The following is a 57,671-nucleotide window of genomic DNA, read 5'->3' as shown; positions in this document are numbered from 1 at the left end:
CCGGCCCTGTGACAAGTACATCATCGACAACCGGAACAACATCAAAACTAACACTCGTATTGAAAGTGTCGGAGTCTGCTGCAGTGCCTACAGGAGAAGCAGGATCATTATAGGATGCTGTATCTGTCACTGTGCCGCTGACATTAATCTGCACTTGGTTAATATCATTTCCAGTTGGATAATTCGCTATTGCCCTAAAGAGCACGTTATCGAGTGCACCAGCCGCGATTTCAGCTTGATTAAACGTCACAGTTGTTCCTAATGACGCGCCCGTATCGTCATAGAATGCCCCTACCGAAGGATCATCCAAGGTCAAGGTAATGGACGTAAACTCTTCTTGACCACCTTCTAAACCTGAAACTTGATCCGAAATGGTCGAGTTGAAGTCGAGCTGAATATAGGTGTCTTCGTAACCTACTGGATCTTGTCCAGCCTGGCCGTCGTTATCAACAGGATTGAAGAGATCATCAAGAGAGCCTACAACATTAACTTCAATTGTTGGGTCCGTTTCTGCATCTGGTGCTACCTTAATAACCACCTCTGTGTCTAACGTCTTCTCATCACCCGATAGAAGGTCTTTAGTCACGATCGAGATTGGCAACCTAAAGTCACCAGAATAGTCTGCAGGTAAATTGAGCAGCAACCCAGCAAAGTCTGTTGAAACACCCTGTTCTACGGTTGTCTCAAATACATATTTTCCGTTAACGAAATCGATATCACTATTGCCAGATACGCTGATTGGGAATGTAACTTCATTTGGCGTTCCTGGATTTATAGTGATGCTGTCGTCGATAACAATCGTTACTTGGTCAGTCGAGTCGTCTTCACCCGAGAAGGTAATCAAGCTATTTAATGCTATACCAAGATCGAGTTGTGTATCTTCAATGGCATCAATAACACTGTCTGGCACTAGAGCAATGTCAGCAGCAACTTTATCTGGGGCTGTCAGCACTTCAGGATAAGAAAGAGTGACCTCTCCCGTACGTTGCACTTGAGCAGACGTCTCATTGTTAGCATCACCAGGATCTGATACCAAGGTGAAAATTGTCATCTTGATATCATTGAAATCAGTAACGACATCATCTGCATCATTGGCAGGGGTGAAATCTAGCCCACGAGGAGCACTGACGCTGAAGGCATCTTCATTGGTTACAACCCAACGGCCACCACCTTCGTATGCAGCCCCGTTAACGACGAGTTGTCCCAACACTTCATCAGACAGCGCACTTCCGTCGGTATTAGTTAACTGGACTATCACTTCATCGACTTGTTCTTCTACTGTGCTTAAATCTGTTTCTTGGTATCGGACAACGTATTCATCCGAAATTGATGTGTTATCACTGTTCGTTGTAAATTTAATTACGCCATTAGCATCAGCCGTAATCGTAGTGAGATCTCCAGTGCCATTTTCGTTTGAAACAACAATCTTGTTGTCGGCATCTCCAGGTTCAACAACCGGTCTTACACGCACATCAATCGAGCCCGTAATTGTCGCTGTTGCAATCCCCTGACCAGGATCAGTTGCATCAACATACTCATGATCTCTTTCTTCAATCATGACAACCGTATTAAGCGTAAAGTCGGTGCTCGAATCTTGAGCTGGCGTTATCTGGATAAAGTTATTGTTCAGCGCGATCTGAGTAAAGTCTTCTGCCGTCTGACCACTCTTCGGAGTGATGGTTAAAGTACCTGCAGCGGCATCGTAAGCCCATGTAACATCGCCATTAACCACAACACTTTCAACATCATTCGGAATGTCACTGATGACTATCGAGGTGAAATGTTCATCATCATCAATATAATCAGTGCCCTCTGGATGCCAATCAATGTTGATCGCGGTATCTTCATCACCATTAGTAACCGTGTTGTACGTCGTAGAAGTATCGATTTTAGGTTCGACTAGCACTCGAATTTCTTGATCGAACGTAAGCGTGTGACCATCGTTCTCAGTCACAATCACTTTACCTTGAATATGAATATTCTCAGTTGAAGAGTCCACAGGTCTGATACGGATCCCTGACGTTTTACCCGCCTCAGTAATATTAGCTTCATAGATAGGTTTAGATAAGTCAGGGCTACCACCCGGCCCGGTTTCGTAACCGACAAAGTTAAGGTCAATAACCGTACCGTCCCCATCCTCCAGAATTACGCCATCAGGAATACCCGAAAGGATAACGGTTATGGATTCTGAACCATCGTCCGGTAATGGTGTGGTGCCAGTCTCCGGTTTTCTCTCACCCGACAATACGGTGAAATCAAGCTCGGCATAGCTATCGCCATTTTGGCTCTCTTGAATCGTCGTTTGCACACCATTTACAGAGCCGTCTGTAATAGCACTCCAAGCCGTGCCATTCGTTCCGCCATAAGGAGTATCAGCAACACCTTTCACCTCAACATTAACCGTTTTAGTCCCCAGGATTTCTTCATCGACTTGAGCACCCGTTGATAGGTTTGCAGTGTCTTTGACTACGCCCGTTACATCGAAGGTGAAATCTACATTGCTGTGTTTGGTTGGAACAACCTCAACGTTTGCTAAATCGGAATACGCTATTTCTTGGTAATCGATACCATTAATAGTGACCGTTGGAACGACATTCGTGGTCCCTAGGAAATAGAGCACCGCACCTTCAGTAATATTGCTGATACGAACAAACAACTCTTCAGAGCCGTCAGCGTCCACCGAGCCGTTCATGGTGATCACTTCGTCCAGCGTGAAGGCATCTTTGTTAGCCAGAGGACCGATATAATCTGGATCATCAATGTTGTCTTCGTTAATACGAATCCTGTTAACACTGAAGGTTCCCGGATCGGCATCGGCAGTCACATCAATGATAATATTCTGTTCGACAGAGCGAGCAGTTGTCTTATCGTTTGCTCCACCATTCGCCGAGTCATCGTATGGGTTGAGTGCCTCTTCTGTAATGGCTGTCGCTTTGAATTCAATTTGCCCAGAGAAGTTATCGATTGGGTTAACCACAGTGCTATTAATATCTGCAGCAGCGATAACGTAAACACCATTAACTGGTGTTAAAACATTGCCGCTTTGATCAAGTAATTCAAACTTGCCGTCGCCTTGAACAGCTTCAAGCTCATAAGTGATGGTTTCCGTTTGGCTATTGTCTTGTGACTCTGCATTCAACTGCAGCGTGACATTGTCTTCATCTTCATTCACTTGATATTGATACGTGCTATTGGCGTCATCCCAAGTCGCGATGTCCGCCACCGCTTCAATTTCGATTCTGAAGTTTGAATTGATAGTGTGATCCAGTGAACCATTGTTATCAATTTCGAGTTCATAGCGAACTCGGCCACCAGTTTCATCTGAACTAGCGTGTTGATCAGGGACGAAAAATAGGTTTTCTATCGTCGCGATAGTTTGTCTTGGTTCATTCGGATTTGGAGCAAAGCTTTGTTCGAGTTGAGGAGGACCAAATATAATGCTCCCATTTGGCTGAGGCACTAATTCAATGTACTTAGAGCTAACACTATCAAAGTAATAAAAAGTACCTTGGTGACTGTCACCTCCATTCGGGCTTTTAATCGTCAACTGCCCAATAGATTCATTGTTATCTTGGTCGTATAAGTTAACTTGCAGAGCAACTTGCGCTGGCGCATTAGGCAGACCACTTTGGTTATCTTGATCATTCTCAAAAGCGGGTTCATCACCCGATGCGTAAGGTATCGTGAAATCTCTACCCGCATCCTCAAACGTAGTCACTTTCAGCGAGATAGCTGACGAATTTCGATCTGTAATAGTGATATCTAATGGTGTTTCTGATGTATCTAAATCCCCATCTGTTGCAATCACATTAATAGAGAAATCTATTGTCTCACCGTTATGCTCTAGATAACTGTTAGCTCTAAACTCAACCTCACCATTTGAGTTAATACGCAATCGACCAAGTTCACGGGTATCAACACCTCCATTGGTCTGCTCGTATACTCGAACCTCTTGACTACCATTGTTTAAATCGAAACCATCACTGTAAGGCCCACTATTTCCTGTACGGAAAACGATATCAGCGCCATTGCTAGTAATACCTTCAATTCGACTCAGAACAGCACCATCAGCACCCACATCCGTCGCATTGGCAAACATGTCGACTTTGGAGTTACCATAGCCCTGACCTTCAAGACGAGTAATCGACTGGGTTGTCACCAGTGGAACATCATCAGTCACGGTAATTTTCAAATCGATAGCATTCGACTGGTCTTGGTCGAAATCTTTGGCCACGACAGAGAAATCAAGCTCTATGGTGTTTTCATCCGTGCCATCAGGGTGTTTAAGTGGTTTGAACAACTCAAATTGATAACTGTTATTTGAGGTATCAAAAATGATTTCAAACACAGGCTGATTGCTGGTTACCGTCTGAGCAACATAAGTGAAGGTTGTGCCGCTTTGTGAAACAGGCAGCCACTCTAAGCTTTCTCCATCAGAGGTTAAGCCCGCGATAACTAAGTCTTCATCGATCAGTTCATACTTAACAACGCCATCGGCACCTTCATCAACCGTGAATAGTCCGTTAATAAAGGTATCTTCGGATTGATCCGAACCAATCCCAGCAAGATCATCTTCATCAACAACCGTTTCACCTGTTGGCGCACTCATTACTGGCACATCATCGAGCACTTCGATTGGCAATACATATTGATTAGAGTCATCACCGTCACCATCAACCGCAACGACATCGAATGGAATCGTTAAGGTATTGGAATTCGGGCTTGTTGGATGATTTAGAGGACCTAACAACGTAAACGTATAAGAGCCGTCATTCGCTAACGCGAGCGTGAAGATAGGAGTACCGCTTGTCGTCGTACCTTGATAGGTGGTTGTGTTCGCGGCTCCTGTGACTTCTGTAATAGAAATCGCTTCAGTTCCAGAGGTCAATGTCGCTTCAAGCGCAGAGATATTGCGCAGTTCGTAAACCTCTACTTGGTCAGCACCTTCTGTGGTAACAAATGCACCTGTCGCTTGTGAAACCACAGAGCCCAAGTCATCTTCATCAACCACAAACGTACTCGCAACCGTCGTATCAGTTATGACTGGCACGTCATCAGTAATAGTAACCGTAAGAGGTTTCATCACAGAATCGGTATTGTCTTGGTCGACTGCGATCACTGGTAAAGTGAAGATTTGATCGTTGTTGCCTTGCACAGGCAGATGATCGAGCTCTTCCAATAAAGTGAACGTGTATTCGCCTAGCACCACACTACTAAAAGTGATAGTGAAAATATCGGTTTGGACACCACCACTTTCAACGTAACCAATATAATGATCGCTATTTAGAGGATCTTCTTTTAACTGAACCACCAAACCATCCGCTTTCAAATCGCCCGACGTGTTGAACTGGGTGGTATCAATACGGAAATGACTCACATCATCACTTCCCGCTGTGAAAGTAATCGTTTCAGTTTGGCTCACAGGTAAGCTCGGAGATGAGCCATCCACAAGATTCGCTTCTTCCAATGCAACCGTTGGTACCGTATCAATTACCGGTGGAGCACCATCTGAAATCGTCAGTGTCACAGTCGAAGTGACAATATCGCCGTCTTTATCTTCTGATGTCACGGTAATGGTCTTAACGATGTCACCACCGGAATGATCCAGATTTCGATTCGGCTCAAAGCGCATATCACCTTCAAGCGTGATAAACAGCGAACCTTCCGTAAATACGAACTCTTGCTCACCAGTATTGCTTTGCACCAGAGATTCTTCAGGCTGACTACCATAAGTAAATTTGGTTATGGTGGCGCCATCAGCACTTTGTGCAGGCATCACATCAAATGTCGTTGTGGTAGGCGTGCCCGTACTTGGCTCTGTGATGCTAAGAGCACCAGATTGCATCAATTGAACGTCATCACTGATGGTCACAGAAAGCGGTTTAGACGGTGAAATATCGCCATCGGTATCTTGCGCATATACCGACAAGTCAAAGCTGAGGTCGTTGTTTCCTAATCCGTCGACATGGTCCAAACGCTCTAACAAAGTAAACGTGTATTCACTCGGGTTAGTGTTATCAAATTCTAGGGTGAAGATAACTTTCTCAACACCGGATCCATCCGTTGTGAATGCTATGTAGTCACCTGAACCAGCAGGCTCTTCACGCAAGCTCAACTCAAGGCCATCAGACTTCAATACACCGCTGTTATTAAACAACCCTACTTCGACGACAATTTTCTCGATGTCATCACTGCTTGCAAGTGAAGTAATGGTTTGGGTCACGCTGACTGGGCTGCCACTCGGCGTTGAACCATCAGCCAGTAAGCTTTCAGACAAGCTAACACTCGGCACTACATTCAACGTTGGTCCATCACCATCAACGATAGTGAGTGTGACCGTTGAAGAGGAAATATCCTTATCAAAATCAGATGAAGTAAATTCAATCAGCTTAACAATGTCGCCTGCAGAGTGGTCAAGATTACGATTTGGTTCAAACCTCACATCGCCATCCAAAGTGACAAACAGCGAGCCTTCAGTGAAAACAAATTCCTGCTCACCGCTGATGTTTTGATTCAAAGTAATCGCAGCTCCACCGTCATAGGTGAACTGTGTAATGGTTGCCCCATCAGCACTTGGCGTAGGCAAGACATCAACGGTCGAGGTAGTTGGTGTGCCAGTATTTGGCTCTGTGATGGTTAACGTGCCATCTTGCATTTGTTGGAGGTCATCTTGAATGATGACAACAACATCACGCTTAACTGAGTCATCACCATCAGTATCAACTGCATAAACAGGCAAGTTGAAGTTAAGGTCGTTATTGAGAGCGCCATCAACGTGATCGAGTGCCTCAATCAGCGTGAAGGTGAACTGACCTTTATTGACACTATCAAAATCAATGGTGAATACATTGGTTACGTTACCCGCCCCATCATCAGTAAATCCGATGTAATCGCCAGGTGAAGCAGGATCTTCTTTTAGCTGAACAACAAGACCATTTGATTTCAGTACATCACCAGGGTTGAATTCATTGGTCGCAATTCTAAAGTGGCTTAAGTCATCACTACCCACGGTGTAGGTAATGGTTTGTGTTGAACTCACCGCAGAACCACTCGGCGTTGAGCCATCTGCTAGGTTCACTTCCGATAAGTTCACGCTAGGAACAACATCGATTACCGGATCAATACCATCTTGGATCGTTAATGTGACATCCGCGGTATCAGTATCGTTGTCAAAGTCGCTGGTCGTTACAACAATCGTTCTAACAATATCACCCGCTGAATGATCCAGATTTCGATTTGGCTCAAAACGAACTTCGCCTTCAATCGTGATGTACAGTAAACCATCGGTTACGGTAAACACCTGCTCTGTCGATACATTCGGATCTAACGTGACAGCTGTACCACCATCGTAAATAAATTGGGTGACCTTTGCGCCATCAGCACTTTGAGTCGGCATAACATCGATGATTGACGTAGTTGGTGTGCCCGCCACGAGATCAGCCAGTGAAGGCTCAACAATATTCAATGACCCGTCTTGTACACCTTGTACATCATCAGTAATGGTCACTGTCATTGGTGACATTGCAGACTCATCACCATCGGTATCCACTGCTAAAACAGGTACATCGAAGTTTAAAGTGTTGTTCTGCAAGCCATCCGCATGGTCTAACGCTTCAAGCAGTGTAAACGTGTATTGACCTAAATTGGTGCTTGAGAAACTGATCGTGAAGACGTTGGTTTCTACATTAGCACCATCTTTTACAAAGCCAATGTAGTTACCAGAGTTCGCTGGCTGCTCTTTAATCTCAACCTCTAAGCCATTCGACTTCAAAGCCCCCGAAGTATTGAACTGAGCAGGGTCAATTCTGAAATGACTAACATCATCACTACCCTCGGTATAGGTAATCACTTGAGTCATCGATACTGGATTGCCCGTTGGCGCAGAGCCATCAGCCAGATCGACCTCAGAAAGACTCACACCAGGAATGACGTTGATGATTGGTAGATCGCCATCGGTAATGGTTAGCGTTACTGTCGAAGTCACCACATCACTATCAGAGTCGCTTGAACTGACGACTATCGACTTGACGATATCCCCGCCCGAGTGATTAAGGTCGCGGTTCGGTTCAAAGCGCACATCGCCTTGCAGCGTGATATAGAGCGAGCCTTCAGCAACCACAAACTTCTGCTCTCCCGTATTACTCTGGTCAAGCGTAAACACTGTGCCGTTGTCGTAATTGATTTGGGTGATGGTCGTACCGTCTGCGCCTTCTTGATCAAGAACATTCACAGTCGTGGTTGTCGGTGTGCCCGAGGCTAAATCAGCCACAGTCGGCTCTTCAATGCTGAGAGCGCCATCCACCATGACTTGAATGTCATCGGTAATCGTTACAGCCAGAGGCGACATCAGAGAGTCATCACCATCACTATCGACCGCGTACACAGGCAAGTTGAACGTTAGGTCGTTATTACCTTGAATTGGTGTGTGGTCAATCGCTTCTAAAAGAGTGAAGGTGTATTCACCTAAAGTCGTGCTGCTAAATGAAAGTGTGAAGACCGTGGTTTCTACATTTGAAATGTCCGTGGTGAAGCCAATGTAGTTACCCGAGCCCGTTGGCTCTTCTCGGATCTCAATCACTAAGCCATCAGATTTCAGAGTACCGCCAGTATTAAACTCACTCGGCTCTAAGCGGAATTTTACAACGTCATCACTTTGGTTGGTAAAAGTGATGGTTTCTGTTTGGCTAACCGCACTGCCACTTGGTGATGAGCCATCAGTCAGATCCGCTTCTTCAAGTGCCACACTCGGAACAGCATCGATAGTCGGGTTATCGCCATCGGTTATGGTCAAAGTAACGGTTGCTGTCACCGGATCGTTATCAAAGTCATTGGATGTCACGACTATCGACTTAACAATGTCTTCACTAACGGAATGGTCTAAGTTACGGTTGGGCTCAAAGCGCATCTCACCTTGAAGGGTGATGTACAACTCACCTTCTGTGAAACTGAATTGCTGTTCGCCTACGATGCTCTGATCCAACGTTTTAACGATGCCACCAAAAGAAAACTCAGTAACCGTTGCACCATCAGCACTTTGGTTTGGCATTACATCAATGGTATTGGTTGTTACCGTGCCATCAACCAGATTTGGTTCAACGATATCTAGAGTGCCATCTTGCATGATTTGAACATCATCACCGATGGTTACATTAAGTTGAGACACCAAAGAATCATCGCCATCGCTGTCTACCGCATAAACCGGAAGATCAAAGCTCAGATCATTGTTTGCTAGGCCATCCACATGGTCTAACGCTTCCAATAAAGTAAAGGTGTATTCACCAAGGTTCGTGGTCGAGAAGCTAATCGTGAACACCGGAATTTCAGCATTTGAACCATCAGTAATGAAGCCGATATAAGTGCCAGGATTAGCAGAATCTTCTTTTATCTCTACCGCAAACCCATTCGATTTGAGAGCACCGCCGGCATTGAACTCGGTTGGTTCAATGCGGAAACTGGTCACATCATCACTTTGACTAGTAAAGGTAATCGTCTCAGTTTGACTTACAGCACTACCACTTGACGCTGAGCCATCAGCAAGGTTGCTTTCAGACAGAGTAACGCTTGGCACCGTATCAATGGTCGGGATATCACCATCGGTAATCGTCAGTGTGACGGTAGAGGTCACTGTATCCTTATCGAAATCGCTTGAGGTGACCTCGATCTGTTTAACGATATCTCCACTAGTATGGTCGAGATTACGATTCGGCTCGAAGCGAACGTCACCTTGGATAGTGATATACAGTGAACCTTCAGCAACAACGAACTTCTGCTCACCAGTATTGTTCTGGTCAAGCGTTAATACAGCCCCGCCATCATAAGTGAATTGCGTGATGGTCGCACCGTCTGCCCCTTCTTCATCAAACACATTAACGGTCGTTGTTGTCGGTGTTCCCGCCGCTAAATCAGCAACCGTCGGCTCGACAATATTTAGAGCCCCATCTTGCATGATTTGAACATCATCACCGATGGTCACATTCAACTGTGACACCAATGAATCATCGCCGTCGCTGTCTACCGCATAAACAGGAAGGTCAAAGCTCAGATCGTTGTTCGCTAAACCATCCACATGGTCTAACGCTTCCAATAAAGTGAAAGTGTATTGGCCTAGGTTAGCACTAGAGAAACTGATCGTGAACACGTTGGTTTCGACGTTCGAACCATCAGTCACAAAACCGATATAGCTACCTGGTGTGCTTGGGTCTGCTTTTAGCTCAACCACCAGCCCATTTGATTTGAGCGCCCCACCAACATTGAACTCTGTCGGTTCAATACGGAAACTCGCCACATCATCACTTTGATTAGTGAAGGTAATCGTCTCTGTTTGACTTACTGCAGCACCGCTTGGCGTAGAACCATCACTCAAATTAGTTTCGGATAAAGTAACACTCGGAACATTATCAATCGTTGGGATGTCACCATCAGCAATAGTCAACGTGACCGTAGAAGTAACAACATCATTATCTGAGTCGCTTGAAGTCACAACTATCGACTTAACGATGTCTCCACTTGTATGGTCGAGATTACGGTTTGTTTCAAAGCGCACATCACCTTGCAGCGTGACATAGAGCGAACCTTCAGCAACCACAAATTTCTGCTCTCCCGTATTGCTCTGGTCAAGCGTAAACACTGTGCCGTTGTCATAATTGATTTGGGTGATGGTCGTGCCGTCAGCCCCTTCTTCATCTAGAACATTCACGGTCGTGGTTGTCGGTGTGCCCGTGGCTAAATCAGCCACAGCCGGCTCTTCAATCGTAAACGCGCTATCTACCATGACCTGGATATCATCGGTGATCGTCACTGCAAGAGGCGACATTAGAGAATCATCTCCATCGCTATCGACTGCGTACACTGGCAAGTTAAACGTTAGGTCGTTGTTACCTTGAATTGGTGTGTGGTCAATCGCTTCTATCAGCGTAAAGGTGTATTCGCCTAATGTCGTGCTACTAAATGCTAGTGTGAAAACTGTGGTCTCGATATTTGAATTGTCATTGGTGAAGCCAATGTAGTTACCCGATCCCACTGGCTCTTCTCGAATCTCAATAACTAAACCATCAGATTTTAGAGTACTGCCAGTATTAAACTCACTCGGCTCCAAGCGGAATTTTTCAACATCATCACTTTGGTTGGTAAAAGTGATGGTTTCTGTCTGGCTAACCGCACTACCATTCGGGTTCGAACCATCACTCAGATGAGTTTCAGATAAGCTAACCGTTGGAATAACATCAATGGTTGGGATATCGCCATCAGTGATGGTCAGTGTAACCGTTGAAGTAACCGAATCTTTATCGAAGTCACTTGAGGTCACCACAATCGACTTCACGATGTCTTCGCTCGTGGTATGGTCGAGATCGCGGTTTGGTTCAAATCGCACCTCACCTTGCAGCGTGATGAACAACTCGCCTTCAGTGAAACTAAACTGTTGCTCGCCAGTATCATTCTGGTCAAGCGTTCGAAGTTGACCGTCATAGGTGAACTGAGTAATCGTCGCGCCATCTGCACTTTGATCCGGCATTACATCGATAGTATTCGTTGTAACCTTACCGTCAGCCAGATTAGGCTCAACAATATCTAATGTGCCATCTTGCATGATTTGAACATCATCACCGATAGTCACATTAAGTTGCGAGACCAATGAGTCATCGCCATCGCTGTCTACCGCATAAACTGGAAGATCAAAGCTTAGATCGTTTTTATCTAGGCCATCCACATGGTCCAACGCTTCCAACAAAGTAAAGGTGTATTCACCAAGAGTGGTGGCCGAGAAGCTAATCGTAAACACTGGTATTTCAGTATTTGAACCATCGGTAATGAAGCCGATGTATGTACCCGGATTCGCTGAATCTTCTTTTATCTCTACCACAAAACCATTCGATTTGAGTGTACCACCTACATTGAACTCGGTTGGCTCAATGCGGAAATTCGCCACATCATCACTACCAGCGGTAAAGGTAATCGTATTGGTTGTGTTTACTGTGCTTCCACTTGGTGTAGAACCATCAGCTAGATTCGTTTCAGATAAAGTAACAGGCGGAATCAGATTAATCGCCGGGTTTTGACCATCGGTAATGCTTAACTCAAGCGTTGAAGTATCAGTGTCCCCATCGCCGTCTTCTGCTAAGAATGAAAACTGTTTTACTATAGTTTCACTACTTGAGTGGTCGATATCACGAGCGACTTCAAAACTGAAATCACCGTTTAATGAGATAGTGACGACACCCTCAGTAAAACTGAAAGTTTGAGTAGCATCGAGGAGCAGGCTTTGATCTAGCGAGTAATCAACACCATCATAATTAAACGATTGAATTGTAGAGCCATCTGCACCTTCAAAGTTGAATAGGTTATACGAAACCACGGTATCGCCCGCTAAAGTCGGCTCAGTGACAGATTCAACCTTATCGACTAACTCAACAACATCATCTGTGACATTAACGAGAATCTCAGCAGCTTCTGGTGTGTTCGAACCTCCAGATAGTGCAGAGCGGTCGCCATCTGCATCAACGGCATAAATTGGCAATGCAAAGGTCAACAACGCGTCTTCAGCGCCTTGGTGAGAAAGCTCTTCATACAGATTAAATTCGTAGCTGCCTAATGAAGGGCTATCGACTTTAACGTCAAAGACTGTAATTCTCGAACCATTGACCTCAACATAACCTTCGTAAGTTCTTACACCGTTGGTTTCATCAATCAACTCAAGTAGCACAGCCTCGCCATTTGAAACCAAGCTGCCACCAGTATTAAACTCTGCTGGTTCAAGTTCATAATGGTCAATGATATCACTTTCAAAAATGTCCGCGGTGATACTGCCGCTGCCTGAAACTGGCGCCGTGCCCTCTTGTGAGCCGCCAACAATGCCCGCTTCATCAACATCAATACTGTCAACATTAGTGATAACAGGGCTATCACCATCAGTGATGGCAATATTGATGGTATTGGTTACAACATCTTGGTCAAAATCGGTAACCGTGATTGGTAATGCAAACAAAAGAGTGTCGGAGCTCACTTCTTCGATTGGCTTAAACTGTTGGAAATTGTACGTGCCATCGGTATCAAGCGAGATAGTGAGAACAACCTCACCTCGGCCTTGGATGGACAGAGTAATCGTTGTTCCATCATCAGAAAGTCTGGCAAGCGTGTTTTGATTATCACTAAGCAACCCATCAAACTGGTCCAGAGCACTAGCATCAAAGACTGCCGATTGAAGATGATCACTTCCAATAATCGAAAAGGTCCCTTCGATAGCTGCACTACTAGTTTCAACGTTAGTGATAGTCACGCTTTCTGCTGACGGGTCCTCCCAGTCAAACACCGTAACTTGTGCGCTGATTGGTGCTGCTATCGGGTTTCCTGCGGAATCTTCACCTTGAACATCAAAGGCAATATTAATTTGATCGCCAGTATAAGAAACCTGGCCACCACCAATAGAAGGCACATGGTCAATAGGTTGAGAAACTGTTGTGGTCAGCGATAGTTCAATGTTATTTCCAACACTGATAGCTTCAATATCAATGCGTAGTACTTCGTCCGAACCTAGAACACCGACGATAGAATTGGTCGCCGCATCATAAGTGAACGTAACGGGCTGACCACTTGAGGTAATATCACTGTTTAGTTCATTGAGTAGTGAAGCAAGGGATAGTGCTTCTGGAGCGAAGGAATCAGGAGAGAGAGCCAAACTACCAGCAACAATCGTTTCGATAATCGTTAAGGATTGAGGATAGGTATTGCCTGATATCGAGCCTTCATGGAGCTCTTCACTAATAGATTGACCACCAGCTGAACGGGTTATCGTTCTGAACTCTTCTCTGTCTTCATCAACAGTTTGTCCTGCTAGACCAGCGGTCTCAAAGAATGTCGATGGCTGAGTTTCGGTGTAGTTATAATCAATCGTCACAAAGCCAGCATTTGCAGAACCTAATCCGCCACCAGCAGCCGTTGCCTCTAAGATTTGAGTCGGATCCGCACCACCTAAAATGGCTTCTTGAATTGCAGCAAAGTCGTCTTCGGTGAAGGTTTCTGCGTCTGTTTGCTGTAAGTCAAAATTAACCTCACCGGCGACTGGAGCGTCTACCCATGCGGCAGTCTCATCAACACAGCCAACACAATTCTCTCCAACCGGAATCGAATCATTCTGAACGCCTAATACAAGCTCTGACTTGTTGGCCGTAATCACGATCTCATTTTCACGGATGATATCGCCAACTGAAATCTTTCTTGCGCTGCCGTCAGGCTTAACTACGACGACATCTCCACTAGTTGCTTCAACTACCGCAACCTGGCGCGAAACTTCGATATCCATATATCCCCCGATGTCACAAAACACTATCTATTAGAGCTGTGAAAATTATTTGTAATGGCAATTACAGGTTTTCATTAAGCGTATACCTAACTCTTTTCATCGCTAGTCAATGGTTGTGTCTCATTGGCATAAAAAGAGAATAGTTTTCACTTGTTTTTTTATAGTTTACTTACTCTTAAGCCTAGTCTTCCCCATAAAAAATACCATGTCTGTACTAAGCAACGCTTTTTCACAAATCGCTCATTCTCTATGGATTGCTAGAAACACAAGTTAAAAGCTCGTAGGGTGTTGATTTATATGCATATAAACTCACAATGATATTACACCTCTTAATTTTATAAATATATACAGGATTAAAGTTGATAAATCATTAGAATTTATGAGCAATTAATAGAGCTAATCTATACCTAAACCCCAAAGGAGAACCAAATCCCATATTTGAGACAAGATTCAGCACAAAGCTGATGAGAAACTGTTCAAACACCGTATATGGGGTCAACTAAGAATGCAACCACTGGAATATTGAACGGGTATGCAGGAACAATCAGTAGAATTTGCCAATGGATATTTCAAGATACCAAGAACAAAAAAAGCCCACTAAGTTGAACCTTAGTGGGCTTTAAAATCAGTATGTAGCGTTACGCTGCTAACAATCAAACACTATGATTTAGCTAGGCGATTTGCAGTCCAAACGTAAAGTAGCTCGAGGGCAATCGTCGCACCAGCTAATGCCGTAATCTCACTTTGGTCGTACGCTGGAGACACTTCTACAACGTCCATACCAACCATATTGATACCCTGTAAACCGCGGATGATTTTCAGAACTTTATCTGAATTCAAACCGCCGCATACCGGTGTACCTGTACCCGGAGCAAAAGCAGGATCCAGACAATCGATATCAAACGTTAGGTAAACTGGCTTATCACCAACAATGCCTTTCACTTGAGCAATGATCTCGTCCGCGCTCATGTCGTTCGCTTGCATCGCGTTAATTACGTTAAAGCCGTGACCTTCCTGCTTGTATTCTGTACGAATACCAATTTGCACTGAATGTTCAGGCGAAATTAAACCTTCGTTTGGTGCATGATAGAACATAGTGCCGTGATCGTAACGACTGCCCTGACTGTAAGTGTCAGTGTGCGCGTCGAAGTGAATCAGAGCCATCTTACCGTACTTCTTGCCGTACGCTCTAAGCAAAGGCAGTGTAATGAAGTGATCGCCACCTAAACCTAACAAAGTTTTACCACTGTTTAGAATCGCATCAGCTGCTGCTTCCAAACGTTGAGTTAGGTCTTCTGCATCACCACAATCAAATACAAGGTCGCCAGCATCAATCACCGAGGTGTGTTCAAATACATTGAAGTCCCAAGGGAATTTTTTGCCTTCCCACGCCAAGTTAACTGACGCACGACGAATCGCATCAGGGCCCATACGAGCACCCGGTCGACCAGACGTCGCCATATCTAACGGCGCACCTAGCACAATCACATCAGCATTATTGTCGATTGGGTTCTGCACCAATGGACGGCGCATAAACGTCATCGCATTGGAATACAGCGAGTAATCTGGTTTCGTAAATAGATCGTTCATTAAAAATCCTCAAGATAGGTATAACCCATCAAGCCTTGCTCTAACTCTTCAAGTACGCTTTGCTGCTCTTGAGCTGGTACTTTAGCCGTTACCAATTCTTTGTAGTTCTGACGAATTAGGTCCATATCAATGTGAACGTAACGCATCATGTCTTCTACTGTGTCGCCTTCGTTGATGTAGTCAATGTTCGCTTCTCCGCTCTCATCAACATTCACCACAACACTGTGCGTATCACCAAATAGGTTATGCATATCGCCCAAGATCTCTTGGTACGCCCCTACTAGGAAGAAGCCCATCAGGTATGGTTCATCTGGGTTCCACGCTGGTACTGGCAAGGTTGTTTCAATGCCTTGACCATCAACATACTGGTCAATCGTACCGTCAGAGTCACAAGTGATGTCCAACACCACAGCACGACGCTCATCCGCATTGTCTAAACCGCTCAGTGGCAATACAGGGAACACCTGATCAATACCCCAAGCGTCTGGCAATGACTGGAATAGTGAGAAGTTCACGAAGAACTTGTCTGCTAAACGTTCGCTCAACTCATCCAAAATTGGACGGTGGTAACGGTTCTTTGTGCTCATACGAGTGCTTAGCTCGTAGTTGATACGCAAAGACATCTGCTCAGCCCAAGCACGGTGCTGAAGGTTCAGCATACCGGTCGCAAATTGGTTGTGTGCTTCGGCAATATCACTCTGCGTGTCGTTGTAGATCTCAATCAACGCACGGTCATCGTTACCAGCATCGAGCTCTAAGAAGTTCTTCCACATGTTGTTAAGCAACAGTGGTGCGTCTGCTTCTGGCGCTGCCATATCTTCCGGTGAGTAGCTTTCAGTACCAATCACGTTCGTGATCAACACAGCATGGTGCGCAGTCAGTGAGCGACCAGACTCAGAAATGATCACAGGTTGTGGCTGATTATAGAGCTTACAAATATCCCCGACTGTCATCACGATATTACGAGCGTACTCAAGCAAGCCGTAGTTCATTGAGTTTGAAGATTGGCTGCGCGTGCCGTCGTAATCGACCGCCAAACCACCACCAACATCTAAGAACTTCAGTTGAGCGCCAATATCACGCAGTTCACAGTAGAAACGAGCCGCTTCACTTACACCATTTCTCACATCACGAATGTTCGCCATTTGCGAACCTAGGTGGAAGTGCACGAGTTCAAGAACATCCAGCTGGTCTTCTGCTTTCAAGCGTTCGATAACGGTAAGCACTTGTGATGCAGACAAGCCAAACTTCGACTTCTCACCACCACTTGCTTGCCATTTACCCGCGCCTTGAGAAGCAAGACGGATACGTAAACCCAAACGAGGTTTCACACCAAGCGCTTTCGCTTCAGAAAGAACAAGATCAAGCTCAGACAATTTCTCTAGAACGATAAATACCTTGTGCCCTAACTTCTCGCCAATCAGCGCAAGACGGATGTATTCTCTGTCTTTGTAACCGTTACATACGATCACAGAGCTCGCTTTTTGAGCCAACGCCAATACCGCTAATAGCTCAGGCTTGCTGCCCGCCTCTAGGCCTAGCTGCTTCTGCTCTAATTGAGCTTGGCTCGCTAAGATCTCATCAACCACTTCTTTTTGCTGGTTAACTTTAATCGGATAAACAAGTAGGTAACGGTTGTCGTACTGATACTCTTCGATCGCTTGGTTAAATGCGTTACAGATATTGTGCACACGCTGATGCACGATTTGAGGAAAACGCACAAGAGCAGGCAAACCAATATTTCTTTGCTCTAACTGTTTTACGATCTTACTTAGTGGGACTTGATGATCCGTTTCGCTCGGTGATACATACACTTCACCGTTATCATCAATGCCATAAAAACCTTGGCTCCAGTGCTTTACATTATACTCAGCACGGATGCGTTCCAAATTAACCGAATTTTCCAATTCTAGAGACCTCACACTATAGGGCCATCGACAGAAGATACCTCTTTGGAATAGCGAGGTATAACCCAACAAAAAGCGTTCAAAAACGATTTGTTGGCTGCATTAACCGATATTATTAAGAGTGAGTCCAACCATTGATATTTGTGGTTACGATTACGTTTTTTTATCGACAGATCGACTTAAAGTGGCAGGTAAGGAATTACAAGGTTTTAGGGTAAAAAACAGGCTGAAGCGCATTAAATATAAAGCAATTTCTCACATAAAATTAGGGAGACAAAAAGTGCAGGAACCATAAGATTCTTAGTAAATTGAGTGAGGTTAAGTCAGAGTTGTGACAAATATAAGCACTTCCCAATCTGAACTTTCACTATCACCACCATAGCGGGTGTCCCCTAATTCAATGCCGATTAATACTTCCTTCTTCCAACTAAAAATCGCTCACTTCAATGTTTTAACCGCTCAATTATTGAACTTTTCTTGCGCATATCTTGTATTCGGCTAGATATTCTTGTAATTTCAACCGACCAACCAATCGGTCAGCATTCAAATTTAGGGGATACTATGAGTCATAATCTAGACCTTGAACCAAACACGTCGAACACCAACGACATGGATCAACTGTTCAACCGACAAAAAGATCACTACCGTAATAATGTAAATCCGACACTAGGACAGAGAAGAGCCGATCTCGCAACGCTCAAGTCATTACTAATGCGTTATCAAGAAAAGTTGATTGAGGCAGTATCAGAAGATTATGGCCATCGAGCAAAGCACGACAGCTTAATCGCTGACATCACCCCTTCCCTACACCAAATCAATTACAGTGATAAAAACCTTAAGAAATGGTTGAAGCCTTCACGACGTAAAGCTGGTTTGATGCTAACACCAGCTAAGATTACTGTTCATTATCAGCCTGTGGGCGTGGTCGGTATTATTGTTCCTTGGAACTTCCCGGTGATGCTCTCTTTAGGTCCTCTGATCACAGCGTTGGCGGCAGGTAACACGGCAATGCTTAAGATGTCTGAGTTCACCCCTGCAACCAACCGTGTGTTAAAAGCGATGTTGGCAGAAGGGTTCAGTGAAAATCAGGTTGCGATTATCGAAGGCGAAGCGGATGTTTCCGCAGCATTTAGCCAGCTGCCGTTCGACCATATTCTATTCACTGGGTCGACCGCTGTAGGAAAGCACGTTATGAGAGCTGCAGCCGCGAACTTAACGCCAGTGACACTTGAGCTAGGTGGAAAATCTCCAACCATCATCGCTCCTGATTTCGATGTCGCTGACGCCGTTGAACGTATCTTGTTTGCCAAGAGCTTGAACGCAGGTCAAATCTGTGTCGCACCGGATTACATCTTGCTGCCACGAGAGAAAGTCGAGGCATTTATCACCGCTTACAAGCGCTACTTCAAGAAGCTCTATAAAGCGGGAATTGAGAGCAAAGACTTAACCTCAGTGGTTAACATGCGCCAGTACAATCGATTAAAAAGTGTGGTTGACGATGCGAAGTCAAAAGGTGCTGTGATACACACCGTCACCGAGCAGGCACAAGACGACGTGAACCATAGAATGACACCGCACCTTCTCACCGAAGTGAATGATGACATGGTGGCAATGCAAGAAGAGTTGTTTGGCCCTGTGCTTCCTGTCGTGCCTTATGATTCGATTGAAGAAGCGATAAGCTACATCACCACTAGAGAACGTCCACTTGCGCTGTACCTAATGAGTCACGATAAACAGACTCAAGACCGATTCTTATCAGACACACACTCAGGCGGTGTTTGTATTAACGACTCTCTAGTACATGTAGCAGCAGAAGACGCACCGTTTGGTGGTATTGGCCCTTCAGGCATGGGACACTACCACGGCATTGAAGGCTTCAAAACGTTTAGCCATGCGAAAACCGTGTTGACTCGAGGCAAGATCAACTTCACTAAGTTGATGCACCCTCCATACAACAACCCAATCAAAAAAATGATGTTCAAAGTACTGAATCGATGATTACAAAAAGGCAAAAAATCCTAGATGCTGCGCTCCTACTCTTCTCTCAACAAGGGTTAGAGGGCACATCTACTGGGCAGATAGCGAAGACCGCAGGTGTAGCAAAAGCGACGCTATTTCATCACTTTGAAAACAAATCTCTACTGATTGATGAACTGTTTCGTGAACTGAAAGTAGAGCTATTTTCTACTCTTGACCAGCACGCAGAAGTCGCTGAACAAAACCGCTATCAAGCCTTTAAATTCATGTGGATGACAGGGATTGAGTGGGCATTAGAAAACCCAGTCGCCATGAAGTTCTTCACCAATGTTCATTTTGACCCAACGACTCAAACTCGTGAAGTCATCGTGTCGCAGATGTTCGCATCACTCGATGACATCGTACTGAAAGGACAAGAGGCTGGTGAGTTAATGGTGTTAGACATTAATCTTGTTAGACACTTCATTCACAGCCATTTTTTGATTTGTGCAAATTGGCTAATCGAACAGGATGAGTTATCGCAAGAGCAATCAGCCAAGTACATCAATGATAGCTTTGATATGTGTTGGCGAGCTGTCGGCGGACAAAACCTGTAATCTCCACACTCTTCGAAGCTATTCTTTCAAAGAACACTCTAAAGCGCCTCAGGTTATCTCATGGTTATATAGGCGCTTTAATTATTTGGATACATTTTAATCAGGCCACCATATTGACTTTAAGCACCCTCTTTCAGTAACATCCCACCATCATTTCAAAAGAGAATAACGCCATAATGAAGTACTAACATCCTGACATCCGATTTATTTTTATAAAAATCATTTGGACACTCGGGGTTAGTGGGCGTTACTTCGTCATCTATTTTCGCGACAAATCAAGTTCTTAAAGAACCGTCTTTTGACAACATGAATCTTACAGAACTGTACCTCAAAGACAGAAATCATCTCATCACAGGTTTTCTATTTTTGATTGGTCATCTACCTAAGTAACGTCTTTGGCGATCTATTGTTAGATTCCTACATTAGAGTCTAGATAGAAAAGCGCCTCACCCCTTTTACTCGTTTACACGTAAAGGGAGGTATTCTTATGCCTACTATATTAGCCAATAATCTCTCATTTCAGCTTGATACTGGTGAGTGGTTATTCAAAGACATCACCTTTAATTTGAACATGCGCCTTACAGGACTAGTTGGAAGAAATGGGGCTGGAAAGTCGCTGCTACTTTCGTTACTCACCGGGCAAAAACAACCGACATCAGGCAGTGTTTCCAGACAAGGTTCGATCGGCTTTTACTCGCAATTACCTTCAGAGCTTTTGGATAGCGCAATCAGCATTGCTGACTTCTTAGGTATCACTGAAAAGCTCAATGCCTTGCAAGCCATCGAACGAGGTAGCTGCGAACTTGAGCACTTCAATATCGTTGGTGACGATTGGGATTTACAAGGAAGCATTCAACAGCTTTTAGCTACATTGAAAATAACCAGTGAGTTAACCACACCGTGCAACACATTAAGCGGGGGCCAACTTGCCCTCTTGCAACTTCATCGCTTGTTTACATCGAATCACGACATGTTAATTCTCGATGAACCTTCTAACCATTTGGATAACGACGGACGTCATTGGTTACTAGAGCAGTGCCAGTTGTTTGAAGGCAAAATACTAATCATAAGTCACGATCGAAGCTTATTAAGACACATGGAAGGAATCTACCACCTCAACAGTTTGGGGTTACGTTTCTACAAAGGAAACTACGATGATTACTTCAAACAAATGTCGAGCCAAAGTGAAGCATTGGACAAGCAGATTGCGCATCATCAATCTGAAAAGAAACGTCTGGAGCGCCAAGCTCAGGCTAATAAGGAAAAAGCACAACAGCGAGAGGCGCAAGGAAATCGACTGCGTAAATCAGGCAGTCAGCCCAAGATCTTAATGGATGCGATGAAAGACAAAGCCGGACGAACACAAGCAGCGTCAGCTACTAGCCACAGTAACTTAAAGGAGCAAAATCAAAATAAGCTTCAATCTCTTAAAGAACAAAAAGAGCAGCTGAAACCGCAGGCCTTGTATCTACAACAGAGTAATAGCAAGAAAAAGAACGCGCTGTTAACGGTTGAAGATTGCCGACTTGAGTATGGGTCTGGTACTGCTATCCACTTTTCTCTGTCACAAGGCGAACGCTGTTATCTAAGCGGTGCAAACGGCTGTGGTAAATCGACACTGTTGAAAGCGATTCACAACGAGCACAAGAACTACACTGGCACCATCAAACGCTTAGGATCTACGGTGTACCTTGATCAACACTTTGGTTTATTGGATACCCATAACACCATGTTCGATAGCCTCATGACACATAGTGATGGGCTCACAGAGAGTGATGCTCGGACATTGTTAGCTGGCATCGGCTTTAGGCGTGATTCTGTGTACCGCAAAGTCGCTCACCTAAGTGGTGGAGAGAAAATGAAACTGGCGATGTTGATTGTCAGCCATAAGCAAGACTCTCCACTACTGCTGCTTGATGAGCCAGACAATCATTTAGATATCGACTCTAAGCAGATATTAGCGTCAGCTTTGCGTGAATACCGAGGCGCTTTTATCTTAGTCAGTCATGACGTCGATTTTGTTGAGGAGGTCGGCGTTAGCCAAAATCGTATTCAGCTTTAACCTTGATACCAACGACCACAGAGCTTAGATAGGCGGGTATTGTTGCGGATACTCGCCTTTCTCGATTGAGACAAGTAAACTACGCGCCTCGAACATCTATTCATAAGGCTAAGGTTTGCATACTCTAGAACAATTAAAATCAGGGCAACTTAAAGGTATTAAGCGCTTAAAACTATCAGAAGGTCTCACTGAGTTTCCATTAGAGATCTTGGATCTCGCCGATTCACTAGAGATTCTCGATCTTTCGGGGAATCAGCTATCAGACTTACCTGTAGAGTTATCTCAGCTTACTCACCTGCGTATTATCTTCGCGTCGAATAACCTGTTCACGCACCTTCCTGATGTTCTTGGATCGCTTCCTAAGCTTGAAATGATCGGTTTCAAGACCAACCAAATCAAAACCGTTAGCGAGCAGTCTCTGCCAACTCAACTACGTTGGTTAATCCTCACCGACAATGAGATTGAGGTTCTGCCTAACTCACTAGGTGAAAGACCACGACTGCAAAAGCTGGCACTTGCAGGCAACCAGCTTCGCGCTTTACCTGAGAGTATGGAAAACCTATCCAACCTCGAACTGGTTCGCTTATCTGCAAACCAACTGACTGAATTCCCTGAGTTCCTTATTAAACTACCAAAACTGGCTTGGTTAGCCTTTGCGGGTAATCCATTTTGCAAACACCCGAGCAGCTTAGATAGCGTGCCTGTAGTAAGCTCGCAATGCTACTCATTGAATCAAGTGCTTGGTCAAGGTGCGTCTGGCGTGATCTCTCATGCAAGTTGGCTAAATAGCGACTTTGATTTCCCACAGGAAGTGGCGGTTAAAGTATTTAAAGGCGAAGTCACCAGTGATGGCTACCCACATGATGAATTGGAAGCGTGCCTGCAAGCTGGCCACCATAACAATTTGGTAAAATCTATCGCCCAAGTAGAAGAACAAGATTACCTTGCATTGGTGATGGAGCTTATCCCAAGCAACTATTACAACCTAGGTTTGCCACCTACTCTTGAAAGCTGTACTCGTGATACGTTCAACGAAGGCTTTGAGCTTTCCGTTGCTCAGATCAATAGTATTACAGAGCAGATGATTGATGTGTTTGAACACCTTCATGCCAATAAAGTCTGTCATGGTGATCTATACGCACACAACACTTTGGTTAACGAGCAAGGTCAGATGATCTTTGGTGACTTTGGCGCTGCAACTATCTATGACTACCTAACTGAAGAACAGCAACAAGGCATTCGCCGTATCGAAGCTCGCGCATTAAAGTACTTTATTGATGACTTGCTAACGGTTTGTGCGAAACAAGATGTTGGAAGTGAACTGCACTCTCGCCTAACAAACTTTGAAGCGTAAACGCAGTAGATAAACAGAATTTAAAGAATGCTAGCGCTTAGTTAGCTTCGCCAGAAACAACAAAGCCAACATCACTGTTGGCTTTTTGCTTTTGGGAATACTGCTCACTTTAGTAAGCTCGACGAAAGGAGTTAACACTCAGCTTGCACTAGCTTCAGATATGAATGCAGATCGCCGTTCTTATATTCCACCGCTGAGTGGATATTCAGATCTGCCCTAGCAACAACCGCAAATTGATATCGGTTATCGCCCTTAGTAATCTCAACGTGCAATAAGCCGTCTTTTAACTGCCATTGCCCTACCGTTTTAAAGCGGTCAAACAAACGGTACTCCGTTAGAGTGCCATCCGCTTTAAAATGCACTTCAGTAATGTAGCCACCCGAGCAGCTTTTTACCCAAACACGGTTTTCAATATCACTGATAACAAAGTCGCGCTTGGTTGCACGCCAAACTGAAAACGCTTCGCTGTCGTAAAGACCGATGTCGAGATCGGTACGAGGAATTAACGGCTGGTCAGGTTGCTCACGACAATAAAGTTGAAGCAAGGTTTGCTGCTTAGTGTCGCTCGATAACTCAGTCATAATCCCTCCTATCTATTCCAAAAACTGCACTAAACGTGCGTTGTTAGCAATTAAACCAGCTCGTAAGAGACAACGTAAAGCTGAGAAATACCTGGGTAGATATCTTGAATCACATCTTTCAGAACTTGCAGCGTCATGTTCTCTTGTTGTGCATGGAACTCACCCAGTTCATCGAACAGGATTGGTTCTACGCTGATGATCTTAAGATTACAGAACACGCGCCCTTCTTCTAACGTTGAGACTTCAACAACGCTACCGGGTTGGTAATCGCGCTCAGATTCATCGCGAATGGTAATGGTCTTTTTGCCAGAAAGGATGTCAGCTTCAAAACGTCCAAAGAACGTCATAGTAGTTGGTGCGGTCATTTATATCGGTCGCTTAACATTTAAAGGTTAGGTAGATGTTTATATACCAGAATGCCAGATCAAGCGAATAAAAATTAGATGCGGAAGTTCATCTCGTCATTCCCAAGACTGACGGAGGAAGAAGTTGGGAATCTCTAAAAGAGACAAATTACAGGTAATAAAAAAGGAGAACCGAAGTTCTCCTTTTCTTAAACCTTTAAGCTAACTCTAAATTATAGAGATGCTTTCGCTTTTTCAACTAGAACAGCAAATGCTGCTTTGTCGAATACTGCGATGTCAGCAAGAATCTTACGGTCGATCTCGATAGATGCTTTCTTAAGGCCATTGATGAAACGGCTGTAAGATAGACCATTTTGACGAGATGCCGCGTTGATACGTGCAATCCAAAGTTGACGGAATTGACGTTTCTTGTTGCGACGGTCACGGTAAGCGTATTGACCAGCTTTGGTAACTGCTTGGAAAGCTACGCGGTAAACACGTGAACGTGCTCCGTAGTAACCTTTAGCTTGTTTTAGAACTTTCTTATGACGTGCACGAGCTTGTACACCACGTTTTACGCGAGGCATTATGCTTCTCCTAAACTAAACGAATTTATAAACTAAAAAGAATTAAGCGTATGGCATCATACGTAGAACTTGAGCAACTTCACATTTAGGAAGGATCGAGTTCGGACGTAGCTGACGCTTGTTCTTAGTAGTACGCTTAGTCAGGATGTGACGTTTACCAGCGTGCTTAAACTTAATACCACCAGCAGTTTTCTGGAAACGCTTAGCAGCACCTTTGTTGGTTTTCATCTTAGGCATGATGAATAACTCCGCATTGTTGAGTTGTTAATAACATAGTAATTAGGGCGAATAAAACCCCGCAACCTGAGGCTGCAGGGTTCAATTACTTGCAAAGCCGTTAATTACTTCTTTTTAGGGGCCAACACCATGATCATCTGGCGACCTTCAATTCTCGTTGGGAAAGATTCGACTACTGCAAATTCTTCAGTATCCGCTTTCAAACGATTAAGAACGTCAACACCGATTTCTTGGTGAGCCATTTCGCGGCCACGGAAGCGAATTGTTACCTTCACTTTGTTGCCGTCTTCTAGGAAACCAGTCAGGTTGCGTAGTTTTACCTGATAGTCTCCAATATCAGTTCCAGGTCGGAATTTAATTTCCTTGATCTGAACCTGCTTTTGCTTCTTCTTCTGCTCTTTCGCAGCTTTGCTCTTCTCGAAGAGGAACTTACCGTAGTCCATCACACGACAAACTGGCGGCTCGGCGTTAGGGCTGATCTCTACAAGATCCATACCAGCTTCATTTGCAGCTTCCATCGCTTCAGCGATTGATACTACACCAACAGCTTCGCCGTCTGCGCCAGTTAGACGCACTTCACGAACGCCACGAATGTCACCGTTTAAACGGTGCTGGTTTTGTTTGGCCGGTTGTTGGCCACGTCTTCCGCCTTTAATAGCTATTCCTCCAGATTGAGCTTACGGCTTGAAACCTCGGCTTGGATGTATGAAATAAAGTCATCCACTTTAAATTTGCCAAGGTCCTTACCTTTACGTGTACGTACTGCAATTTCGCCGGCTTCCATTTCTTGGTCACCACACACAAGCATGAACGGTACACGTTTCAAAGTATGTTCGCGGATTTTAAAGCCAATCTTCTCATTTCTCAAGTCTGCTTTGACTCTAAATCCACTTTTTTGCAGTTTTTTCGTAATTTCTTGTACATATTCAGACTGTTTGTCTGTAATGCCCATTACAACTGCTTGTTCTGGCGCCAACCACGTTGGGAAGAAGCCAGCGTATTCTTCAATAAGAATACCGATGAAGCGTTCTAGTGAACCTAAAATCGCGCGGTGGATCATAACTGGCGTGTGACGCTCGTTATCTTCACCTACGTAAGTAGCACCTAAACGTTCTGGTAATGCAAAATCGAGCTGCACTGTACCACATTGCCAAGCGCGGTCCAAACAATCATGCAAAGTAAATTCAATCTTAGGTCCGTAGAACGCACCCTCGCCTTCTTGAATCTCGTATGCAATGTCCATTGCCTCTAGCGCTTGCTTAAGGTCAGCCTCTGCACGGTCCCACATTTCGTCTGAACCTACACGCTGTTCTGGACGAGTAGATAGCTTAACAACAATGTTTTCGAAGCCGAAAGTTGTGTAAGTATCGTAAACCATTTCAATACAAGCTTTAACTTCTTGTTGAACTTGGTCTTCAGTACAGAATACGTGAGCATCATCTTGAGTGAAGCCACGAACACGCATGATACCGTGAAGTGCGCCAGACGGCTCGTTACGGTGACATGAGCCGAACTCAGCCATACGTAGCGGTAGATCACGGTAAGATTTCAAGCCTTGGTTGAAGATTTGAACGTGACCAGGACAGTTCATTGGCTTGATAGCGTATTCACGGTTCTCAGAAGAAGTTGTGAACATTGCTTCAGCGTACTTATCCCAGTGACCAGAGCGTTCCCAAAGAACACGGTCCATCATTAATGGGCCTTTAACTTCTTGGTAATCGTACTCAGTCAGCTTCTGACGAATAAATACTTCTAGCTCACGGAAGATAGTCCAACCGTTATGGTGCCAGAACACCATGCCTGGTGCTTCTTGCTGCATGTGGAATAGGTCAAGCGCTTTACCGATTTTACGGTGGTCACGTTTAGCCGCTTCTTCTAGGCGCACAAGGTGAGCTTTAAGCGCCTTCTTGTCGTGGAATGCAGTGCCGTAGATACGTTGAAGCATCTTGTTGTCACTGTTACCACGCCAGTATGCACCTGCTACGTTAAGTAGAGTGAAGTGCTGGCAGAAGCTCATGTTAGGCACGTGTGGACCACGACACATATCGATGTATTCTTCGTGATGGTACAGGCCTGGACGATCGTCTTTAGAAACGTTCTCGTCCAAGATTTCAATCTTGTAAGTCTCGCCGCGAGCTTCGAATGCGTCGCGCGCTTCCTGCCAGCTAACTTTCTTCTTAACAACCTGGTACTTGGTCTTCGCTAGCTCTTTCATACGCTTTTCAATCTTTTCTAGATCTTCTTGCGTTAGAGAGTGCTCAAGGTCGATATCGTAGTAGAAGCCGTTATCGATAGTAGGACCGATCGCCATTTTCGCTTCTGGAAAAAGCTGCTTAACCGCGTGGCCTAAAAGGTGAGCACAAGAGTGACGAACGATCTCAAGGCCATCAACTTCATCTTTAGCTGTGATGATTTCTAGGCTTGCATCGTTTTCGATAAGATCACAAGCATCAACACGCTCGCCATCTACACGACCAGCAATGGTTGCTTTCGCAAGACCAGGACCGATTGATAGGGCAACATCTAGAGTTGATACAGGGTTGTCAAATTGACGCTGACTACCGTCAGGAAGAGTAATAATTGGCATTATTTGTCCTTTACAGTGGTGTTGCACACCAAGCAACACATGAAAATGTTTAATATATGTCTTTCAATCAACTAGTACGTTGATTGGGGATATATGCATAATAAATATACCCACATAGAAGCAAATACAGATGCCACATTTGTGAGTAGCCGAACATTGTAACGAAATAATATGAAATGACAATGTTAGTCCCGTAGCACCACAAAAACTATATGACTGAAATGTCTCTTCTATATAGATCCTTCTAACGCCTTACCCATAGCTCAATCATTAATTCGTTGGCTTTATCTACAATACAAAAAAGCCGAACGTTTAAGTTCGGTTTTAGAAATCATATTGAACCTATTAATAGAAAGACACTACTAACAGAGAGGCAACTACGCACTCATGATTCTTGAAACTGCATTGCGAATATCTGAATCAGCAGCATTAGCAGGTAAGCTAAATGAAATATATTGGTCACCGCGGAAGCTCAGTGAGCGGTCAATTTCGGCTAAGCAGTGAACCATAGAACCATCTACTATGAATGACAGTTCAATCTCTTTGTTATTCATAAAGCCGCCGCTGCGAAACTCAATCTCTTGGTAACAGCCTGAGCGAGAAGCAAAGCTATTGCCTTTTAAGAAGCCCTTCTCTACGTCTGCCTTCACCATTGCCATGCCCGATGCTTCCACACCTTGGATGATTTTAGCGACTGTTGGCAGTGGGTGTACGGAGATAAAATCACGGTCTTTAGGGTCAATCGCGAAGCCAATATCTAGGTTGGTTTCTACCCAAACATGGCACTGGTTCATTTTTGCGTTCAACGCAGTCACTGGCGTTTCATCATTAAGTTTAAGACGGAATGGAACCAGTTTGGTTTCGCCCGGTTGGATCACGAAAGGCTCTACGGCTTGAATACGACCCAGTGAAAAAGTTTCGTAACTGGTGCTGTCTTCCGTTTCAACTTTCACTTCAGTGTTAAGAACCAAGTTGATCAGGTCAATTTGTTGCTCAACATCGCCACCAATGATGTGAACGTTACCAGACAACTCGCCACCTTGGAAAACGTCAATATTATCTAAGACAGTATCAACCTTTGCTGCACCAATGCCCAACGAGGCCTTCAATTTCTTAAACATATTATTTCCCTTTCTAATTATTTGATTTACGAATAGTTATTGCGTGACAATTTGCGACACTTACCTCACAGAATCAAGCAATTTGCCTCATCTATGTTGAATAAGGTCACATTGCCCGAGGAAATGTTGAAATCATGAAAAAATCCGTTACTCTATTTGTATAGTCAAATAAGGTTTCATTATGTCGAAAGCGCCGCTCTACCTTCAGATAAAACAGTTCATAGACGACAAAATCACCAATGGTCACTGGCCGGTGGGTTATCAAATCACCACCGAACTCGAACTCACAGAGCAGTTCAATGTGAGTAGAATGACGGTCAACAAAGCCATTCGAGATCTTGTGTCTGAAGGCAAGCTCATCAGGAAACCAAGACTAGGTACTTTTGTTTGTGAACCAGACGAAAAAGCGCAATCTCCACTACTTGATATCAACAACATCGCGCAAGAAATCAAAGACCGAGGCCAAACGTATACTAGCGAAGTTATCAAGCACGATAGCATCAAGGCTGATGAAAGCACGGCTACACGGTTAGGTGTGATGATTAACGCAGAAGTGTTCTATAGCGAAATCATACACTTTGCCGACAATACGCCGATACAACTGGAAGCGCGCTGGGTGAATTCTCAAGCCGCTCCAAAATACCTAGAGCAAGACTTTTCAACCTCTACACCCAACGAATACCTTTCAAAAAGCTGCCCGTTGAGTGCGATCGAACACACGGTTGAAGCTATTATTCCGGACTCTCAAATTAGAACGTCACTAAAGCTTTCTGAATCAGAGCCTTGCCTTCTTTTGAATAGAAGAACATGGAGCAAAGAACGCCTCATCAGCTTTGCATTGCTCTACCATCCTGGCTCTAAGTACAAATTAAGCTCCAAGATACTTCTAGATTAAAGAACATCATCCTGATCGCCGATCACATTTTTGCAACATCAACTTGATTCGGTTCAGCGTTTAGCCTATTTATTTGTATATACATTTAATGTTTAGCAAAGATCTAGGTGATTATGAATTTGATCCTCAAAAACGCACGAGTGGTCTCCATGAGTTCGGGAGCCGATGGTTATCAGCCCTCTTCCCCTCAAGATATCGTTATCGAAAACGGTAAGATCGTGTCCATCTCTTGTTCAAACCAGAGCGCACTTGCTTCTGAGTTAGAGCAACCGAGCATTGATGGTTCTTTGGATTACGTCACCTATGACTGCAAGAACAAGCTAGTAACACCAGGGTTAATTGATTGCCACACTCATCTCGTATTTGCAGGTAATCGCGCCAACGAATTTGAACAACGTTTGAATGGTGTGTCTTACACCGACATCGCCAAGCAAGGCGGCGGCATTCTAGCGACAGTAACCGCGACACGAGCAGCGCAAGAGGCTGATCTGGTTGAAATGGCATTACCGAGACTCGATGGCATGCTAAGAAGTGGTGTAACCAGCATCGAAATAAAATCTGGCTATGGTTTAACACTTGATGATGAGCTCAAGATGTTACGCGCTGCGAAAGCATTAGAGAATCATCGCCGAATTAAGATCACCACAACTCTCCTTGCTGCACATGCTGTGCCGCCCGAATACAAAGAGCAACCGGACAGCTATATCGATCTGGTTTGCCAAGAGATCATCCCCAAAGCGGCTGAACAAGGCCTCGCCGATGCAGTTGACGTGTTCTGCGAATCTATCGGCTTCAACCTAGAACAAACCGAACGTGTATTTGCCGCAGCCAAAAAACATGGGCTCGCAATTAAAGGCCACACAGAACAACTTTCTAATATGGGTGGCAGTGCGCTTGCAGCGAAATACGGTGCACTCTCTGTTGACCATGTTGAGTACTTAGATGAAACCGGAGTCAAAGCACTGGCGGAATCAGGCACAGTTGCCACCTTGCTACCCGGTGCTTTCTATTTCTTGAAAGAGACTCAACAGCCGCCAGTCGCACTACTTCGTGAACACAACGTTCCAATGGCGATCGCGACCGACTTAAACCCCGGCACTTCCCCCTTTGCTGATTTAACGCTGATGATGAACATGAGCTGCACCCTGTTTGGTACGACGCCTGAAGAAGCACTGCGTGGCGTGACATGTAATGCTGCGGCTGCCATTGGCGACTCACAAACCAAAGGCAAAGTCGAAATCGGTTATACCGCGGATTTGGCTATCTGGAATATCGAACACCCTGCCGACTTGAGCTATCAAGTTGGTGTTCCTCTTCTTCATAAACGCATTGTTAATGGCGAGGTGTGTCATGACTCAATCTAAGTCCAACGGTATTCAAGAGAGCGTAAAAACCGTACATAACTTTGTGTGGACTGGGCGTAATGATCTTGAAGATGGCGCACTCGGTACTCGCGTTCATCACATTATCAAGCAAGTGCAAAGTAGTGATTTAAGTGACGATCTGACTGACAGCGCTATCGCCTTAGTGGGCTTTGCCAGCGATGCCGGTGTCGCAAGAAATAAAGGACGCGTGGGCGCGAAACAAGCACCCAACCTGATTCGCCAAGCGTTGGCTAATATGGCTTGGCACAGTAACTCACACATCTCGGATCTTGGTGATATCGAGTGTAATGATGATCAGCTCGAAGTTAGCCAAAAACAGTGTGCTTCTGTGATTGCCAATGCTTTATCAACTAACAAAGTGATTACCCTTGGCGGTGGTCACGAAGTGGCTTGGGCTTCTTTCCAAGGTCTCGCTGAGCACCTAACTAAAGTTCAATCAGATCAAAAACCTAAAATCGGCATCGTTAACTTTGATGCTCACTTTGATCTTCGTGAATTTGAAAGCGACGTCGCTGACGTCAAACCAAGCTCAGGCACACCGTTTAACCAAATAAGTGACTACTGCCAAACGCATCAGTGGCCGTTTCACTACGCTTGCCTTGGTGTTAGTGCAGCCAGCAATACCCAAGCGCTGTTCAACAAAGCCGACCAACTTGATGTGTGGTATGAACACGACCGCAACATGACCCAAGCGAACCAAGTCGCTCAACAGGCCAAGTTACAAAAATTCATCGCTGAGTGTGATTACCTCTATCTCACCATTGACTTAGACGTATTCCCTGCGGCGACTGCGCCGGGTGTCAGTGCTCCAGCAGCACGAGGCGTGAGCTATGAAGCGCTCGCACCTTTTTTAGAACAGATTTTTAAACACAGTGAAAAACTCATTATCGCGGACATTGCGGAGTACAACCCAGACTACGACGTCGATGGCCAAACGGCTCGATTGGCGGCTCGTTTGTGTTGGGATATTGCCAGTGCAATGGCAGGCGACTAATCCAGCTATACCGATAACTACAACTACAACGATATAACGTGAAACAGAAGGAATTCCAAAATGACGGAACACCACAACAGTGACCCTCGTCTCGACACGACTCGCGAAATTCGCGCACCTCATGGCACCACTTTGCGCGCTAAATCTTGGTTAACAGAAGCACCGCTGCGTATGCTGATGAACAACCTAGACCCAGATGTGGCAGAACACCCACATGCACTGGTTGTGTATGGCGGTATTGGTCGCGCTGCGCGTGATTGGAAATGTTATGACAAGATTGTTGAAGTATTAGAACGTTTAGAAGACGATCAAACGTTACTTGTTCAATCAGGTAAACCTGTAGGCGTGTTCCCGACTCATAAAAACGCACCTCGCGTACTGATCGCTAACTCGAACCTTGTTCCACACTGGGCAAACTGGGAACACTTCAACGAGCTCGATAAAGAAGGCTTGATGATGTACGGCCAAATGACCGCAGGTAGCTGGATTTACATTGGCTCACAAGGCATCGTTCAAGGTACTTACGAAACCTTTGTCGCGATTGCGAAGAAACACTTCCAAGGTGAAGCGAATGGCAAATGGGTACTCACAGGTGGCCTTGGCGGCATGGGCGGCGCTCAGCCTCTTGCTGCAACTATGGCTGGCTTCTCAATGATCGCGGTTGAATGTGATGAATCACGAATCGACTACCGCTTACGTACTGGCTATGTAGACAAAAAAGCCACCAGTTTAGATGAAGCAATGGCAATGATTAAAGAGTCAGACACACCTATCTCTGTTGGTCTATTAGGTAACGCCGCAGACGTATTCCCAGAGTTAGTTGAACGTAACATCACGCCTGACGTAGTAACTGACCAAACATCTGCCCACGATCCTCTGAACGGTTACTTACCGCAAGGTTGGACAATGGAGAAAGCAGCGCAAGAGCGCACCATTGATGAAGCAAAAGTGGTGAAAGCCGCGAAACAATCGATGGCGATTCAAGTTCAAGCGATGCTCGACCTACAATACCGCGGCGCAGCAACCGTAGATTACGGCAACAACATTCGCCAAATGGCACTAGAAGAAGGCGTGGAAAACGCATTTGATTTCCCAGGCTTCGTTCCTGCTTATATTCGACCTTTATTCTGCGAAGGTATTGGTCCTTTCCGTTGGGCTGCCCTATCTGGTGACCCGGAAGACATCTACAAAACAGACCAAAAAGTAAAAGAACTGATTCCAGACAACCCGCATCTACATAACTGGCTAGATATGGCGCGTGAACGCATTCAGTTCCAAGGCCTACCAGCGCGTATTTGTTGGGTTGGATTGAAAGATCGTGAACGTTTAGGCCAAGCATTCAATGAAATGGTTAAAAATGGCGAACTAAAAGCACCAGTTGTTATCGGTCGTGACCACCTAGATTCAGGTTCAGTAGCGAGCCCGAACCGCGAAACTGAAGGCATGATGGATGGCTCAGATGCAGTGTCTGATTGGCCTCTATTGAATGCCCTTCTGAACACAGCTGGTGGCGCAACTTGGGTTTCTTTGCACCACGGTGGCGGCGTTGGTATGGGCTTCTCACAACACTCGGGTATGGTGATTTGTTGTGACGGCAGTGAAGATGCTTCGCAACGTATTGCTCGCGTACTTCACAATGATCCAGCAACCGGCGTGATGCGTCATGCAGATGCGGGTTACGATATTGCCAAGCAGTGTGCTAAAGAACAGAAGCTTGATTTACCTATGCTAAACGAAGAACTTCGTCGCCTTTAATACCTGGAGATAACATGTTGAATTTATTACTTAAGCCAGGACTTCTAGGCCTATCTGAACTTCGTAAAATCAGCCGTAGCCCTGTGAACCTGTCACTGGATCCTGCAGCTATCCCTGATATTGAAGCGAGCATGCACGTTGTCGAACAAGTGATTGCTGAAGATCGCACTGTATACGGCATCAACACAGGTTTTGGCTTACTAGCAAATACCAAAATCGCCCCTGAAGATCTCGAAGTTCTACAGAAAAGTATCGTACTTTCTCACGCAGCGGGCATTGGCAAATTTATGTCTGATGAAACCGTGCGTTTGATGATGGTATTGAAGATTAACAGCTTGTCTCGCGGTTACTCGGGTATCCGCCTCAAAGTGATTAATGCCCTTATTGATCTTGTAAACGCACAGGTTTACCCATGTGTACCACAGAAAGGCTCAGTAGGTGCATCTGGAGATCTTGCTCCCCTTGCCCACATGAGTACCGTTCTGCTAGGTGAAGGTCAAGCACGTCACAACGGCAAGATCATCACAGGTTTAGAAGCAATGCAGATCGCAGGCCTTGAGCCAATCACGTTAGCGCCGAAAGAAGGCTTAGCGCTGTTAAATGGCACACAAGCATCGACTGCATTCGCATTAGAAGGTCTGTTCGCAGCGGAAGACTTGTTTGCATCTGCAACAGTGTGTGGCGCGATGTCTGTTGAAGCAGCACTCGGTAGTCGCCGCCCATTTGACCCTCGTATTCACCGCGTTCGTGGTCATCGTGGCCAAATGGATGCAGCGCTTGCTTACCGCCATATGCTCGATCAAAAGAGTGAGATTGGTGAATCACACACTTGTTGTGAAAAGGTTCAAGATCCTTACTCACTGCGTTGTCAGCCTCAAGTGATGGGTGCCTGCTTACAGCAGATTCGTAACTCAGCTGAAATTTTAAATGTTGAAGCGAACTCGGTATCGGACAACCCGCTGGTTTTCGCTGATGATGGCGATATTATTTCAGGGGGTAACTTCCACGCAGAACCCGTCGCAATGGCAGCCGATAACCTTGCGTTGGCCATTGCCGAGATAGGTAGCCTGTCTGAACGAAGAATGGCATTGCTGATTGATAGTGCACTAAGCAAGCTACCACCTTTCTTGGTCGATAACGGCGGCGTGAACTCAGGTTTTATGATTGCTCAGGTTACCTCTGCAGCATTGGCGAGTGAGAACAAAACCTTAGCGCACCCTGCGTCAATAGACAGTCTTCCGACATCAGCAAACCAAGAAGACCACGTATCAATGGCAACCTTCGCAGCACGTAGGCTTAGATACATGGCTGAAAATACCCGTGGAATATTGGCAGTAGAATACTTAGCAGCAGCACAAGGACTCGATTTCCGAGCACCAAATCTATCGTCCCCTCGTGTCGAAGAAGCGAAACAGATTCTGCGTGAAAAAGTCAGCTTCTACGATAAAGACCGATATTTTGCTCCGGATATTGAACAAGCTAACCTATTACTCAAGTTATCAGTGCATAACCACCTAATGCCTGAGGGGACTCTGTGTAGCTTTTAAGACAGAAACAATCTGAACAACACTCATTAGAGTGTTATATAAGCAAGGGCTATTGATTAGCCCTTGTTGCATTGAGCTAATCACCATATCCTCCTTAAAACCCCCACATACCATCCAACGTATTTATCTAATTGACTGATATATAAGCAAAGTTAACTGGATAGACCATTAGAGCGAAGTTAGTTAGCTATAATCCACCCCAGATTTGATGACTAATAGCGATACTATGTTTCTGACACCTTACTTTTCTACTGAAGACAATCAATTTCAATTCACTCGTGAACAGGCTAGCCACTTTGCTAAAAAAGTAGCCGCTGACTTCAACCCAATTCACGATGAAGACAACAAACGCTTCTGCGTGCCTGGCGATCTTTTGTTTGCAGTACTTCTGCAAAAAGAAGGCATCAGCCAAAAAATGCGTTTTGATTTTTCAGGTATGGTTGGTAACGGTATTGCGCTAAGCGTTGACAACAAATGTGAGAAAGAAAGCTCACTGGTTGACGAGAAAGGCAAAGAGTACCTACACATGTCTTGTGAAGGTGAAAAGAGCCACGACCAAGCGTTCATCGAGCACGTAGTAACAAACTACGTTAAGTTCTCTGGCATGAACTTCCCACACATCATGGTTCCTCTTATGGAAGAACAACAGATGATGATCAACTGCCAACGTCCTCTTGTGATTTACGAGAGCATGGAAGTTGAATTTACTCGCCTAGACCTGTCTCACCCAGAAGTTGAATTCTCTGGCGCAACTTTTGATGTTGAAGGCAAGCGTGGTATCGTGACTCTGAACTTCGACTTCAAAGAAGACGGCGAAGTAGTCGGTAAAGGCGTGAAGCGCATGGTAGCAAGTGGTCTTAAGCCATACGACCAAGCTTCTGTCGACGACCTAGTAAACCGCTTCAACGAGCGTAAAGAGATGTTTCTAGCTCAGTTCGCAGCTGCCGCTTAATCAGCATCCTTATTTACACATCTCGATGTAAATAAGCTCTAGAGTAAGATCAATAAAGCCCAGCTTGATATCCTCAAGCTGGGCTTTTTCATTCTTAACAATAGACCATGGTTTAAATGACAGTCACAGGTCTTTACTGACTACCTTTCCTCTTAAATAACGAAAATGACTTACGTCTCATCGCGCCGCCTAAAAGCATCACCAGCCAATACCAACCTAGTGAACCACCTGTCTTTTTGATGATTGGGTCTTCCGTTAAGCTTAACTCTTTAATCTCATCGGTATAAGCAAAGTTCTTAATGGTCACTCTGTCATGCCCTGCAGCCCCCACCTCATCTTTGCTGTACGCAATCATAAAACTATTGTCTTTAGCTCTCGCCATTGGCAATTCAACAGTCCCAGATAGTTGCCCCGCAAACGCGCCGACTTCAAAGCCGTTAATATAGATCTCCATATAGTCATGTTCTTCTTCAGAAAATACGGTTAGATCCAAAGACACAGTACCAGTTGGGATACCTTCAACAATGAATGCGGTGGATTGGCCATTGCCGATATCCGGTGAAGCTATCGTATTCCCTTCAACATCCCAAGCTTCGGTGCTGTATACACCATTTTTAGGTAGAGTGACGAGCACGTTCACCGTGTCAGAAACCTCATTCGCGCCAATAGCATATGCCTTTGACGTCACCACATCGACTAGTGAGTCGGTCGAAAGCTTGACACCAAAACCATGGTTACCCACTGAGTCTATGTTGTAGCTTACAGCCACTTCACAACTCTCATTCGGCGATAGCGTCATACAACTATTGCTCTTTATGATTGCACTGCCATTGTAAGTTATGGGATCGTTTGTACCGACAGCTAAAGATACGTTGGTTACATTAATCTCTTGATCTGATTTGTTCGTAAATTCAAACTTGTGTTCAAGTAGGCCCAAAGGTTGAGCGCCTAACATCACTTTAGTTTGGTAACTAAAACCTGCCGTCTTCTTATCAATCCAGTCAGCAAAGTGGCTTATGTTGGTGTATACGCCGAATGCATTTGGCTGTGCACAACCTTCCCCCCAACTCACAAGACCTAGCTGTTCGTAGTTACCATTGGTGTATAACATGATTGGGCCACCGCTATCTCCATTACATGAGTCACGACCACCTTCTTTGTAACCAGCACAAAAAGCATCAGAGCCAATATCTGAATATCCATCTCCTTGACCAAGGTTACATTCACGCTGACTAACCAAGGGAACATTCACTTGATGCAACTTACTCGTCGATGAGTATTGCTCTTCTGATGAATTCTGGTCACCCCACCCTATGACCGTTAGCATCTGACCTGCATTCAAATTATCACGGACATGACCATCGACAAGGTTGACCGCAGACTTCGTGGGCCTGTCACTAAGCTCAATAATGGCAATGTCATTGCTCGCAGGCTCTTGAGTATAATTTTCATGGGTATAAATTTGCTCAACAGAATAGCGGTGCTGCTCTACGTCGGGCGAAGAAAGATCAGAGACACCAATGACAACCTCAAAATCTTGGTTACTGCTTGCTTCGATACAGTGTGCTGCTGTGAGTACATATCGCTCACCAATGAAACTTGCGCCGCAGAACTGCCCTTCGTAGGCGTCCATATTTTTTGAAACGAGAGCGACCATGAATGGCCAACTACCTTTTGTCGCTTCGTTACCGTTGATAATTTGAGGGGAGATATCTGCCAACACCGGCATTGAAGAGAGGCCAACCGCATAAATACTTAGTGGCAGCCATTTTGTCTGGATAACTTTCATTACCTAACCTTTCATTTGTTTTAATAATGACGGGCAGGTTATTTGATAAAAAATAAATATAAAAGGTAAGCACACCAAAATATGGCTTACCTTGAAAACGTAACGGATATTAGTGGTTGGTTAACTCATTACCCCACAGAAAAAATCACACCCAAAGTCTAACCTTTTGTTTGTAATCAATATATTCCGCACCGAACAATTGCTCTAGTGCTCGCTCTTCTGGTTTGATTTGGCACTGATTGAAACCAAGTTAGAAACGGAAATCGGAGTTAGCTATAACCGTGAATTCAGATCAATAAAGCCCAGCTGATTTCATCCAGCTGGGCTTTTCGCGTTTAACTAAAGGTGATAGGTTGGCTATCAGTCTTAAGTTAGCGTCAGTGGTATAGCTTACTGATCACCTTTCATCTTCAGTGGTGAAAATGACTTACGTACAGTCGCACCACCTAAAAGCACAAATAACCAATGCCAAGACAGCGAGCCGCCGCTACCGCCCCCTGAGCTTTTTGCGTTTTGCGTTCCTTCAGACTTAGATATCTTTATCTCGTCTGTATACTTGAAGTTGTTGATTGTCACTCTGTCGTTCCCTGCAGAGCCATACCAATCTTTAACATATCTAATCATAAAGCTGTTATCAGCATCTCTAACTAACGGGAGATTGACTGAGCCAGAAAGCTTACCTGATACTCTGTCGATTTTTTTACCATTGATGTAGATCTCAACAAAATCATACTGCTCTTCCGTCGATGCAGTAAGATCAAACGAAACCGTGCCACTAGGGATGCCCTCAACAACAAAGGTTGTTGATTCACCATTACCAATAGATGGTGAAGCTATAATTCGTCCTTCTACATCCCAAGTTTCAGTATTATAAGCGCCACTGTGAGGTACATCCCCTAAAGCCGACATAGCACTCGTTGTAATGCTTGCCCCTATTACAGAAGCCTTTGAAGTAACAGTACCGACTAATGCGTCAGTTTGAACATCAATGCCAAATTCATGCTCACCAACAGAGTTTATATTGTAATTAACAATAACTTCGCAAACTTGCCATTGAGACATAGCTAAACCCTGGCATCCGTCATGAGCAATGACCATATTCGTAGCAGAAGTAGGAGAAACTTGAGTGACTACAACTGTTTGATCAGATTGGTTATGAAATTTGAATACGTGAGAGTTTTCTCCCAATGATCTTACGCCAAGCATTTCGATTGGACGGTAACTGAAACCCATGGTTTGCTCATCAATCCAATCGTCAAAATGACTGATATTTGTATAGACACCGTAAGCGTCAGGCTGCGCACAACCCTCACCCCAACTTACAATACCCAGTTGTTCATATTTTCCATTGCTCGAAATAACAATTGGACCACCACTGTCTCCTTGACATGAATCATAGCCACCATCGCTGTAACCCGCACAAAAAGCATCATCTCCAATGGAGGAATATCCACGGTAAGGAGCATTATTACATTCGATCTGGTTAACCAAAGGAACATTAACTTGATACAGTTCGCTCTTCGACGAGTACGCATCTTTTGAGGCATTCTGATCACCCCAACCCATTACCGTTAGCATTTGGCCAGCGTTTAAGTTGCCACGAGTATAACCATCAACGAGATTAACCACAGATTCCGCTGGCTTTTCTGCGAGCTCAATAATGGCGATATCATTGCCTGTCGCTGCAGAGTTGTAATATTCATGTACATAAATATTATCAACAGCGTATCTATGTTGTGCGGCTTGAGAGGCAGAAAGGTTTGATACGCCAATCACCACATCTAGATCTTCACGACCATTACCTTCCACACAGTGAGCGGCAGTTAATACATATCGCTCACCAATGAAGCTCGCACCACAAAACTGACCGTCATAAGCGTTCACGTTCCTTGAGACTAGCGCAGCCATAAATGGCCAATTGCCTTGTGTTGCTTCTTTACCGTTGATAATTCGAGCTGAAACATCTGCCAACACCGACGTTGAAGACAGACTCACTGCATAGATACCTAGCGACAACCATTTAGCCTGAACCATTTTTATTACCTAGCCTTTTATATCTTTTAATAATGATGTGCAGGCTATTTTATAAAAACACAATATGAAACATTGGTTATATTTTTTTGTGATGAAGCTCAACTAAATGATAATAGTTCTTATCTAATTACTTGATTGTCTTTGAATCCACATCAGATCCAACGCCTAACCTTTTGTTTGTAATCAACATATTCCGCACCGAACAATTGTTCTAGTGCTCGCTCTTCGGGTTTGATTTGGAACTGAGTCATATACATTACAAATACAAAACTGAGCAAAACACTGAGTAGGTTTTGGAAGAAGTAACCAAAGCAAAATAGCAGGATAAACAACCCTAGATACATTGGGTTTCGCGTGTAGCCAAAAATTCCACTGTCCACGACTGCGGATGCGGTTTCGACTTTGATCGGATTAACGGTGGTGTTCTGTTTTCGAAATTCCAATATGCCTGATATTCCAATCACACCACTCAATACAATCCCGATACCGAGTACAACCATTCCATAAGGCAGTGCCATTGCTCCTAGGATCAATTGCTGCGCACAAAAGTACGAGGCTATAAATACAATAATGAAAAGTGCAACGGGTGGTACTTTTAACTCAAGAAATCTCATAGCTTTCCTTATTAACAATTCCATTGTTAGTTTAGAAAAAAGCCCAGCAATTGCTGGGCTAAATGTATTAAAGAATTTTTGCGAGCGCTTGTAGTGGGTGGGCAAGCTTCTCACCCTCAAAACGCTTCACTTGGCTTCGACAGGAATAACCCGTCACTAAGCAACGCTCTTTCGGTAAGTCTTGCATCCTTGGCTTCCAACTTAGACCGTATATGTCTTTCGACATTTGCAGCTTATCGACTTCGTGACCGAAAGTACCTGCCATACCACAACAGCCGACAGGAACGCTGGTTAAAGCAGCGCCAAAGTGTTTGAAGATAGCGCCCCACTCTTTTTCAGCGTTTGGCATTTTGGTCTTCTCCGTACAGTGAGCAAACAAGTACCACATTTCTTCGCTTGCAGAACGCGCTTCAAAGTCACCGAGCGACGGCATTAACCATTCATGTACGGTGAGCACATCAAAGTCGCCACGCTTGTCACCTAAAATCTCGACGTATTCATCGCGGTAACAAAGCACCAGTGCAGGATCGACACCCACCAAAGGAATGCCGATATCAGCCACCATCGATAAGAAATCAGACGTCGATTTCGCCTCACGAGCAAAACGACTTAAAAAACCTTTTATGTGCAGCGCTTTACCATTCGGTTTGAACGGCAGTAGTACCGGTGTTTTGCCAAGCTTTTGAGCCAGAGTAACAAAGTCTTCAATCACCTCAGCATCATAGAAACTGGTAAACGGGTCTTGAACGATCAACACGTGCTGTTTCTTCTGCTCAGAAGAGAGCCCTTCTAGATACTGTAAATCGAAGAGTTGCAGCTCTTTGCTCGCCAGGCGATTTTTAAGTGTAGGCACCGACATCAGTGGTGCATCAACATAACCAACCGTTTTCGCTGTTGCGGTTTGTATCCACTTTTGACCCAAGGCAGCATTAACAACCTTTGGCGCTTTCGCCATTAGCGGCAGCATGGTTTCAATGTTGGCGACTAAATAGTCTTTTGCAGGGCGTTGGTAGCGTGAGTAATAAATGTTTAAGAATCGAGAACGGAAGCTCGGAACATCAACTTTAATCGGACACTGGCTCGCACACGCTTTACACGCAAGACAACCGTTCATCGCTTCGTGAACTTCATGCGAGAAATCGTATTCATGGCGTTTGTTCATTGTATTACGAACACGTTCCACCATGGTTTTAACCGGAGTATTGTCCTTCAGCGCTTCTTGCTCTAAATCGAGAATATCGACGCCTTGCTCTGTTAACTGGCGTAACCATTCTCTGACTAAGCCTGCGCGGCCTTTTGGTGAATGACGACGGTCAGCCGTAACTTTCATTGAAGGACACATTGGCGAGCTCGTGTCGTAGTTGAAACACAAGCCGTTACCGTTACATTCCATCGCTTGCTTGAAGCTGTCACGAACTTGTACGTCGATCTGACGATCGTAGAAACCACGCTTAGTATCAGTGACCTTCACCAATTCAGCGTCACTTTCTAAGGGCGTACAGATCTTGCCAGGGTTCATTTTGTTGTGCGGGTCGAATGCCGCTTTAACACGTCTTAATTCGGTAAATAGCTCTTCACCAAAGAAGTCTGGTCCATACTCAGAACGGAAGCCTTTACCGTGTTCACCCCACATTAAGCCACCGTATTTCGCCACCAGCTTAACCACTTCATCAGAGATCTCATGCATCAAGGCTTCTTGCATCGGGTCACACAAATCTAATGCTGGACGAACGTGCAAAACGCCAGCATCAACGTGACCAAACATGCCGTAGTTCAACTCTTTTGAATCAAGCAGGACTCTAAACTCAGCGATGAAGTCAGCCAAGTTTTCAGGTGGGACACAAGTATCTTCCGCAAAAGCGACTGGCTTAGCTCGGCCTTTCGCCGCACCTAATAAACCCACCGCTTTCTTACGCATGTTGTAGATTCGGCCAATGCTCGCCAAGTCGCTACACACTTGGAAGCCAATCACGCCCGCTTCTTCGCTTTCAACCATGGTTTCAAGGCGCGCAGTCAGCGCTTGAACTTGCTGTTCAACTTCCGCTTCATCTTGACCTGCAAACTCAACCATATTGATGCCAAGCATCTCTTTGTTCGGTACATCGGTCAGCAGGTCGCTCACGGTGTGCCAAACAATGTCTTGCTTCGCTAAGTTCAATACTCTTGAATCCACCGTTTCAACAGACAGCGCTTTAGCTTCTACCATGAACGGCGCATTACGCAGCGCAGAATCAAACGTGTTGTATTTGACGTTGACCAGTGTGCGCGCTTTTGGAATCTTGGTTAGGTTTAACTTTGCTTCTGTAATGAATGCTAACGAGCCTTCAGCGCCACATAGAACGCGAGTCAGGTCAAAGCTATCGTCTTGTTCGCTTATCGCGTTCTTTAGGTCATAGCCTGTTAAGAAGCGGTTCAGCGGAGGGAATTTATCTAAGATTTGAGCGCGCTTGTCTCGACAAACCGCCTCAGTCACCGCAAGTGCATGGTGAGCGAATTCACCCTCAACGGGTAAGCCATGTGATAAATCAGATTCTAGACATGAACCATCTGCGAACACCGCTTGCAGCGACAATACATGGTCTGACGTTTTACCGTACTTCAATGACCCTTGACCCGAAGCATCGGTATTGATCATGCCGCCTAAAGTTGCTCGGTTACTGGTAGAAAGGTCTGGAGAGAAAAAGTAACCGTAAGGGCGAACTGCATCATTCAATTGATCTTTAACGACACCAGACTGAACTCTTACCCAGCCTTCTTTCTCGTTAATCTCAAGAACCTTATTCATGTATCTTGATAGGTCAACCACGACACCTTTTGTTAAAGATTGTCCGTTGGTTCCCGTACCACCACCGCGAGGGGAGAAAGTCACACGTTCGTAAGCGGATTTAGAAACCACTTTACCGATAAGCACAACGTCTTGCGTTGTTTTAGGAAGGATGACCGCCTGCGGCAATTGCTGATAGACACTGTTATCAGTCGCCACAGCCAAACGGCTAGAATATTGAGATTCAATGTCGCCAGTAAAGCCCGCTGTTTTTAGTTCATCTAAAAAGCGTACGACAACTGGATCGACATCAGCATTGAGTTGAAGTCTTGGTAACATTTGCTTCCTGCCCCTACTTCGCTGATCCTATCAGCATTGGGTTATCTGAGATTTTTAATAATTTTCTTTGAATTTCGTCACTTTACTACTATTAAGATCATATAAAAAGGTGATCAAATCAGAATCTCAGTGCAAGAATGGAGAAATAGTCACTTTCGTCTTAATTCAGTAGTAATATACTGAATAACATTTTGTTTAAGACATCTCCACGAGCACATCACAATGAAAAAAAACAAAACAGTCACAACTGAAGATATCCTTCTTAAACTATGCCAATCAGTCTCAAGCGTACTTACTTCAGCGACGGCTTCTCAGGTGTCCTATTCAGCCATGGTTCAAAAGATCAACAAGACAAGCCTAAAGCCAGACTTTGGTTGCTTCGTTCTGTTTGACGGCGGTTTTTCTGGTCTTGTTGTTATCAATTTTACGTCGAAAGCAGCGCTAGAGATCTACACCAATTACATGCGCAATATGGGCATGCCTGAAAACGAACTCGCTGTACTTCATACTTCAGACGAAGTAGGTGATGTATTAGGTGAATTGATGAACCAATTGGTTGGTGACTTCACCAATAAGATCCGTAAAGAGCTACAAACTAACATCACACAAAACCAACCGAAGATGCTTGCGCTGAACAAGCAAGTGAACTTGTCTGTTGATACCAACCTAGATCGCCCACAAGCTCGCCGTGTGACCTTCTCTACTGCAAATAACAACATCTTCTATCTTGAGCTTGCAATGGATAAGACAGAGTTCATCCAGTTGGAAGAATTTGAAATCGCAGAAGACGAATGCCCGGATAGCATTCTTGAAGCAACTCAGAAAAAAATGCAAGAATCAAACAAGCCAGCACAAAGCTCAGGCAACGATTCTGCAGCAGATCTACTCGATGAACTGGGTATCTAGCGTGCTAATGCTCTAGTCACTCTAAAAAATCAAGTCACTAACGCCATCAATGCTCTTGATGGCGTTTTTGTTTGTGTAACCAAGCTAGCTTCTGCTGTCCGATATTCCCCGTCTCACTGAGTCATCAAACGAGTTTTGCCTTTCTGTTACCCGCGAAAACATGTAAAATGTTGGACTTTTAAAAATTTGCGGTACTGATTAAATTGTCGATGGATAAGAAAAAAGCCCTAAAGAAAATTGCCAAGTGTCTTGAGCTTGGAAATTCTGCGAACGTCAATGAAGCTGCCAATGCGATAAAAATGGCGCATAACTTGATGCTGAAATATGGTCTCGAAAAAGACGATATTGAATTTATCAAGATGGGGAAAACTCAGTCCAGTCACCTGTTACCTGCAAATATCAGTTCTACACTGCTGCGTGTTATTCGCGGTATCAACACCAAGTTTGGCGTAGAAGCCGTGTTACTGAATCACAAAGGCCTTAAGCGTGTTGAGTTCATTGGTGAAGCCGATCGCGCTATCTTCGCAGCCTTTGCGTTCGATATTATTTATCGCGAACTGAATGAGCACACTGGCCAATTCAGAAATAGCTTTGCTGGCTCAGGCACAGGATCCTTAGAAGTGACACGTCGCGTTAACTCGTTTGTTTCAGGTTGGGTAGAAGGTGCGCTTGAAAAGCTGCCAACCATCACTCCAGACGACGAATCAAACAACAAGATCAATAACTACATTGATAAAGAATTCAAAAATATAGACCGCGAAACGTTCAAGCAACAACTCAAAGAAGCGATGAAAAACCTTACTGCTGATTATGAAGTTGGTTTGAAGAAAGGTCGTAAATTGTCTGTTAATCGACCGGTTGGCGGCACCCAGGCAGCTAAAAAGATAACTAAATCATAGAGCCACTTTACATTGCTTCAGCGTATTGATAAAAACCATCAATAAGATTTACAGGACTATGTTTGTCATTCACATTCATTCGTTTGACAGAAGTACATGATGGAGAAAATACGTTGAAGAAAATCACACTAGCCCTAGCACTTACTGTCGCTCTAACGGGTTGTCAGGCAACTCAACGCCAAAACGCGACAACTGGCGAATCTGAGACTAACTCTGCAACTCAAGGCGCTCTAATTGGTGCACTCGCTGGTGCCGTTGCTGGTGCTGCAACTGGTGACTCTAAAGACCGTGGTAAACGTGCACTTATCGGCGCAGCAGGTGGTGCGGCTGTTGGTGGTGGTATTGGTTACTACTTTGACCGACAAGAAGCAGCCCTTCGTGAAGAGCTAATGAATTCAGGCGTTCAAGTTGAACGCGTCGGTGAGAACCAACTTCTACTTCGCCTAGAAAACGGCATCGGTTTTGATTCTGGCTCTTACGCTTTGGAATCAAGCATTCACAACACCCTTCGCGGCGTTGCTCGCATCCTCGTTGAATACCCAGACACTAGCCTAGTGATTGAAGGTCACACTGACAGCACTGGTAGCGAATCGACGAACCAAATCCTTTCTGAGCGTCGTGCTGAATCTGTTCGCGCATTCTTGATCTCTCAAGACGTTGCAGCAGGTCGTGCTATTGCTCGTGGTAACGGTGAACGTTACCCTCTATGTGACAACAATACCTCTCAAGGTCGTGCTTGTAACCGTCGCGTAGAAATTCAAATCTTGCCGCTTAAGTAGCACGACTAAAGCCCAGTCCGTCTTTATCTATTGAATTAACCTCTATATAGTTGTTCATCAGTTATGTTACTCAATTAATGTAATACTAATAACCAACAACCATAAAGCGTATTCATACTGACATATCGACTCTGGGCTTTTTTACGAGACTTATCTTTTGCTTATCCTATCCAACTTTTTGTCATCGTCACTGCTTAGAACTCTATTTCTAGCCCTCACCTTTTCCACGATACCGTTGGCCACACCACATTTCGTGCACGCTGCAAGTAGTGACGAGCTTTCGCTAGAATCACAACCTCAAGATCCCATTTCTCAATACCAATTAGCTCAAGCTTATGAATCGGGTGTTGACGTCCCTCTTAGCACCAGTGATGCATTATATTGGTACACGCAATCAGCAGAAAGCGGTAACCCAAACGCGCAATTTAGACTGGGCGAATGGTACTTGGCAGGAACTGGTGTTGAACAAAGTAATAAGCTTGCTTTGGAATGGTTTATTAAAGCAGCATTGCAAGGTAACCAGCGCGCGCCTATCGAAGTCGCAAAGATCTACGAATCCTCGCTAGAACAAGACCTCCTTCAACCGCTAGATGAAGCGCAGCTATGGTATGAAGCAGCCTTAAAAGATAATCCACAAGCAGAAGTGGGTTACAACCGTATTTTGGAAGCGCAATTCAATCAGCAACGTGCAAAGCAGATCTCTTCGATTGAGAAGCTCAACGACAACGTCAAAACTGAAACCAGCGCGAATCAAGGGCTATCTAATCAACAGGGAGCAAGCACTCTCCCTTCGCCTCTGCCATACGAAGAGCAAGCGACACGTTCCAACCTAACGTATTCAGACTATCTGATTGGCACAGCCTTGACCGTGTTGATTTCAATTATCAGCATCATTGCTACTCTCGTTATCTTAAGAAAAAGACAAGCTCTAAAGTCAGGTGATTCGCGACAGCAACAACAATCACTTGAAGCGCAGCTTAGCTCGAAGGACCATACGATTAAGCAGCAAAAACGCCAGCTGCACACTATGTTCCACGAATTGAAGAAGCAGAAAAACAGTAAAGGTCTGAGTAATTTGCAGGTGGCCTGCGCGCTATTTGGCTACACACCTAGCTCAATCCCTGACCAAAAAAGCATCAAGATCCGATACAAACAGCTATCAAAGATCTACCATCCAGATGGTCACGGATGTGACGAAGAAATGAAACGTTTGAACAATGCGCTAAAAACCATTTTACAAAATGTTACAAAACCGTAAACAAATACACATCTTCATTTTTCTAGATCTCAAAGATATCGATTTTATTGGTGTTGCAATCGATCCCCCTCTCAAAAACGGGTAACAAACTATTAACTAATGGGTCTTACTTGTGTCATAATTTGCGCCGAAAATACACCTGACTTAAACAGGTGAGGAGAGAATATGTTCACAATAGAAGGCGTTTGTGATTGGTGCAAAAAGCCAAGCCTAGTTAAAAAGCACGACTACCTAGATGGTAAGTGTCATCATGCATGTAAAGAGTGCAATGATATTGCAACCATTGATGTTCGCCAGTTCAATATTGGTGAAATGGAAATGAGAGCAAAACTCTCCCAAGCGACATTGAGATAAGCAACACCGTGAAATATAAGAAAGCGCCTAAGGCGCTTTTTTTGTGCCTGTGGTTTTAGATCTTCTATCTCTATCTCTATCTCTATCTCTATCTCTATCTCTATCTCTATCTCTATCTCTATCTCTATCTCTATACAGGTGTATACAGTACTTTTCTGTCAAAACCACTGTATACACCTGTATAAAGCTCACATTTTTTTCAACTTATGAGACAAAATAGCAAATTCATTCAAATTTAATTTATCAAATTATTTCAATGACTTAATTGCATTTCATTCATAATCCCAGACGAAATCGTCCAATAATCCCGCAAAAAACGCTTGATCTTATAAGCAACTAAAACTACTGTATACACATACAGCATGTATATAAGGACAGCAAAATGATTCAAGCACACGTTAAAGCACAACACTCTAGCCCGCTAGTTCACTGCGTATTTACATCAGTTTCTCGTAAAAGCAAAAATTCAAACGAGGAAGCGTTGTTTGCAAGAATGGCGTTGCTGTCCAATCAACATCAGTGGTTACTGTTTACAGCTCAAACACCAAGACCATCGGCAAAGCAGCTTAAGCAACATAATGTTTGCTGTGACCGCGTTATTCATATGAAAGCCTCTCACCAGATGACGGAAGTTGAAACGGTCGAGAAAGCCATCCGCTCTAAGAATGCGAGTGCGATTGTTGCAAGTGCATCGATTGATCAGTTCAGCCAACAGTACCTAAGAACATTAGGGTTACGTTTTCAATGTGAAGTCTTCTTTATGGATGCAAATTCAGAGCGTATTCACTAAGCTACCTTGCTTAGCCTTTTAGCTAACAAACATAGCTTAACCTTTGAGCTCAAAAAACATAGCTCCAAAACACAGTCCAAATATACTGCCTTCCCCTGCCCTATAATTCGCCCATTTTTTAGCGGATTGTTAGGCGGGGGTTTTTATTTAAACAATAGATTTAGCAATCGTTTGCTTTTTCTCTGGAAGCAAATAGTAGATTGAGTATAATGCCCGTCTAATCATGTGCACATTGCACTTCTCTGTATGACGTTTGATAAAAGATAGGAATGTCTAAATGAGCCTCGCTGATCAAGTTCTTGCCGTAAATGATGACCTCCCAATCCGCACTGATAAACCTGTCCACAGTGGCAAGGTTCGTTCGGTTTACTGGTTAACTGAAGAAGATAGCCAACGACTAATTAAAGAGAAAGGCTACGATGTAGCACCAGATGCACCTTTAGCAATCATGGTGATCAGTGACCGTATCTCTGCATTTGATTGTATCTGGCGTGGTGAAGGGAATCTGAAAGGTGTTCCAGGTAAGGGAGCGGCTCTGAACGCTATCTCTAACCACTGGTTCAAATTGTTTAAAGACAACGGACTTGCTGACAGTCATATTCTTGATATCCCTCACCCGTTCGTATGGATTGTACAAAAAGCTCGCCCAGTGATGATTGAAGCGATTTGTCGTCAATACATCACAGGTTCTATGTGGCGTGCTTACGCAAATGGCGAGCGTGAATTCTGTGGTATCGAGATGCCTGAAGGCCTTGAGAAAGACAAAAAGTTGCCTGAGCTACTGATCACGCCTTCAACAAAAGGGATTTTGAAAGGCATTCCTGGCGTTCCAGAAGCTGATGATGTGAACATCACACGTAGCAACATCGAAGATAACTTTGCAGCGTTCAACTTTACTCAAGCAAGTGACATCGCGCATTACGAGAAGCTGCTAAAAGAAGGCTTCAACGTAATCAGCCAAGCGCTAGCAAAAGTAGACCAAACCTTCGTTGATACCAAATTTGAGTTCGGTTACGTCAACGATGCTAAAGGCAAAGAAAAACTTATCTACATGGACGAAGTTGGTACTCCAGATTCATCTCGCATTTGGGATACTCAGGAATACAACAATGGCAACATCGTTGAGAATTCAAAAGAAGGCTTCCGTCAGTTCTTGATTAACTACTTCCCTGATGCCGACATTCTTTTGAACAAAGAACGCATGCCAGAACGTGAAGCATTGGCTCGTGACAATGAACTGCCTCTTGATTCGCTAATGTCTCTGTCTCGCACTTACCTTGATATCGCAGCGAAAATCACAGGTGCGGAGATCGTACTGAGCGAAAATCCTAAGCAAGAGATCATTGATGTACTGCGCGCTGACTATGGTCTAATCGACTAGTCGCTTAATTGCTTAATTGCTTAATTGCTTAATCTCAAAATAAAAAGCTAGAAAGCTAATAAGCTCGTAAACACAGATTTTAGATACTAAAAGGGCCTCAACATTGAGGCCCTTTTTACGTGTACGTTTTACTATTCCTGAGAGAGGTTATCGGCGAACTGAAGTTACAGCCTAATCGTGAACTCTTCTCCTGAATTACCCGCAATCACTAAATGACTGCGCGATTCAATATACTCGATCTGCTCTTCTTCAAGAGAATATGGCATCACCACTTTGAGCTCATTGATTCCTTCCAGCTTCGCGAGCTTGAGTAAGGTCACAATGTTTGACTCATCACTTTTACGCGTCGACATCGATTTCAATGCCATCTGCCATAAACGATCTTCAGGGCTTGCTAGCTCTTTAATGCTATCTCGCCAGACGGTACTGAACACTGGCGCAATTGTGGTGAGTGCTTCCAGAAAAGTCCATTTTTTACTGCATGAGGCGCCAAGAAATGTTGTGTAATCGAACTCTACACGCGTCTCTTCCTGTTTATCCATGATGTCCCCCGACACTTTGGCAACACAATATACTCAATATCTATCAACTCTTTCTTTATAGCAATAGGATATAGAAGAATAGTCTTTTATGACCTTTTGATTGGTTAAAAAGGCATATAAAAATCAAACTTGTAACAAAATAAGCACTGAAAAATCATATATGCACCTATTTGATTAATATTTTAGAGATAAAACTTATCCATCTATTTGATATCAATTATTCGGCTCGCTTTTTTGTACTGAATACGCCAGCCTGACCATGTCGGCAGCTCCCAACGTTTTGGCGATAACTTTCGACTACCCGATTGATAGTGAACGTAAATCAGCTTTCTCGCAGGCAAGTATTCTACATCGAGTTGCAAGTCGGCAAGGCTCAATGCAAACGGATATTTCTCCGAAAATTCTGAATAGAACCAAGTTGGAATGCCATCGAACGGTATGTCTGCGTGGTCAAATATTTCCAATTCGCTGACATCAGTAACACCTAACACTTCAAGCTGCTCTATAAACCATAGCTCAAAGTTAATGTTCTCAATTTCTGGTGTGTATTGTGTTTGCTCATCGAGACCGAGTTTCACATACAGTTGCCAGTGTTTGATTTCTTGAGTGCGAACCTTTGCAAAACCGGGAAGCTGAACCCCACTTAACACAAGGTCGACGATAGGCTTCAATGATAGTTGCCCTTCAGCCACGACAAGCTTGGTTGTAATTGTACGGCCTGCATACATCAACGCCATCTCGGTAAAAACGCCATCGTCATTTACTACTGTTTCGCCTTGCTCCCACTCTCCTAGCTGAGCATCAACTATAAGCTCAAGAGGAATGGGGGCCGTGACCGTCGCTAAGGTCAGCGTCTGCTTAACACCTCTTCCCGGCAAGCTGTGGGTATCAAGCACCAACATCGCTTGTGCATTGTCTGGGAAACGGTTCTGACGACCAAGTACTACCTCTAACGCTCCATTGGCAAAGGCTTCTTTCCTTTTCAACCGGCGCACAAACACCAATTCAGGATGCAGATTTACAATAGTCTTAAGCAGTTCAATGCGCTGGAAACGTGACGCGACTTCTAACTGAGGAAGTTCAAACACCTCACGCATTTGCTTCGCCAATCCTTGTGCTTCATTCAGTGCTTGTTGATCTATTTCTAGATTCGGATATTCGCGACCACGCACAATCTGAATCAACAGGCATAAATCACACCCTTCTTTCTCCTGTTGCGCGAGCGCTTCCAGATGTTCTGCATTGCTCGGTAATTGATACAAGCGAGCCGGAACGGATAACGCCGCTGTGAGATCGACCATCGCTTCTTTTAATGCTTTGGTTTTGATTCGAGTAACGATATCGGCATACAAAGCATCAATCGGCAACGGATACAGCTTTTTGCCATGCTCGGTAATTTGATGGTTGCCGTTAATTGCTTCCATCGTCAGCAAGGTTTGAGTTGCGCTATTTAGCGACTTCTCAGGAATAGGATCGAGGAAAGACAAACTCTCAAGCGGAGATCCACAACATGCCGCGGCCAACATAGGCTCGGTCAGCTCTTCACGCTGCAATTCAGGCGGTGTGACTAACTCTAACGCCGCATGCTCACCATATAGACGCACACAAACACCGTCCATGACCCTACCCGCGCGGCCAGCTCGTTGTTTGGCACTGGCTCGTGATATGGATTTAAGCATCAGAGTTGTTCTGCCATTACGCTGAACGGTGCGCCTTTCTAATCCTGAATCTATCACCACACCGATGTCAGGAATGGTTAATGAGGTTTCTGCAACGTTGGTCGCAAGAATGACCTTTCTCAAACCATTACCTGCAGTATTGATATTCCGACCCGATAACGCTAAATCTCGCTCTTTATCACTGACCGACGCATGCAATTTAATGACTTGGATATCTGGATTTTTCGCTAAGGCTTGTTCGCATTGCACAATCTCTTTTTTACCCGGCAGAAAAACCAACATATCGCCGGAAGACGCAATTAATTGATGATTCACTTCTTCCGCGATGCGCTGCTCTAGATGTCGGATATCAGGCAGAGTTCTGGATTCATTCGCTCTGTGTTCAATCTCAACTTGATAAGTTCGGCCTTCACAACTGATTCGATTCGCATCCAAATAATAAGCAAGGCGTTCACCCTCAATGGTTGCTGATGTGATCACCAAACGGTGACTCGCTTTTTGTTTCAGAATCGCCACCAGCAAGTCGATGTCCCAGCGTCTCTCATGAAACTCATCCACCACGATCACGTCAAAGCTAGCGAGCCCATCTTCTGACAGCCAACGCAGCGCGATACCAGGCGTCACAAAAACAACGTCAGTTTGCTCGTTGTACTCAGACTCAAGCTTAATCGCATAGCCCACTTTGCTCCCAAGCTTCTCGCCCGATTGTTGTGCGAGATATTTAGCCAGTGATGTACACGCGATGCGTCTTGGTTCCACCACCAACACTCGCCCATGTTGGGAAGCCCAAATTGGCAATCGCGTAGATTTACCCGATCCGGTTTCAGCCTCTACGACAAGGTGAGAATTAACGATTTGTTCGTGGAATACATTTTGATAAGCATCGATGGGAAGTAATGACATAAAAAAGGAGCGTCGCGAAAAAGTGTGAGCAAAGTATAACGAATTATCGTGTTGAAATTCGATAAGTGTGGGACAGAGGTAAGAATATCATTTTGTTTGCTCAGATCGCGGAGAAACTATTTACAATTGAATAACTAAACCGTTATCATTTTTCAGTTACCCTTTCTCCCATATTAGGCATCCAATGAACAACGATAAACGCCCTCTATATATCCCTTATGCTGGTCCTGCTCTACTAAGTACACCTCTTCTAAACAAAGGCAGCGCATTCTCTGCTGAAGAACGCAGTTCTTTCAACCTTGAAGGCTTGTTACCGGAAACCACCGAAACAATCCAAGAGCAAGTAGGACGTGCATACAAACAATATTGTAACTTCGAAAGTGATATGGATAAGCATATCTACCTTCGTAACATCCAAGACACTAATGAAACGCTTTTTTATCGTTTAGTTCAAAACCACATCTCTGAAATGATGCCTATCATTTACACGCCAACGGTTGGCGCAGCATGTGAGAACTTCTCAAATATTTACCGTCGTGGTCGTGGTCTGTTTATTTCATACCCGAACCGCGATCGTATCGATGATCTACTGAATAATGCGACAAACCACAACGTTAAAGTTATCGTGGTTACGGATGGTGAGCGCATTCTTGGTTTGGGAGACCAAGGCATCGGTGGCATGGGTATTCCAATTGGTAAGCTAGCACTTTACACAGCGTGTGGCGGCATCAGCCCAGCTTACATGCTACCAATCGTGCTCGATGTGGGTACTAACAACCCGCAGCGTCTTGCTGACCCAATGTACATGGGCTGGCGTCACCCTCGTATCACAGGTGCTGACTACGATGCATTCGTTGAAGAGTTCATCCAAGCGGTTCAACGCCGTTGGCCTGATGCATTAGTTCAGTTCGAAGATTTCGCACAAAAGAACGCAATGCCACTGCTTGAGCGTTACAAAGATCGCATCTGTTGTTTCAACGATGACATCCAAGGCACAGCTGCCGTAACGGTTGGCTCTCTACTTGCAGCATGTAAAGCAGCAAACAGCAAACTGTCAGATCAGCGTATTACCTTCTTAGGTGCCGGTTCTGCAGGTTGTGGTATTGCTGAAGCTATCATTGCTCAAATGGTGTCTGAAGGTATCAGCGATGCACAAGCTCGCTCTCAAGTTTACATGGTTGACCGTTGGGGTCTGCTACAGGAAGGCATGCAAAACCTGCTTGATTTCCAACAGCGTCTGGTTCAAACCAACGAAAACACCAAAGACTGGGAAAGCGACGGCACTGGTTTCTCTCTACTAGATGTTGTTCGCCACGCGAAACCAACAGTATTGGTTGGTGTATCTGGTGCTCCAGGTCTATTCAGCAAAGAAGTCATCAAAGAAATGAACCTGCACTGTGAACGCCCTATCGTGTTCCCACTGTCGAACCCAACAAGCCGTGTTGAAGCAACACCAAACGACATTATTCGTTGGACTGATGGCCAAGCACTTGTTGCGACAGGTAGCCCATTTGAGCCAGTAGTTCACAACGGCACCACTTACCCAATTGCTCAGTGTAACAACAGCTACATCTTCCCAGGTATTGGCCTTGGTGTATTGGCTGTGAATGCTTCACGTATCACTGACGAAATGCTAATGGAATCAAGCCGTGCACTTGCTACGTGTTCTCCACTCGCTATCAATGGTTCGGGCGCTCTACTTCCACCACTAGAAGAGATCCACACCGTATCTAAGAAGATTGCTTTTGCTGTTGGTAAGAAAGCGATTGAGCAAGGTGTTGCTCTAGAGATCACTGAAGAAGCATTACAACAAGCGATTGACCAGCACTTCTGGCAACCAGTTTACCGTCGCTACAAGCGCACGGCATTCTAATAAAGCGTGCTGTACTTTGAATAAAGCGTACTGCGCTTGGAATAAAGAGCGTTAATTCCTCTTCTAAGAGCCTCTGCTATTGCAGGGGCTTTTTTCTTTACACTGTCTTGTCTTTTTAACTGATTTTTCTCATTTTTATTTGGTATTATCGAGCACTCAAAAAATAATGCTCAGTCAAAGGACTATGCCGAGAGTGAAATTCAATTCTCACATTTGCCGAAACTACTTACTAAAAACATACAAAAAACTGCAAGGTTTTCTGTATGGCTCATTTATTGTGTTCTTGGTAGGCAGCGCTGCGGTTATTGCGATCGATTATTGGGTTTCATGGCAAGCGGAAGATCGCATCATCTACGATATTGATGAAGTGCCCGAGCTTGAGGTTGCAGTTGTGCTTGGCACAAGCAAATATTTGGGTAGAACACTCAACGACTATTATAAGCACCGAATTGAAGCGGCGATTGAGCTGTTCGATCGTGAAAAAGTGGACCAATTTCTACTGAGTGGCGATAACGCTCATCGCTCTTACAATGAGCCGTGGACGATGAAGCGCGACTTGTTGAAAGCAGGCGTCCCCGATGAACGTATCAATCTCGACTACGCGGGGTTCAGAACCTTAGACTCGATTGTTCGCGCCAAAAAGATATTCGATACCGATAACTTCCTGATCATCACTCAAAAATTCCACTGTGAAAGAGCGCTATTCATCGCCAATTCTTACGATATTCACGCGCAGTGTTTAGCCGTTTCAGGACCAACCCACCATTCCGGAACCACGATACGTTTACGTGAAGTGTTTGCGCGTACCAAAGCATTCCTTGATCTGTATATTATGGGGACAACGCCAAAGTTTCTTGGACCTAAAGAGCCTATTCAACCGAGTCCAAAACCGGAATCATTTCCGATTCCAAACCCTATTACTGACCCCACTGTAAACCCTGTTGTCGACCCTACAACAAGCCCGATTGCAGCCCCTGAAGAGACCGATGTGTAGAAAACTACACATTTTGAATTTGTTGCCTCACACTTCCCCATTGTTAAGCAAAAACACACCAACACTCCTTTATTAACTTGAGTAACATTCTTCCAACAAAGTCTGACCCTACATCAAGCTATATACCTCGAAAATAATAAGCACGACTCAATGAAGTCGTGCACCAATAAAACGAGGATAAACAAAAGGAGCGTCTTATGACGGCACTTGTTACTACACTGAAACACTGGTTGTTTACCCGCAACAGCATGATATTAATTGGTAATTTCACGCTATTTGCAGTTTTGCTTAATACCCTGCCATTCGAAGCGCAAGTGAATACAGGTTTAAGTATTCTCGTGTTCGTTGCCATTCTATGGTTAACAGAAGCTATTCACGTCAGCATAACCGCTTTGCTCGTTCCCCTATTGGCTGTCTTGTTTGGTGTATTCAACACGCCCGCAGCGCTGGCTAACTTTTCAAACCCAATCATCTTCTTGTTCATGGGTGGCTTCGCATTAGCAGCCGCACTGAACAAACAAGAGCTAGATAAAGCGATTGCTGACAAAGTACTGCTGATTGCAAAAGGCAGAATGTCGGTCGCTGTGTTCATGTTGTTCGGTGTGAGTGCCGGTCTATCAATGTGGATCTCAAACACAGCCACCACTGCAATGATGCTTCCTCTTGTTCTTGGCATCATGAACAAAGTCGACCAAAGTGAAGACCGCAACACCTACGTGTTCGTGCTATTGGGTATCGCTTACTGTGCATCAATCGGTGGCATCGCAACCTTGGTTGGTAGCCCACCAAACGCAATTGCAGCGGCAGAAGTTGGCTTGAGCTTCACAGAGTGGATGGCGCTTGGCTTACCTATCTCAATGATCTTACTGCCAATCGCGATGATTATTCTTTACGTGATGACTAAGCCAAAGCTTGACCACAAATTCGAGCTAGACCATGCCCCAGTTGAGTGGACAAACAGCAAGAAAATCACACTGTCTATCTTCCTTTTAACGGTAACGCTTTG

The 57,671-nt window shown here is 44.6% G+C and carries 36 protein-coding genes (2 of these 36 only partly in view); 20 read left to right on the top strand and 16 right to left on the bottom strand.

Annotated elements, in window-relative coordinates; translation table 11 throughout:
* From L4C44_RS13475 to speA, 3 genes are all read right to left on the bottom strand, one after another.
* Positions 1 to 14,296, bottom strand: partial view of a retention module-containing protein gene (locus L4C44_RS13475; protein WP_428805219.1) — the 5' portion only. 3,647 nt of this gene lie to the left of the window's left edge; 14,296 of the gene's 17,943 nt are visible here — the first part of the coding sequence; its start codon is at positions 14,294 to 14,296; its stop codon lies off the left edge, out of view.
* A 660-nt stretch (positions 14,297 to 14,956) separates the two neighbouring features.
* Positions 14,957 to 15,886: an agmatinase gene (gene speB / locus L4C44_RS13470; RefSeq protein ID WP_428805218.1), complete on the bottom strand. Its 930-nt coding sequence runs from the start codon at positions 15,884 to 15,886 to the stop codon at positions 14,957 to 14,959.
* A complete protein-coding gene (gene speA, locus L4C44_RS13465; RefSeq protein WP_105057850.1) occupies positions 15,886 to 17,793 on the bottom strand; it encodes an arginine decarboxylase in 1,908 nt (635 codons plus the stop codon). The genes speB and speA overlap by 1 nt, the downstream gene beginning before the upstream one ends.
* Before the next feature lie 561 nt (positions 17,794 to 18,354).
* On the opposite strand from speA, the gene L4C44_RS13460 reads away from it, so the two are divergent.
* The 4 genes from L4C44_RS13460 to L4C44_RS13445 all read left to right on the top strand — a co-directional run bounded on the left by L4C44_RS13460 (position 18,355) and on the right by L4C44_RS13445 (position 23,782).
* Entirely contained in the window at positions 18,355 to 19,791 is a 1,437-nt protein-coding gene (locus L4C44_RS13460; protein WP_285954380.1) for a coniferyl aldehyde dehydrogenase, read from the top strand.
* Entirely contained in the window at positions 19,788 to 20,366 is a 579-nt protein-coding gene (locus L4C44_RS13455) for a TetR/AcrR family transcriptional regulator (RefSeq protein ID WP_428805217.1), read from the top strand. The genes L4C44_RS13460 and L4C44_RS13455 overlap by 4 nt, the downstream gene beginning before the upstream one ends.
* Positions 20,367 to 20,853: 487 nt before the next feature.
* The gene (locus L4C44_RS13450; protein ID WP_428805216.1) at positions 20,854 to 22,428 is read left to right on the top strand and encodes an ABC-F family ATP-binding cassette domain-containing protein; all 1,575 of its coding nucleotides are present in this window, start codon (positions 20,854 to 20,856) and stop codon (positions 22,426 to 22,428) included.
* Between the two features lie 115 nt (positions 22,429 to 22,543).
* Positions 22,544 to 23,782 (top strand): leucine-rich repeat-containing protein kinase family protein, encoded by a 1,239-nt coding sequence (locus L4C44_RS13445; RefSeq protein ID WP_428805215.1) that lies wholly within the window; start codon positions 22,544 to 22,546, stop codon positions 23,780 to 23,782.
* 131 nt (positions 23,783 to 23,913) lie between these two features.
* On the opposite strand, the gene L4C44_RS13440 is transcribed toward L4C44_RS13445, so the two are convergent.
* From L4C44_RS13440 to L4C44_RS13410, 7 genes are all read right to left on the bottom strand, one after another.
* A complete protein-coding gene (locus L4C44_RS13440; RefSeq protein WP_428805214.1) occupies positions 23,914 to 24,363 on the bottom strand; it encodes a hypothetical protein in 450 nt (149 codons plus the stop codon).
* A 50-nt stretch (positions 24,364 to 24,413) separates the two neighbouring features.
* Positions 24,414 to 24,728, bottom strand: coding sequence for a N(4)-acetylcytidine aminohydrolase (gene yqfB, locus L4C44_RS13435; protein WP_017055195.1), 315 nt, complete (start codon positions 24,726 to 24,728; stop codon positions 24,414 to 24,416).
* A 212-nt stretch (positions 24,729 to 24,940) separates the two neighbouring features.
* Positions 24,941 to 25,294 carry a 50S ribosomal protein L20 gene (gene rplT / locus L4C44_RS13430; RefSeq protein WP_004733517.1) on the bottom strand — a complete coding sequence of 118 codons (354 nt, stop codon included), beginning with the start codon at positions 25,292 to 25,294 and terminating at the stop codon, positions 24,941 to 24,943.
* Between the two features lie 42 nt (positions 25,295 to 25,336).
* Positions 25,337 to 25,531, bottom strand: coding sequence for a 50S ribosomal protein L35 (rpmI, locus tag L4C44_RS13425; RefSeq protein ID WP_004738430.1), 195 nt, complete (start codon positions 25,529 to 25,531; stop codon positions 25,337 to 25,339).
* A 104-nt stretch (positions 25,532 to 25,635) separates the two neighbouring features.
* Positions 25,636 to 26,187: a translation initiation factor IF-3 gene (gene infC / locus L4C44_RS13420; protein WP_076654893.1), complete on the bottom strand. Its 552-nt coding sequence runs from the start codon at positions 26,185 to 26,187 to the stop codon at positions 25,636 to 25,638.
* 2 nt (positions 26,188 to 26,189) lie between these two features.
* Positions 26,190 to 28,118 carry a threonine--tRNA ligase gene (gene thrS / locus L4C44_RS13415; protein ID WP_428805213.1) on the bottom strand — a complete coding sequence of 643 codons (1,929 nt, stop codon included), beginning with the start codon at positions 28,116 to 28,118 and terminating at the stop codon, positions 26,190 to 26,192.
* 377 nt (positions 28,119 to 28,495) lie between these two features.
* Entirely contained in the window at positions 28,496 to 29,239 is a 744-nt protein-coding gene (locus L4C44_RS13410) for a sporulation protein (RefSeq protein WP_428805212.1), read from the bottom strand.
* 181 nt (positions 29,240 to 29,420) lie between these two features.
* On the opposite strand from L4C44_RS13410, the gene hutC reads away from it, so the two are divergent.
* The 6 genes from hutC (at position 29,421) to L4C44_RS13380 (ending at position 36,767) form a co-directional block, all read left to right on the top strand.
* Positions 29,421 to 30,134, top strand: a complete 714-nt coding sequence (gene hutC / locus L4C44_RS13405; RefSeq protein WP_102393422.1) for a histidine utilization transcriptional repressor HutC — start codon at positions 29,421 to 29,423, stop codon at positions 30,132 to 30,134.
* Between the two features lie 113 nt (positions 30,135 to 30,247).
* Positions 30,248 to 31,498, top strand: a complete 1,251-nt coding sequence (hutI, locus tag L4C44_RS13400; RefSeq protein ID WP_428805211.1) for an imidazolonepropionase — start codon at positions 30,248 to 30,250, stop codon at positions 31,496 to 31,498.
* Entirely contained in the window at positions 31,485 to 32,513 is a 1,029-nt protein-coding gene (hutG, locus tag L4C44_RS13395; RefSeq protein WP_428805210.1) for a formimidoylglutamase, read from the top strand. The genes hutI and hutG overlap by 14 nt, the downstream gene beginning before the upstream one ends.
* Before the next feature lie 60 nt (positions 32,514 to 32,573).
* Entirely contained in the window at positions 32,574 to 34,268 is a 1,695-nt protein-coding gene (gene hutU, locus L4C44_RS13390) for a urocanate hydratase (RefSeq protein WP_048615115.1), read from the top strand.
* Between the two features lie 14 nt (positions 34,269 to 34,282).
* Entirely contained in the window at positions 34,283 to 35,815 is a 1,533-nt protein-coding gene (gene hutH / locus L4C44_RS13385; protein WP_048663594.1) for a histidine ammonia-lyase, read from the top strand.
* A 226-nt stretch (positions 35,816 to 36,041) separates the two neighbouring features.
* Positions 36,042 to 36,767: a DUF3581 domain-containing protein gene (locus L4C44_RS13380; RefSeq protein WP_010438254.1), complete on the top strand. Its 726-nt coding sequence runs from the start codon at positions 36,042 to 36,044 to the stop codon at positions 36,765 to 36,767.
* Positions 36,768 to 36,900: 133 nt separating this feature from the next.
* On the opposite strand, the gene L4C44_RS13375 is transcribed toward L4C44_RS13380, so the two are convergent.
* From L4C44_RS13375 to ydiJ, 4 genes are all read right to left on the bottom strand, one after another.
* Positions 36,901 to 38,556 carry a trypsin-like serine protease gene (locus L4C44_RS13375; RefSeq protein ID WP_428805209.1) on the bottom strand — a complete coding sequence of 552 codons (1,656 nt, stop codon included), beginning with the start codon at positions 38,554 to 38,556 and terminating at the stop codon, positions 36,901 to 36,903.
* A 390-nt stretch (positions 38,557 to 38,946) separates the two neighbouring features.
* Positions 38,947 to 40,590, bottom strand: coding sequence for a trypsin-like serine protease (locus tag L4C44_RS13370; protein WP_371713907.1), 1,644 nt, complete (start codon positions 40,588 to 40,590; stop codon positions 38,947 to 38,949).
* A gap of 152 nt (positions 40,591 to 40,742) precedes the next feature.
* Positions 40,743 to 41,204, bottom strand: a complete 462-nt coding sequence (locus tag L4C44_RS13365) for a methyltransferase family protein (protein ID WP_428805208.1) — start codon at positions 41,202 to 41,204, stop codon at positions 40,743 to 40,745.
* A 67-nt stretch (positions 41,205 to 41,271) separates the two neighbouring features.
* Complete coding sequence (gene ydiJ / locus L4C44_RS13360; RefSeq protein ID WP_428805207.1) at positions 41,272 to 44,307, bottom strand: D-2-hydroxyglutarate dehydrogenase YdiJ; 3,036 nt, start codon at positions 44,305 to 44,307, stop codon at positions 41,272 to 41,274.
* A 222-nt stretch (positions 44,308 to 44,529) separates the two neighbouring features.
* On the opposite strand from ydiJ, the gene L4C44_RS13355 reads away from it, so the two are divergent.
* The 7 genes from L4C44_RS13355 (at position 44,530) to L4C44_RS13325 (ending at position 50,674) form a co-directional block, all read left to right on the top strand.
* Complete coding sequence (locus L4C44_RS13355) at positions 44,530 to 45,213, top strand: DUF3334 family protein (RefSeq protein WP_019821868.1); 684 nt, start codon at positions 44,530 to 44,532, stop codon at positions 45,211 to 45,213.
* A gap of 209 nt (positions 45,214 to 45,422) precedes the next feature.
* A complete protein-coding gene (locus L4C44_RS13350; RefSeq protein ID WP_123961915.1) occupies positions 45,423 to 46,112 on the top strand; it encodes a DUF2786 domain-containing protein in 690 nt (229 codons plus the stop codon).
* Positions 46,113 to 46,225: 113 nt separating this feature from the next.
* Positions 46,226 to 46,891, top strand: coding sequence for a YiaD family glycine zipper/OmpA-like lipoprotein (locus L4C44_RS13345; protein WP_019821864.1), 666 nt, complete (start codon positions 46,226 to 46,228; stop codon positions 46,889 to 46,891).
* A 157-nt stretch (positions 46,892 to 47,048) separates the two neighbouring features.
* Positions 47,049 to 48,149 (top strand): tetratricopeptide repeat protein, encoded by a 1,101-nt coding sequence (locus tag L4C44_RS13340; protein ID WP_146489896.1) that lies wholly within the window; start codon positions 47,049 to 47,051, stop codon positions 48,147 to 48,149.
* Between the two features lie 165 nt (positions 48,150 to 48,314).
* Complete coding sequence (locus L4C44_RS13335; protein ID WP_004733419.1) at positions 48,315 to 48,503, top strand: hypothetical protein; 189 nt, start codon at positions 48,315 to 48,317, stop codon at positions 48,501 to 48,503.
* A 382-nt stretch (positions 48,504 to 48,885) separates the two neighbouring features.
* Positions 48,886 to 49,293 (top strand): SulA-like leucine-rich domain-containing protein, encoded by a 408-nt coding sequence (locus L4C44_RS13330; protein WP_146489895.1) that lies wholly within the window; start codon positions 48,886 to 48,888, stop codon positions 49,291 to 49,293.
* A 277-nt stretch (positions 49,294 to 49,570) separates the two neighbouring features.
* Positions 49,571 to 50,674, top strand: a complete 1,104-nt coding sequence (locus L4C44_RS13325) for a phosphoribosylaminoimidazolesuccinocarboxamide synthase (RefSeq protein WP_428805206.1) — start codon at positions 49,571 to 49,573, stop codon at positions 50,672 to 50,674.
* 164 nt (positions 50,675 to 50,838) lie between these two features.
* On the opposite strand, the gene L4C44_RS13320 is transcribed toward L4C44_RS13325, so the two are convergent.
* Both L4C44_RS13320 and L4C44_RS13315 read right to left on the bottom strand, forming a co-directional pair.
* Positions 50,839 to 51,216: a hypothetical protein gene (locus L4C44_RS13320; RefSeq protein WP_019821854.1), complete on the bottom strand. Its 378-nt coding sequence runs from the start codon at positions 51,214 to 51,216 to the stop codon at positions 50,839 to 50,841.
* Between the two features lie 203 nt (positions 51,217 to 51,419).
* A complete protein-coding gene (locus L4C44_RS13315) occupies positions 51,420 to 53,798 on the bottom strand; it encodes a helicase-related protein (RefSeq protein ID WP_428805205.1) in 2,379 nt (792 codons plus the stop codon).
* Between the two features lie 184 nt (positions 53,799 to 53,982).
* Between L4C44_RS13315 and L4C44_RS13310 the strand changes: the two genes are divergently transcribed.
* The 3 genes from L4C44_RS13310 to L4C44_RS13300 form a co-directional block, all read left to right on the top strand.
* The gene (locus tag L4C44_RS13310) at positions 53,983 to 55,671 is read left to right on the top strand and encodes an NAD-dependent malic enzyme (RefSeq protein WP_060982468.1); all 1,689 of its coding nucleotides are present in this window, start codon (positions 53,983 to 53,985) and stop codon (positions 55,669 to 55,671) included.
* A 193-nt stretch (positions 55,672 to 55,864) separates the two neighbouring features.
* The gene (locus L4C44_RS13305) at positions 55,865 to 56,665 is read left to right on the top strand and encodes a SanA/YdcF family protein (RefSeq protein WP_029405420.1); all 801 of its coding nucleotides are present in this window, start codon (positions 55,865 to 55,867) and stop codon (positions 56,663 to 56,665) included.
* Positions 56,666 to 56,862: 197 nt separating this feature from the next.
* Positions 56,863 to 57,671, top strand: the 5' portion of a protein-coding gene (locus L4C44_RS13300) for an SLC13 family permease (RefSeq protein ID WP_048607137.1). Its footprint extends 562 nt past the window's final position; only the first 809 of its 1,371 coding nucleotides appear in the window; the start codon lies at positions 56,863 to 56,865; its stop codon lies beyond the right edge, outside the window.

The organism is Vibrio satsumensis, from assembly GCF_050337435.1.
In the GTDB taxonomy this organism is placed as follows: Bacteria; Pseudomonadota; Gammaproteobacteria; order Enterobacterales; family Vibrionaceae; genus Vibrio; species Vibrio satsumensis.
This window is presented reverse-complemented; position numbering and strand designations above follow the sequence as displayed.

Excerpts from the sequence above, each read along its gene's own strand:
- speB (WP_428805218.1), bottom strand. The coding sequence starts at position 15,886 with ATGAACGATCTATTTACGAAACCAGATTACTCGCTGTATTCCAATGCG.
- L4C44_RS13460 (WP_285954380.1), top strand. The coding sequence starts at position 18,355 with ATGAGTCATAATCTAGACCTTGAACCAAACACGTCGAACACCAACGAC.
- L4C44_RS13455 (WP_428805217.1), top strand. The coding sequence starts at position 19,788 with ATGATTACAAAAAGGCAAAAAATCCTAGATGCTGCGCTCCTACTCTTC.
- L4C44_RS13450 (WP_428805216.1), top strand. The coding sequence starts at position 20,854 with ATGCCTACTATATTAGCCAATAATCTCTCATTTCAGCTTGATACTGGT.
- L4C44_RS13440 (WP_428805214.1), bottom strand. The coding sequence starts at position 24,363 with ATGACTGAGTTATCGAGCGACACTAAGCAGCAAACCTTGCTTCAACTT.
- yqfB (WP_017055195.1), bottom strand. The coding sequence starts at position 24,728 with ATGACCGCACCAACTACTATGACGTTCTTTGGACGTTTTGAAGCTGAC.
- rplT (WP_004733517.1), bottom strand. The coding sequence starts at position 25,294 with ATGCCTCGCGTAAAACGTGGTGTACAAGCTCGTGCACGTCATAAGAAA.
- rpmI (WP_004738430.1), bottom strand. The coding sequence starts at position 25,531 with ATGCCTAAGATGAAAACCAACAAAGGTGCTGCTAAGCGTTTCCAGAAA.
- thrS (WP_428805213.1), bottom strand. The coding sequence starts at position 28,118 with ATGCCAATTATTACTCTTCCTGACGGTAGTCAGCGTCAATTTGACAAC.
- L4C44_RS13410 (WP_428805212.1), bottom strand. The coding sequence starts at position 29,239 with ATGTTTAAGAAATTGAAGGCCTCGTTGGGCATTGGTGCAGCAAAGGTT.
- hutC (WP_102393422.1), top strand. The coding sequence starts at position 29,421 with ATGTCGAAAGCGCCGCTCTACCTTCAGATAAAACAGTTCATAGACGAC.
- hutI (WP_428805211.1), top strand. The coding sequence starts at position 30,248 with ATGAATTTGATCCTCAAAAACGCACGAGTGGTCTCCATGAGTTCGGGA.
- hutG (WP_428805210.1), top strand. The coding sequence starts at position 31,485 with ATGACTCAATCTAAGTCCAACGGTATTCAAGAGAGCGTAAAAACCGTA.
- hutU (WP_048615115.1), top strand. The coding sequence starts at position 32,574 with ATGACGGAACACCACAACAGTGACCCTCGTCTCGACACGACTCGCGAA.
- hutH (WP_048663594.1), top strand. The coding sequence starts at position 34,283 with ATGTTGAATTTATTACTTAAGCCAGGACTTCTAGGCCTATCTGAACTT.
- L4C44_RS13380 (WP_010438254.1), top strand. The coding sequence starts at position 36,042 with ATGTTTCTGACACCTTACTTTTCTACTGAAGACAATCAATTTCAATTC.
- L4C44_RS13375 (WP_428805209.1), bottom strand. The coding sequence starts at position 38,556 with ATGAAAGTTATCCAGACAAAATGGCTGCCACTAAGTATTTATGCGGTT.
- L4C44_RS13370 (WP_371713907.1), bottom strand. The coding sequence starts at position 40,590 with ATGGTTCAGGCTAAATGGTTGTCGCTAGGTATCTATGCAGTGAGTCTG.
- L4C44_RS13365 (WP_428805208.1), bottom strand. The coding sequence starts at position 41,204 with ATGAGATTTCTTGAGTTAAAAGTACCACCCGTTGCACTTTTCATTATT.
- ydiJ (WP_428805207.1), bottom strand. The coding sequence starts at position 44,307 with ATGTTACCAAGACTTCAACTCAATGCTGATGTCGATCCAGTTGTCGTA.
- L4C44_RS13355 (WP_019821868.1), top strand. The coding sequence starts at position 44,530 with ATGAAAAAAAACAAAACAGTCACAACTGAAGATATCCTTCTTAAACTA.
- L4C44_RS13350 (WP_123961915.1), top strand. The coding sequence starts at position 45,423 with ATGGATAAGAAAAAAGCCCTAAAGAAAATTGCCAAGTGTCTTGAGCTT.
- L4C44_RS13335 (WP_004733419.1), top strand. The coding sequence starts at position 48,315 with ATGTTCACAATAGAAGGCGTTTGTGATTGGTGCAAAAAGCCAAGCCTA.
- L4C44_RS13330 (WP_146489895.1), top strand. The coding sequence starts at position 48,886 with ATGATTCAAGCACACGTTAAAGCACAACACTCTAGCCCGCTAGTTCAC.
- L4C44_RS13325 (WP_428805206.1), top strand. The coding sequence starts at position 49,571 with ATGAGCCTCGCTGATCAAGTTCTTGCCGTAAATGATGACCTCCCAATC.
- L4C44_RS13320 (WP_019821854.1), bottom strand. The coding sequence starts at position 51,216 with ATGGATAAACAGGAAGAGACGCGTGTAGAGTTCGATTACACAACATTT.
- L4C44_RS13315 (WP_428805205.1), bottom strand. The coding sequence starts at position 53,798 with ATGTCATTACTTCCCATCGATGCTTATCAAAATGTATTCCACGAACAA.
- L4C44_RS13310 (WP_060982468.1), top strand. The coding sequence starts at position 53,983 with ATGAACAACGATAAACGCCCTCTATATATCCCTTATGCTGGTCCTGCT.